Annotated in this window: 47 protein-coding genes, 2 tRNA genes and 1 pseudogene (1 of these 50 cut by a window edge); 15 read left to right on the forward strand and 35 right to left on the reverse strand. The window is 64.4% G+C overall.

Annotation, left to right across the window (positions count from 1 at the left end):
* A protein-coding gene (locus BME24068_RS10895) for a DUF2147 domain-containing protein (RefSeq protein ID WP_174926062.1) crosses the window boundary here: on the forward strand, positions 1–331 show its 3' portion. 131 nt of this gene lie to the left of the window's left edge; the window shows 331 of its 462 coding nt (coding positions 132–462); its start codon lies beyond the left edge, outside the window; it ends in the stop codon at positions 329–331.
* Positions 332–433: 102 nt separating this feature from the next.
* Here BME24068_RS10895 and BME24068_RS10900 read toward each other — a convergent pair whose 3' ends face one another.
* The 6 genes from BME24068_RS10900 to typA form a co-directional block, all read right to left on the reverse strand.
* Positions 434–844: a transposase gene (locus BME24068_RS10900; protein ID WP_174926063.1), complete on the reverse strand. Its 411-nt coding sequence runs from the start codon at positions 842–844 to the stop codon at positions 434–436.
* Between the two features lie 144 nt (positions 845–988).
* Entirely contained in the window at positions 989–2086 is a 1098-nt protein-coding gene (gene zapE / locus BME24068_RS10905) for a cell division protein ZapE (RefSeq protein ID WP_096506813.1), read from the reverse strand.
* A 100-nt stretch (positions 2087–2186) separates the two neighbouring features.
* Positions 2187–3617 (reverse strand): dihydrolipoyl dehydrogenase, encoded by a 1431-nt coding sequence (gene lpdA / locus BME24068_RS10910; protein WP_174926064.1) that lies wholly within the window; start codon positions 3615–3617, stop codon positions 2187–2189.
* Positions 3618–3698: 81 nt separating this feature from the next.
* A complete protein-coding gene (gene odhB / locus BME24068_RS10915; protein WP_096506815.1) occupies positions 3699–4973 on the reverse strand; it encodes a 2-oxoglutarate dehydrogenase complex dihydrolipoyllysine-residue succinyltransferase in 1275 nt (424 codons plus the stop codon).
* 135 nt (positions 4974–5108) lie between these two features.
* Positions 5109–7973: a 2-oxoglutarate dehydrogenase E1 component gene (locus BME24068_RS10920; RefSeq protein ID WP_096506816.1), complete on the reverse strand. Its 2865-nt coding sequence runs from the start codon at positions 7971–7973 to the stop codon at positions 5109–5111.
* A 317-nt stretch (positions 7974–8290) separates the two neighbouring features.
* Positions 8291–10117 carry a translational GTPase TypA gene (typA, locus tag BME24068_RS10925; RefSeq protein WP_096506818.1) on the reverse strand — a complete coding sequence of 609 codons (1827 nt, stop codon included), beginning with the start codon at positions 10115–10117 and terminating at the stop codon, positions 8291–8293.
* 326 nt (positions 10118–10443) lie between these two features.
* On the opposite strand from typA, the gene BME24068_RS10930 reads away from it, so the two are divergent.
* The 4 genes from BME24068_RS10930 to BME24068_RS10945 all read left to right on the forward strand — a co-directional run bounded on the left by BME24068_RS10930 (position 10444) and on the right by BME24068_RS10945 (position 15385).
* A complete protein-coding gene (locus tag BME24068_RS10930) occupies positions 10444–10938 on the forward strand; it encodes a MarR family winged helix-turn-helix transcriptional regulator (RefSeq protein WP_096506819.1) in 495 nt (164 codons plus the stop codon).
* Between the two features lie 84 nt (positions 10939–11022).
* Positions 11023–12528, forward strand: coding sequence for an efflux transporter outer membrane subunit (locus BME24068_RS10935; protein WP_096506820.1), 1506 nt, complete (start codon positions 11023–11025; stop codon positions 12526–12528).
* 52 nt (positions 12529–12580) lie between these two features.
* Entirely contained in the window at positions 12581–13798 is a 1218-nt protein-coding gene (locus BME24068_RS10940; RefSeq protein WP_096506821.1) for an HlyD/EmrA/EmrK family protein, read from the forward strand.
* A 27-nt stretch (positions 13799–13825) separates the two neighbouring features.
* On the forward strand, positions 13826–15385 hold the full coding sequence (locus BME24068_RS10945) for a DHA2 family efflux MFS transporter permease subunit (RefSeq protein WP_174926065.1): 1560 nt from the start codon (positions 13826–13828) through the stop codon (positions 15383–15385).
* 101 nt (positions 15386–15486) lie between these two features.
* Here BME24068_RS10945 and truB read toward each other — a convergent pair whose 3' ends face one another.
* The 9 genes from truB to BME24068_RS10990 form a co-directional block, all read right to left on the reverse strand.
* Positions 15487–16419 carry a tRNA pseudouridine(55) synthase TruB gene (gene truB / locus BME24068_RS10950; RefSeq protein ID WP_174926066.1) on the reverse strand — a complete coding sequence of 311 codons (933 nt, stop codon included), beginning with the start codon at positions 16417–16419 and terminating at the stop codon, positions 15487–15489.
* Positions 16420–16432: 13 nt separating this feature from the next.
* On the reverse strand, positions 16433–16831 hold the full coding sequence (gene rbfA / locus BME24068_RS10955; protein ID WP_096506824.1) for a 30S ribosome-binding factor RbfA: 399 nt from the start codon (positions 16829–16831) through the stop codon (positions 16433–16435).
* 113 nt (positions 16832–16944) lie between these two features.
* The gene (infB, locus tag BME24068_RS10960; protein WP_096506825.1) at positions 16945–19881 is read right to left on the reverse strand and encodes a translation initiation factor IF-2; all 2937 of its coding nucleotides are present in this window, start codon (positions 19879–19881) and stop codon (positions 16945–16947) included.
* Between the two features lie 91 nt (positions 19882–19972).
* Complete coding sequence (nusA, locus tag BME24068_RS10965; RefSeq protein WP_096506826.1) at positions 19973–21448, reverse strand: transcription termination factor NusA; 1476 nt, start codon at positions 21446–21448, stop codon at positions 19973–19975.
* Complete coding sequence (gene rimP, locus BME24068_RS10970; RefSeq protein ID WP_096506827.1) at positions 21448–21906, reverse strand: ribosome maturation factor RimP; 459 nt, start codon at positions 21904–21906, stop codon at positions 21448–21450. The genes nusA and rimP overlap by 1 nt, the downstream gene beginning before the upstream one ends.
* Positions 21907–22306: 400 nt before the next feature.
* On the reverse strand, positions 22307–24028 hold the full coding sequence (rluB, locus tag BME24068_RS10975; protein WP_174926067.1) for a 23S rRNA pseudouridine(2605) synthase RluB: 1722 nt from the start codon (positions 24026–24028) through the stop codon (positions 22307–22309).
* A gap of 60 nt (positions 24029–24088) precedes the next feature.
* Positions 24089–25090, reverse strand: a complete 1002-nt coding sequence (gene scpB / locus BME24068_RS10980; RefSeq protein WP_096506829.1) for an SMC-Scp complex subunit ScpB — start codon at positions 25088–25090, stop codon at positions 24089–24091.
* Between the two features lie 273 nt (positions 25091–25363).
* On the reverse strand, positions 25364–26566 hold the full coding sequence (locus tag BME24068_RS10985) for a pyridoxal phosphate-dependent aminotransferase (protein WP_174926068.1): 1203 nt from the start codon (positions 26564–26566) through the stop codon (positions 25364–25366).
* A 64-nt stretch (positions 26567–26630) separates the two neighbouring features.
* On the reverse strand, positions 26631–27533 hold the full coding sequence (locus BME24068_RS10990) for a LysR family transcriptional regulator (RefSeq protein ID WP_096506831.1): 903 nt from the start codon (positions 27531–27533) through the stop codon (positions 26631–26633).
* A 430-nt stretch (positions 27534–27963) separates the two neighbouring features.
* On the opposite strand from BME24068_RS10990, the pseudogene BME24068_RS10995 reads away from it, so the two are divergent.
* Together BME24068_RS10995 and BME24068_RS34970 are read left to right on the forward strand one after the other, a co-directional pair.
* A pseudogene (locus tag BME24068_RS10995) lies at positions 27964–28359 on the forward strand (transposase); the annotation flags it as partial.
* 200 nt (positions 28360–28559) lie between these two features.
* Positions 28560–28811: a hypothetical protein gene (locus BME24068_RS34970; protein ID WP_096506833.1), complete on the forward strand. Its 252-nt coding sequence runs from the start codon at positions 28560–28562 to the stop codon at positions 28809–28811.
* Positions 28812–29002: 191 nt separating this feature from the next.
* Here the strand turns inward: BME24068_RS34970 and BME24068_RS11005 are convergent, their stop codons facing one another.
* Positions 29003–29320 carry a hypothetical protein gene (locus BME24068_RS11005; protein ID WP_096506834.1) on the reverse strand — a complete coding sequence of 106 codons (318 nt, stop codon included), beginning with the start codon at positions 29318–29320 and terminating at the stop codon, positions 29003–29005.
* Between the two features lie 157 nt (positions 29321–29477).
* On the opposite strand from BME24068_RS11005, the gene BME24068_RS11010 reads away from it, so the two are divergent.
* The 3 genes from BME24068_RS11010 to BME24068_RS11020 all read left to right on the forward strand — a co-directional run bounded on the left by BME24068_RS11010 (position 29478) and on the right by BME24068_RS11020 (position 31084).
* A complete protein-coding gene (locus BME24068_RS11010; protein ID WP_239007920.1) occupies positions 29478–30194 on the forward strand; it encodes a YdcF family protein in 717 nt (238 codons plus the stop codon).
* A 220-nt stretch (positions 30195–30414) separates the two neighbouring features.
* Positions 30415–30690 carry a hypothetical protein gene (locus BME24068_RS11015; protein ID WP_096506836.1) on the forward strand — a complete coding sequence of 92 codons (276 nt, stop codon included), beginning with the start codon at positions 30415–30417 and terminating at the stop codon, positions 30688–30690.
* A gap of 136 nt (positions 30691–30826) precedes the next feature.
* Entirely contained in the window at positions 30827–31084 is a 258-nt protein-coding gene (locus BME24068_RS11020; RefSeq protein WP_096506837.1) for a DNA-binding protein, read from the forward strand.
* 41 nt (positions 31085–31125) lie between these two features.
* Here BME24068_RS11020 and BME24068_RS11025 read toward each other — a convergent pair whose 3' ends face one another.
* The 3 genes from BME24068_RS11025 to BME24068_RS11035 all read right to left on the reverse strand — a co-directional run bounded on the left by BME24068_RS11025 (position 31126) and on the right by BME24068_RS11035 (position 33370).
* Positions 31126–31416 (reverse strand): putative quinol monooxygenase, encoded by a 291-nt coding sequence (locus BME24068_RS11025; protein WP_096506838.1) that lies wholly within the window; start codon positions 31414–31416, stop codon positions 31126–31128.
* 525 nt (positions 31417–31941) lie between these two features.
* Entirely contained in the window at positions 31942–33153 is a 1212-nt protein-coding gene (gene bamC / locus BME24068_RS11030) for an outer membrane protein assembly factor BamC (RefSeq protein ID WP_096506839.1), read from the reverse strand.
* Between the two features lie 140 nt (positions 33154–33293).
* A tRNA-Pro gene (locus BME24068_RS11035) sits at positions 33294–33370 on the reverse strand.
* Between the two features lie 353 nt (positions 33371–33723).
* Between BME24068_RS11035 and BME24068_RS34975 the strand changes: the two genes are divergently transcribed.
* The 3 genes from BME24068_RS34975 (at position 33724) to BME24068_RS11045 (ending at position 37160) form a co-directional block, all read left to right on the forward strand.
* Complete coding sequence (locus tag BME24068_RS34975) at positions 33724–33954, forward strand: hypothetical protein (RefSeq protein WP_239007910.1); 231 nt, start codon at positions 33724–33726, stop codon at positions 33952–33954.
* Positions 33955–33977: 23 nt separating this feature from the next.
* Positions 33978–34622 carry a tyrosine-protein phosphatase gene (locus tag BME24068_RS11040; RefSeq protein ID WP_239007911.1) on the forward strand — a complete coding sequence of 215 codons (645 nt, stop codon included), beginning with the start codon at positions 33978–33980 and terminating at the stop codon, positions 34620–34622.
* Positions 34623–34949: 327 nt separating this feature from the next.
* Positions 34950–37160 carry a hypothetical protein gene (locus tag BME24068_RS11045; RefSeq protein WP_174926070.1) on the forward strand — a complete coding sequence of 737 codons (2211 nt, stop codon included), beginning with the start codon at positions 34950–34952 and terminating at the stop codon, positions 37158–37160.
* 85 nt (positions 37161–37245) lie between these two features.
* Here BME24068_RS11045 and BME24068_RS11050 read toward each other — a convergent pair whose 3' ends face one another.
* From BME24068_RS11050 to BME24068_RS11115, 14 genes are all read right to left on the reverse strand, one after another.
* Positions 37246–37659, reverse strand: a complete 414-nt coding sequence (locus tag BME24068_RS11050) for a MerR family transcriptional regulator (protein WP_096506841.1) — start codon at positions 37657–37659, stop codon at positions 37246–37248.
* 61 nt (positions 37660–37720) lie between these two features.
* A complete protein-coding gene (locus BME24068_RS11055; RefSeq protein WP_006486093.1) occupies positions 37721–38107 on the reverse strand; it encodes an integration host factor subunit alpha in 387 nt (128 codons plus the stop codon).
* Positions 38108–38179: 72 nt separating this feature from the next.
* Entirely contained in the window at positions 38180–40609 is a 2430-nt protein-coding gene (pheT, locus tag BME24068_RS11060; RefSeq protein ID WP_174926071.1) for a phenylalanine--tRNA ligase subunit beta, read from the reverse strand.
* A 95-nt stretch (positions 40610–40704) separates the two neighbouring features.
* Complete coding sequence (gene pheS / locus BME24068_RS11065) at positions 40705–41718, reverse strand: phenylalanine--tRNA ligase subunit alpha (protein WP_006753318.1); 1014 nt, start codon at positions 41716–41718, stop codon at positions 40705–40707.
* Between the two features lie 230 nt (positions 41719–41948).
* Positions 41949–42308: a 50S ribosomal protein L20 gene (rplT, locus tag BME24068_RS11070; protein ID WP_004192938.1), complete on the reverse strand. Its 360-nt coding sequence runs from the start codon at positions 42306–42308 to the stop codon at positions 41949–41951.
* Positions 42309–42338: 30 nt separating this feature from the next.
* Positions 42339–42536 (reverse strand): 50S ribosomal protein L35, encoded by a 198-nt coding sequence (gene rpmI, locus BME24068_RS11075; RefSeq protein WP_004191477.1) that lies wholly within the window; start codon positions 42534–42536, stop codon positions 42339–42341.
* A gap of 188 nt (positions 42537–42724) precedes the next feature.
* Positions 42725–43249: a translation initiation factor IF-3 gene (gene infC / locus BME24068_RS11080; RefSeq protein ID WP_080599380.1), complete on the reverse strand. Its 525-nt coding sequence runs from the start codon at positions 43247–43249 to the stop codon at positions 42725–42727.
* A gap of 49 nt (positions 43250–43298) precedes the next feature.
* The gene (thrS, locus tag BME24068_RS11085; protein ID WP_096506843.1) at positions 43299–45206 is read right to left on the reverse strand and encodes a threonine--tRNA ligase; all 1908 of its coding nucleotides are present in this window, start codon (positions 45204–45206) and stop codon (positions 43299–43301) included.
* A gap of 269 nt (positions 45207–45475) precedes the next feature.
* Positions 45476–45552, reverse strand: a tRNA-Val gene (locus BME24068_RS11090).
* A 96-nt stretch (positions 45553–45648) separates the two neighbouring features.
* Positions 45649–47883 carry a RelA/SpoT family protein gene (locus BME24068_RS11095; RefSeq protein ID WP_174926072.1) on the reverse strand — a complete coding sequence of 745 codons (2235 nt, stop codon included), beginning with the start codon at positions 47881–47883 and terminating at the stop codon, positions 45649–45651.
* Positions 47884–47923: 40 nt separating this feature from the next.
* A complete protein-coding gene (locus BME24068_RS11100; RefSeq protein WP_174926073.1) occupies positions 47924–48277 on the reverse strand; it encodes a RidA family protein in 354 nt (117 codons plus the stop codon).
* A 78-nt stretch (positions 48278–48355) separates the two neighbouring features.
* Positions 48356–49252, reverse strand: coding sequence for an alpha/beta fold hydrolase (locus tag BME24068_RS11105; RefSeq protein WP_174926074.1), 897 nt, complete (start codon positions 49250–49252; stop codon positions 48356–48358).
* Positions 49253–49448: 196 nt separating this feature from the next.
* Positions 49449–50090 carry a CoA transferase subunit B gene (locus BME24068_RS11110; RefSeq protein WP_098549025.1) on the reverse strand — a complete coding sequence of 214 codons (642 nt, stop codon included), beginning with the start codon at positions 50088–50090 and terminating at the stop codon, positions 49449–49451.
* Position 50091: 1 nt separating this feature from the next.
* Entirely contained in the window at positions 50092–50796 is a 705-nt protein-coding gene (locus tag BME24068_RS11115) for a CoA transferase subunit A (protein ID WP_012328363.1), read from the reverse strand.
* 224 nt (positions 50797–51020) lie between these two features.
* Between BME24068_RS11115 and BME24068_RS11120 the strand changes: the two genes are divergently transcribed.
* Positions 51021–51566 (forward strand): LuxR C-terminal-related transcriptional regulator, encoded by a 546-nt coding sequence (locus tag BME24068_RS11120; protein WP_096506848.1) that lies wholly within the window; start codon positions 51021–51023, stop codon positions 51564–51566.
* Between the two features lie 105 nt (positions 51567–51671).
* Here the strand turns inward: BME24068_RS11120 and BME24068_RS11125 are convergent, their stop codons facing one another.
* On the reverse strand, positions 51672–52103 hold the full coding sequence (locus BME24068_RS11125; RefSeq protein ID WP_174926075.1) for an acyl-CoA thioesterase: 432 nt from the start codon (positions 52101–52103) through the stop codon (positions 51672–51674).
* Between the two features lie 32 nt (positions 52104–52135).
* Positions 52136–52912 carry an SDR family oxidoreductase gene (locus tag BME24068_RS11130; RefSeq protein WP_096506850.1) on the reverse strand — a complete coding sequence of 259 codons (777 nt, stop codon included), beginning with the start codon at positions 52910–52912 and terminating at the stop codon, positions 52136–52138.
* A gap of 178 nt (positions 52913–53090) precedes the next feature.
* On the opposite strand from BME24068_RS11130, the gene BME24068_RS11135 reads away from it, so the two are divergent.
* On the forward strand, positions 53091–53323 hold a 233-nt coding region (locus BME24068_RS11135; RefSeq protein ID WP_174926076.1), incomplete at its 3' end, for an NAD(P)/FAD-dependent oxidoreductase.

Here is a 53323-nt window from a genome sequence, read left to right on the forward strand (position 1 = left end):
GCCGAAGGCACTCGTGCAGATCGCCGACGACGGCGACGGTTCGCTGTCGGGCAAGGTCGTCAAAGGTCTCGGCCCGAGCGACAAGCCCGATCGCCGCTGCACCGCATGCACCGACGAGCGCAAGGATCAGCTCATCAAGGGCATGACGATCATCAAGGCGATGAAGAAGGACGGCGACCAGTGGGACGGCGGCAACATCCTCGATCCGGAAAACGGCAAGGTCTACAAGTGCAAGATGACGCTTGAAGACGGTGGCCAGAAGCTCGTCGTACGCGGCTACATCGGCGTATCGCTGCTCGGCCGGTCGCAGACCTGGGTTCGCGCACAATAACGCGGCGCGCGTCGAAGCGCGCGATGCAATGAAAAATCGGCCTGCAACGACGACGTCAGGCCGATTTTGTTTTGGTGTGCGTGACGATGAAGTCCGCCGTGATCACGCCGCGTGCTTCAACGTGTTCGACGCGTAGCTGCCCGGCGCACGATAGGTCGGTGTTGCGGTACTGCGCGCCTGCGCCGCTTTCGACTGCGCGTGCTTGCGCATCCGTGTGGACAGCTCGTTGCAGAGATTCACGCCCGCGTCGCCATACAGCTCACGCATCACGTGCATCAGCGTGCCCGTGTCGTGCCACACCTTGAAGCGGCGATGGCATGTCTGGTACGACGGGTAGCGACGCGGCATGGCGGACCACGTCGCGCCGCTGTATATCACCCAGAGCACGCCATTCAGGACAGCACGCGTGTTGGCCAGCGGCCGGCCGCGCAATTCGGTGCGCGGCTGCATTTCAGGCAAAAGCGGCACGACGCGGCGCCACTCATGATCGGTCAGATCGCGATACGGTGTCATGGACATCTCCAGCCTTAGGAACCATGACACAACGATATCGGCTGACCTCAGCGACGAATATAAGACAAGTCCGAAAATACTCCGGGATCAGCAGAATTTGACCGGATTTGACGGTTGAAGCACGCCACTTGCCGAGAGCTGTGGTCAGGTCAGCGACGTATCGACGATGCGACGCGGCGTTTCGATGTACTCCTTCGACTGCATCTCGACGATCCGCGATACCGTGCGTGCGAACTCGTTCGCCATCGGGCCTTCGACGTACAGCTGTTCCGCCGGCACCGCCGCGGACATCAGCAACTTGACCTTGTGGTCGTACAGCACGTCGATGAGCCACGTGAAGCGGCGCGCCTCGGACGCCATCCGCGGCGACATCTGCGGCACCTCGGACAGGACGATCGCATGGAAGCGGCTGGCGAGTTCGAGATAGTCGTTCTGCGAGCGCGGACCGCCGCACAGCGTCGCGAAATCGAACCACACGACGCCATCGGCCTTGCGCAACGCCTTCAGCTCGCGCTTCTCGATATGCAGGATCGGGCTTTCGTCCGGCACCGCGGCAAGCTTCGCGAATGCATGGCGCAGCTCGCGATCGGCATCCGCACCGAGCGGCGTGTGATACATCTGCACCTGTGCCAGCGTGCGCTGTCGATAGTCGACACCCGCGTCGACGTTCAGTACGTCGAGCTTTTCCTTGATCAGCGCGATGGCCGGCAGCATGCGATCGCGATGCAGGCCGTCGGGATACAGATCGTCCGGATCGTAGTTGGACGTCATCACGAACTGCACGCCGTTGTTGAACAGGCGATCGAGCAGCCGGTACAGGATCATCGCGTCCGCGATGTCCGACACGTGAAACTCGTCGAAGCAGATCAGCCGGTAGCGCTTCGCGATGCGTCGCGCCAGTTCGTCGAGCGGATCGGCCTGCCCTTTCAGCTCCTCGAGCTCGCGGTGCACTTCGCGCATGAATTCGTGGAAATGCAGGCGTGTCTTGCGCTGCACGGGCACCACTGCGTAAAAGCTGTCCATCAGGAAGCTCTTGCCGCGGCCGACACCCCCCCACATGTAGACGCCACGCGGCAGGTCCGGGTGATTGATGAGCTTCTTGAACGCGTTCGAGCGGCGCGCCTTGTAGTCGACCCACTCGTCGAAGCAGCGCTGCAGACGATCGACAGCCGCGCGCTGCGCGGGATCGGACTGATAGCCGCGCGTGGTCAATTCGCGCGTGTAGTATTCGGTGACGTTCATCAGGGCAAACCGGAAAAAACAAAGGCGAGCGGGAAAAACCCGCCCGCCTTCGTCATGAGACGGCTGCGCCAACCGATGGCCGGCCGGCGCTATACCGCGCTCAGCTGTTCAGCGAGCGCTTGTCGACGGCGAGCGCCGCTTCGCGCATCACTTCCGACATCGACGGGTGCGGGTGGCAGATACGGGCGATGTCTTCCGACGCCGCCTTGAACTCCATCGCCACTACGGCTTCCGCGATCAGGTCCGACGCATTCGCCGCGATCACGTGCACGCCGAGCAGTTCGTCGGTCTTCGCGTCGGCGATCATCTTCACGAAACCGTCCGGTGCGTTCATGCCGAGCGCGCGACCGTTGATCGAGAACGGGAACTTGCCCGACTTGATCTCGCGGCCTTCGGCCTTCAGTTGCTGCTCCGTCTTGCCGACCCATGCGATTTCCGGGTACGTGTAGATCACCCACGGAATGCAGTTGTAGTCGATGTGCGGCTTCTGGCCGTCGATCACTTCCGCGACCAGCACGCCTTCGTCTTCCGCCTTGTGCGCGAGCATCGGGCCGCGCACCACGTCGCCGATCGCGTAGACGTTCGGCACTGCGGTACGGCAGTGGTCGTCCACGTCGATGAAGCCACGCTCGTTCGCCTTCAGGCCGATTGCCTCGAGGCCGAGGTTGTCGGTGTTCGGCACGCGGCCGACCGACACGATCAGGCGGTCGGCATCGAGCGTCTGCGCGTTGCCGTCCTTGTCCGTGTAAGCGATCGACACGCCGTCGGCGGTCGTCTTCACGTCGCCGATCTTCACGCCGAGATGGATGTCGAGGCCCTGCTTCTTGAACAGCTTGGCCGCTTCCTTCGCGAGCGCTTCGTCGGCTGCGCCGAGGAATGCCGGCAGCGCTTCGAGCACCGTCACTTCGGCACCCAGACGACGCCACACCGAGCCGAGCTCGAGGCCGATCACGCCCGCGCCGATCACGGCGAGCTTCTTCGGCACCGAGTCGAACGTCAGCGCGCCTTCGTTGTCCGACACGATCTTGTTGTCGACCGGGATGTTCGGCAGGTGGCGGGCCTTCGAGCCGGTTGCGATGATCACGTTCTTCGCGGTGACGACTTCGGCTTCGCCTTCGCCGCTCACTTCGATCTGCACGCCGGCATCGGTCTTGCCGGTGAACTTGCCATGGCCCTTCAGCCAGGTGATCTTGTTCTTCTTGAACAGGAACTCGATCCCGCTCGTCATCTTCTCGACGATCGCATCCTTGCGGCCGAGCATCTTCGCGACGTCGATCTTCACGCCGTCGACGGTGATGCCGTGGTCGGCCAGGTGATGCGACGTGTTCTCGAACTCTTCCGACGACGCGAGCAGCGCCTTCGACGGGATGCAACCGACGTTCAGGCACGTACCGCCGAGCTTCAGCGCGCCGGCCGGATTCTTCCACTTCTCGATACAGGCAACCGTCTTGCCGAGCTGCGCGGCGCGAATCGCGGCGATGTAGCCGCCGGGGCCGGCGCCGATCACGACGACGTCAAATTCCTTGGACATGACAATCCTTTCTACTTGTGCGTCCGCACGGCCGCGCATGTGCGCGAGCGTGCGGAGCGGGTCAATGCGGTGAAACTCGGCTTACAGGTCGAGCAGCAGGCGTGCCGGATCTTCCAGCGCATCCTTCATCGCGACGAGCGACAGCACCGCTTCGCGGCCGTCGATGATCCGGTGGTCGTACGACAGCGCCAGGTAGTTGATCGGACGGATCACGATCTGGCCGTTTTCGACAACCGGACGCTCCTTCGTCGCGTGCACGCCGAGGATCGCCGATTGCGGCGGGTTGATGATCGGGGTCGACAGCATCGAGCCGAACACGCCGCCGTTCGAGATCGAGAACGTACCGCCCGTCATTTCTTCGATCGACAGCTTGCCGTCCTTCGCCTTCTGGCCGAATTCGGCAATCTTCTTCTCGATTTCGGCGAGGCTCAGCTGATCCGCGTTGCGCAGGATCGGCACGACCAGACCGCGCGGCGAACCGACTGCAATACCGATGTCGAAGTAGCCGTGGTAGACGATGTCGTTACCGTCGATCGACGCGTTCACCAGCGGGAACTTCTTCAGCGCGTGCACGGCCGCCTTCACGAAGAACGACATGAAGCCGAGCTTCACGCCATGTTCCTTCTCGAACCGGTCCTTGTACTTCGAGCGCAGGTCCATGACCGGCTGCATGTTGACTTCGTTGAACGTCGTCAGGATCGCGTTGGTCTGCTGCGATTCGAGCAGACGCTCGGCGATACGCGCACGCAGACGCGACATCGGCACGCGCTGTTCCGGACGGTCGTTCAGCCACGTCGTTGCCGACGCCGGCACCTTCACTTCCGGCAGCGACGGCTTCGCAGCGGCGGTCTTCGCCGGTGCGGCGGCCGGCGCAGCCTTCGGTGCGCTGCCTGCGGACAGCGCGTCGCCCTTCGTGACGCGGCCGTCGCGGCCCGAACCCGCGACGTCGCCCGCCGACAGGCCCTTCTCGGCGAGCAGCTTCGCTGCGGCCGGCGATGCGGTTGCCGACGATGCGGTTGCAGCAGCCGGCTGGGCTGCCGGTGCGGCTGCAGCAGGTGCTGCCGCCGGCTTGACTTCGGCGGCGCCGGCCGCTGCTTCGGCCGCGCCGGCCTTCGCTTCGGTGTCGATCGTCGCGATGATCTGGTCGGCAACGACCGTGTCACCGTCGTTCTGCAGCACTTGCGTGAGCACGCCCGCTGCCGGTGCCGGCACTTCGAGCACGACCTTGTCGGTCTCGAGTTCGATCAGGATTTCGTCCTGCGCGACTGCTTCGCCCGGCTTCTTCTTCCACTGCAGCATGGTGGCTTCCGAAACCGACTCCGAAAGCTGGGGGACTTTGACTTCTACGATAGCCATGTGATTTTCCTGGATGCTTAATCTGGGTAATGACGAGGTTCGTGCGATTCCTTCGGCCGGTGCGGCGCGCAACGCGCCCGGCGGGCCAAAAGAGACGGGAAAGCGCGGCGCGCCTTCCCGTTTCGCTTCCGTCGGTTATTTCGCGATCGATGCGCTCTTCAGGCGGCCGAAAGCACCTTCGATGAGGGCCTTCTGCTGCTCGTAGTGCTTCGCGTAGTAGCCAACCGCCGGCGAGGCCGAAGCCGGACGGCCGCTGTATGCCAGCTTCTGCCCGTCCTTCATGCCTTCCTTCAGGTGGTGCTCGACGTAGAACCAGGGGCCCTGGTTCTGCGGCTCGTCCTGCACCCAGACCACTTCAGTCGCGTTCTCGTACTTCTTCATTTCGGCTTCGAACTGCTTGTGCGCGAACGGATAAAGCTGCTCGATACGGATGATCGCGACGTCGTTCGCCTTCGCTTCGCGGCGGTGCGCGACGAGGTCGTAGTACACGCGGCCCGAACAAGCCAGCACGCGCTTGACCTTCTTCGCGTCGATGCCGCCGTCGGTTTCGCCCAGCACCGGCTGGAACGAACCCTTCGCGAGTTCCGACAGGTCCGACACCGCTTCCTTGTGGCGCAGCAGCGACTTCGGCGTTGCGACGATCAGCGGCTTGCGGAACAGACGGATCATCTGGCGACGCAGCAGGTGGAAAATCTGCGCCGGGGTCGTCGGCTGAACGACCTGCATGTTGTGGTCGGCACACAGTTGCAGGAAACGCTCGATACGGGTCGACGAGTGCTCCGGACCCTGGCCTTCGTAGCCGTGCGGCAGCAGCATCGTGAGACCCGACACGCGGCCCCACTTCACTTCGCCCGACGAGATGAACTGGTCGATCACGACCTGCGCGCCGTTCACGAAGTCGCCGAACTGCGCTTCCCACAGCACGAGCGTGTTCGGCTCGGCGGTCGAGTAACCGTATTCGAAGCCCAGCACCGCTTCTTCCGACAGCACCGAGTCGATCACCGTGAACTTCGCCTGGCCTTCAGCGATGTTCTGCAGCGGCACGTACGTGCCGTCGTTCCAGCGCTCGCGGTTCTGGTCGTGCAGCACCGCGTGACGGTGCGTGAACGTGCCGCGGCCCGAGTCCTGGCCCGTCAGGCGCACCGAGTAGCCCGATGCGACGAGCGACGCGAATGCGAGGTGTTCGCCCATGCCCCAGTCGAGCGGCTGGTCGCCACGCGCCATGTTGCGGCGGTCGTTGATCACGCGCTCGACGAGCGGGTGAACCTTGAAGTTTTCCGGGACCGTCGTGATGCGTTCGCCGAGGCGCTTCAGTTCGGCGAGCGGCACGGCCGTATCGGCTGCGTCCGTCCACTTGCGGTTCAGGAACGGAACCCAGTCGACCGCGTACTTGCTCTTGTAGTTCGACAGGACCGGATCGACGGTGTGGTGGCCGTCGTCCATCGCCTTGCGGTACGCCTTCACGTAGCTGTCGGCGTCTTCCGCGGTGATCACGCCTTGCTGCACGAGCTTCTCGGCGTACAGCGCACGGGTGCCCGGGTGCTGCGCGATCTTCTTGTACATCAGCGGCTGCGTGACCGCCGGCGTGTCCTGCTCGTTGTGACCCAGCTTGCGGAAGCAGACGATGTCGATCACGACATCCTTGTGGAACTGCATCCGGTAGTCGATCGCGATCTGGATCGCGAGGACGACAGCTTCCGGGTCATCGCCGTTCACGTGCAGCACCGGCGCTTCGATCATCTTGACCACGTCGGTACAGTACAGCGTCGAACGCGCATCGCGCGGGTCCGACGTCGTGAAGCCGATCTGGTTGTTGATGACGATGTGCAGCGTGCCGTGCGTGCCGTAACCGCGCGTCTGCGCGAGGTTTAGCGTTTCCATCACGACGCCCTGGCCAGCGAAGGCCGCGTCGCCGTGGATCTGCACCGGCAGCACTTGCAGGCCATCTTCGTCGCCGCGGCGGTCCATCCGCGCCTTCGCGGAACCTTCGACCACCGGGTTCACGATTTCGAGGTGCGACGGGTTGAACGCGAGCGACAGGTGGACCGGGCCGCCTTCGGTCGACACGTCCGACGAGAAGCCCTTGTGGTACTTCACGTCACCGGCCGGCAGGTCGTCGACGTGCTTGCCTTCGAATTCGGCGAACAGGTCGGCCGGCATCTTGCCCAGCGTGTTGACCAGCACGTTCAGGCGGCCGCGGTGAGCCATGCCGATGATGATTTCCTGCACGCCGCTCTTGCCCGCGTGCTGGACGACTTCGTCCATCGCCGCGATGAAGCTCTCGCCGCCTTCGAGCGAGAAGCGCTTCTGGCCGACGTACTTGGTGTGCAGGTAACGCTCGAGGCCTTCAGCGGCCGTCAGGCGGTTCAGGATGTGCTTTTTCTCGTCGGCCGAGAAATTCGGTGTCGCGCGGGTCGACTCCAGACGCTCCTGCCACCAGCGCTTCTGCTCCGGGTCGCTGATGTACATGTACTCGGCGCCGATCGTGCCGCAGTACGTGTCACGCAGGCCCTTGACGATATCGCGCAGCGAAGCCTGGTCGAAACCGAAATACAGGTTGCTCGCGCTGTACGTCTGGTCGAGGTCGCCTTCCGAGAAGTCGTAGAAAGCCGGTTCGAGTTCGGGAATGGCGGGACGTTCGCGACGCTTCAGCGGATCCAGATTGGCCCATTGCGAGCCGAGGAAGCGATATGCGCTGATCAGGGACTGGACGTGAACCTGCTTGCGCGCGGTTGCCAGGTTGCTGGTGCTTTCGCGCGGGATGAAGGCATTGGCCTTCGCACGCTCGGCGAACGATTCGACGATCGGAAAATGAGCGACGTCATTGGCGGTCGAGCCGTCGGTTGCAGGGACGTTCTGCAACGCGTCGAAATACTCACGCCAGTTCTCCGGCACCGATGCCGGATTGTTGAGGTATGCATCGTACAGTTCTTCAACGTACGAAGCATTGCCGCCGAACAGATAGGAGTTCAGCTGAAACTGCTTCATTACATCTGACATTTTACGCTCACCTTTCTTCGAGCTTCTCGAGAAATAGCGGGTTACTCAACCTTCCGCGACACGGCCTGACCGTTTAGCGGATTGCGAATCAAGTCTTGCTTGGAAGGACCTAAAACTTGCGTGCGCGCAGCATATCACAGAACCGATACCGAAGTTCACGGCGAAATGTGCCTGAAAGCACCGCGCGACGGGGTTTTGCCCGATTGCAACGACCCACGGGAACAGTGTTTTGCAGGCTGTCCGGTTGCGCATGGCGCAGATGCAAAAAAGGCCACCCGGAGGTGGCCTTTTTCGTCATGCACGGGAACGATCGATGCTTAGTCGACCGCGCCTTCGCGGCTCGCGCGACGACGCTCGTGTTCCTTCAGGAAGCGCTTGCGCAGACGGATCGACTGCGGCGTCACTTCGACGAGTTCGTCGTCGTCGATGAATTCGACCGCGTATTCGAGCGACATCTGGACCGGCGGCACGAGACGCACGGCTTCGTCGGTACCCGACGCGCGCACGTTCGTCAGCTGCTTGCCCTTGATCGGGTTCACGACGAGGTCGTTGTCGCGGCTGTGGATGCCGATGATCATGCCCTCATACAGCGCGTCACCCGGCTTCACGAACATGCGGCCGCGGTCCTGCAGCTTCCACAGTGCGTAGGCCACGGCTGCGCCGTCGTCCTGCGAGATCAGCACGCCGTTGCGGCGCTCGAAGACCGAGCCGTCCTTGACCGGCGCGTACGAGTCGAAGATGTGGCTCATCAGGCCCGTACCGCGCGTGAGCGTCAGGAATTCGCTCTGGAAGCCGATCAGGCCACGCGCCGACATCTTGTACTCCAGACGCGTGCGGCCGCGGCCGTCCGATGCCATGTCGAGCATCTCGCCTTTGCGGCGGCCGAGCTCTTCCATCACGCCACCCTGGTGCTCGTCTTCGACGTCGACGGTCAGCAGTTCGTACGGCTCGTGCCGCACGCCGTCGATTTCCTGCATCACGACGCGCGGACGCGACACGGCCAGCTCGTAGCCTTCACGGCGCATGTTCTCGACGAGAATCGTCAGGTGCAGTTCGCCGCGGCCCGACACTTCGAACACCGTTTCGTCGCCCGTGTCCTTCACGCGCAGCGCAACGTTGTGGTTCAGTTCCTTCATCAGACGATCGCGGATCTGGCGGCTCGTCACGAACTTGCCTTCGCGGCCAGCCAGCGGCGACGAGTTGACCAGGAAGTTCATCGTCAGCGTCGGCTCGTCGACGGTGATCATCGGCAGCGCTTCCGGCGTATCGACCGCGCAGATCGTCGCGCCGATGCCGACGTCTTCAATACCGTTGATCAGCACGATGTCGCCCGCTTCGGCCGATTCGACCTGCACACGCTCGAGGCCCTTGAACGACAGCACCTGGTTGATCTTGCGGTTCAGCACGTCGCCTTCCGGGCCGAAGCGCATCACGACCGGCTGACCCGGCTTGATGCGGCCACGCGTGATGCGGCCGACGCCGATCCGGCCGACGTACGTCGAAAAGTCGAGCGACGTGATCTGAAGCTGCAGCGGCGCTTCCGGATCGGCCGGGCGAACCGGCACGTGCGCGAGGATCGCCTCGAACAGCGGGCGCATGTCGCCTTCGCGGGCGGCCGGGTCGAGCGACGCGTAGCCATTCAGGCCCGACGCATAGACGATCGGGAAGTCGAGCTGCTCCTCGGTCGCGCCGAGCTTGTCGAACAGGTCGAAGGTCTGGTTGATGACCCAGTCGATCCGCGCACCCGGACGGTCGATCTTGTTGACGACGACGATCGGCTTCAGGCCGAGCGCCAGCGCCTTCTTCGTGACGAAGCGCGTTTGCGGCATCGGGCCTTCGACGGCGTCGACGAGCAGCAGCACCGAGTCGACCATCGACAGCACGCGCTCCACTTCGCCACCGAAGTCCGCGTGCCCCGGCGTGTCGACGATGTTGATGTGCGTGCCTTCGTATTCGACCGCGCAGTTCTTCGCGAGAATCGTGATCCCGCGCTCTTTTTCGATGTCGTTCGAGTCCATCACGCGTTCGGCAATCTGCTGGTTCTCGCGGAAGGTGCCGGACTGGCGGAGCAGTTGGTCGACGAGCGTAGTCTTGCCGTGGTCGACGTGAGCGATGATGGCGATATTGCGAAGGGCGCGGGTCATAGAAACCTGGAAATCGTTGAACGCGCAAACGCGCACGCTCGTTCGACACGTGCGCGCGCATTGCAGCTTGGAAACCACAAATTATAGCACGTGCGAATGTCCGGAACCGGACTGCCGCTGCGACGCAACAAACAGCGCGCCTCCGCCCCTTCCCTTGCGCGCTGCATCGACCGCCCGAAGCTGCCGCCAGCCGACCGAAAACCCTTACCCCGACAAGGGAATTTTGGTCCGCGGCGCGCCCTCCCGGTCGGTTCGATTAACATTTGCCGCGGCAAGCAATTGTGCCTATACTGCTGCCTAGTCAACTATTGCAGCTTCAGGGTTTTATGTCGGATTCTCCTTCCCAACCGCCCGTTTCGCCGCTGTCTTCGTATCAGATGAACGACAGCGTCGGTTATTTGATGTCGCGCGTGAAGTCGGTCATGACCAACCTCGTCACGCAACGCACGCAGGAAGAGCTCGGCATCACCGGCACGCAGGCGAGCATGCTGTTCATGATCGCGGTCGGCAAATGCTCGACGGCCGCCGAACTCGCACGGGAATACGGAATCGACGCGAGCGCCGTCACCCGCCTGCTCGACCGCGTCGAGAAGCGCGGCCTGCTGTGCCGCGTGCGCAGCATCGAGGACCGGCGGGTCGTGCGTCTCGAACTGACCGACGAAGGCCGCGCGCTCGCCGAGCGGCTGCCGCCGGTGTTCCGCAGCGTCCTCGACGAACTGCTGGGCGGTTTTACGCCGGAGGAAGTCGGGTTCCTGAAGAGCATGCTGCGCCGCATTCTCAGCAACTATTGCGAGACGGCAGGTAGCAGCGTCACGGAATAGTTGCCATAACAATTACTTTTGACAGATTAATGTAAGGAAATCCTTGCAGTGTCCATCATTCATTCCGAGTCAGGGCTCAGCGCGATGAAATCCACTCCGTTGTCCGTGCGCGCCAGTTCGTGCCGCGCCGCCGTCGCCGCCGCGGTTGCCGCGCTGGCGCTGGCAGGCTGCGCGAACTACATCGGCATCAAGAGCGACAAGCAGATTGCGCCCGCGTCGCAATTCGAAACCACCCAGAGCCTGCCGGCCCAGGGCGGCCATTGGCCGGCGCTCGACTGGGCCAGCCAGTTCGGCGATCCGCAGCTGCCGCAGTTGATCGACGAGGCGCTCCAGGGCAACCCGTCGATCGCGCAGGCGCAGGCGCGCATCGCGAAAGCGTCGTCATACATCGAGACGTCGCGCTCCAACCTGATGCCCAAAGCCGAGGCCAGCTACTCGTGGACCCGCGAGCTGTATTCGTCGAATGCGCTGTTCCCGCCGCCGTACGGCGGTCAGTGGTACAGCGAGAACAATGCGCTCGCGAGCGCATCGTGGGATCTCGACCTGTGGGGCAAGAACCGCGAACGACTGCACACGGCCGTGTCGCAGGAAAAGGCCGCCGAAGCCGACATGCAGCAGGCGCGCATCACGCTCGCGTCGTCGGTCGCCCGCACCTACAACTCGCTCGCGCAACTCTATGCGTTGCGCGACATCGCCCAACGCGAGATCGCCAACCGCCAGACGGTCGGCAAGATCACCGACGGGCGCGTGTCGGCCGGCCTCGACACCAACGTGGAGCGCCAGACCGCACGCGGCAATATCGCGACGACCCAGGCGTCGCTGTCCGACCTCGACGGCCAGATCACGACGGTGCGCTACCAGCTCGCCGCCCTGCTCGGCAAGGGTCCGGACCGCGGGCTGCAAATCGCCGCGCCGGTGATGAACCCGACCGCCGATGTGGCGCTGCCCGGCAACCTGCCGGCCGATCTCGTGTCGCGCCGCCCCGACATCGTCGCCGCACGCTGGCAGGTCGAGGCCGCGATGCACGACGTGAAGGAAGCGAAGGCCGAATTCTTCCCGGACGTGAACCTCGCAGCCGGTTTCGGCTTCGATGCGTTCGGCTGGGGCAAATTCCTGAATTTCACAAGCCGCCAGGCGCAGTTCGGCCCGGCCATCCACCTGCCGATCTTCGATGCCGGCGCGCTGCGCGCGCAGCTCAAGGGCCGCTATGCGGACTTCGACCTGTCGGTCGCGAACTACAACCAGACGCTGATCAGCGCGCTGAACGATGTCGCGACGCAAGTTGCCTCGATCCGCGCGGTCGATCGTCAGATGGGCGACGCACAGCGCGCGCTCGACGCGTCGACGCGTGCGTACGACCTCGCCGTGATCCGCTACAAGGCCGGCCTGTCGCCGCAGCTCCAGGTGCTGACCGCGGACAGCAACCGCCTTGCATCGGAACAGACCGTGACCAACCTGAAGATGCGCCGGCGCGACATGCAGCTCGCGCTGATCAAGGCGCTCGGCGGCGGGTTCGACGCGACCGGCACGCGACTCGCCGCGCCCGACGCGACCGACACCGGCAAGCAGACACAACAGGCCGCCAACTGATCCGGCGCCACCACTACGCAGACACTCGAAATAACGGACGGAGAAAATCGCCATGAGCGACCCTCAACAAAACGCCGCCAGCGCACAGCCGCAGAACAACGGGAAGCGCAAACGGATGATGACGCTGCTGATCGCGGTCATCGTGATCGCGGCCATCGCGTACGGTCTGTACTACTTCCTCGTCGCGCGCTTCCATGAAGAGACCGACGACGCATACGTGAACGGCAACGTCGTGCAGATCACGCCGCAGGTCACGGGTACGGTGATCGCCGTGAAGGCCGACGATACGCAGACGGTCAAGGCCGGCGATCCGCTGGTCGTGCTCGATCCGGCCGATTCGCAAGTCGCGCTGCAGCAGGCCGAAGCAAACCTCGCGCAGACGGTGCGCCAGGTGCGCGGCCTGTTCGTCAACGACGACCAGTACCGTGCGCAAGTCGCGCTGCGCGACTCCGACCTGTCGAAGGCGCAGGACGACCTGCGTCGTCGCCTGGCCGTCGCGCAAACGGGCGCCGTGTCGCAGGAAGAGATCTCCCACGCACGCGACGCCGTGCGCGCCGCACAGGCCTCGGTCGACGCGGCCCAGCAGCAGCTCGCATCGAACCGCGCGCTGACCGCGAACACGACGATCGCATCGCACCCGAACGTGATGGCGGCCGCGGCAAAGGTGCGCGACGCGTACCTCGCGAACGCACGTAACGTGCTGCCCGCGCCGGTCACCGGCTATGTCGCGAAGCGCTCGGTGCAAGTCGGCCAGCGCGTGTCGCCGGGCAACCCGCTGATGTCGGTCGTGCCGCTGAACGCCGTGTGGGTCGATGCGAACTTCAAGGAAGTCCAGCTCAATCACATGCGCATCGGCCAGCCGGTCGAACTGACGGCCGACATCTACGGCTCGTCGATCGTGTACCACGGCAAGGTCGTCGGCTTCTCGGCCGGCACGGGCTCCGCGTTCTCGCTGCTGCCGGCGCAGAACGCGACGGGCAACTGGATCAAGGTCGTGCAGCGCCTGCCGGTGCGTATCGAAATCGATCCGAAGGATCTCGAGAAGCATCCGCTGCGCATCGGCCTGTCGATGCAGGTCGACGTCGACATCAAGGACGAACGCGGCGACCAGCTCGCGAACGCGCAGAACACGGTCTACGAGACCAACGTGTTCGCGAAGTACGGTGACGAAGCCGACGCCGAAATCGCTCGCATCATCGCGGCGAACGCCGGCGGCAACGCGGCGGCACCGGCCGCGGCGAAGTCGAACGGCACCGCCAAGATGATGTAACGGCTCGATTCCGGAAAAACTACCGACATGGCACAGGCTCCTGTCTCCCACCCGCCCTTGCAGGGCGGGCAACTCGTGCTCGGGACGATCGCGGTATCGCTCGCGGTGTTCATGAACGTGCTCGACACGTCCATCGCGAACGTCGCGATCCCGACCATCTCGGGCGACCTCGGCGTGTCTTCCGACCAGGGTACGTGGGTCATCACGTCGTTCGCGGTCGCGAACGCGATCTCGGTGCCGCTGACGGGCTGGCTGACCGATCGCTTCGGACAGGTTCGCCTGTTCCTCGCGTCGATCATCCTGTTCGTCATCTCGTCGTGGATGTGCGGGCTGGCACCGAGCCTGCCGTTCCTGCTCGCGTCGCGCGTGCTCCAGGGCGCGGTCGCCGGGCCGATGATTCCGCTGTCGCAATCGCTGCTGCTGTCGAGCTACCCCCGTGCGAAAGCGCCGATGGCGCTCGCCCTGTGGTCGATGACGACGCTGATCGCGCCGGTCGCGGGGCCGATCCTCGGCGGCTGGATCTCGGACAATTATTCGTGGCCGTGGATCTTCTACGTGAACATCCCCGTCGGCATCGCCGCTGCGCTTGCCACGTGGTCGATCTACCGTACGCGCGAGTCGACGGTGCGCCGCGCGCCGATCGACGGCGTCGGCCTCGCGCTGCTCGTGCTGTGGGTCGGCTCGCTGCAGATCATGCTCGACAAGGGCAAGGATCTCGACTGGTTCGCGTCGACCACGATCGTCGCGCTCGCGCTGATCGCGATCATCTCGTTCGCGTTCTTCGTGATCTGGGAACTGACCGCAGAACATCCGGTCGTCGACCTGTCGCTGTTCCGGATGCGGAACTTCACCGGCGGCACGATCGCGCTGGCGGTCGGCTACGGGCTCTACTTCGGCAACCTCGTGCTGTTGCCGCTGTGGCTGCAGACCCAGATCGGCTATACGGCAACCGACGCGGGTCTGGTGATGGCGCCCGTCGGGCTGTTCGCGATCCTGCTGTCGCCGCTGACCGGCAAGTTCCTGCCGCGCACCGACCCGCGCTACATCGCGACCGCCGCATTCCTGACGTTCGCGCTGTGCTTCTGGATGCGCTCGCTCTACACGACCGGCGTCGACGAGTGGTCACTGATGCTGCCGACGCTCGTGCAGGGCATCGCGATGGCCGGCTTCTTCATTCCGCTCGTGTCGATCACGCTGTCCGGCCTGCCCGGCCACCGCATTCCCGCGGCGTCGGGCCTGTCGAACTTCGTGCGGATCATGTGCGGCGGCATCGGCACGTCGATCTTCCAGACCGCGTGGGATCATCGGAACAACTTCCACCACGCGCAACTGGTCGAGCAGACGAATCTGTACAACCCGACGTTCAACCAGACCGTCACGCAGATGGGCAACCTCGGGCTCACGCCGGAGCAGGCGCATGGCCTGATCAACAACATGGCCACCCAGCAGGCTGCGCAACTCGGCGTGAACGATCTGTTCTACATTTCCGCGGCGATCTTCGTGCTGCTGATCGGACTGATCTGGATCACGAAACCCGAACGCGCGGGCAGCGGCGATGCGGGGGCGGCTGCGTCGGCTGCACACTGAGCCCCAGCTCAAGGCAACGCACCAAACAAAAAGCCCGGTCGATTTCGACCGGGCTTTTTTCGTTTCGACGGGCTTCGACGACGGCGCTTGCGCGCGTCACATCACTCAGCCGTCACGACGAGACGTTCGGGTGCGAGCACGCCGTTGGCCTTGCGCGCCACGCCAAGCAGGCGTCGCGCGTCGTACACGCGCACACGATCGCCTTCTGCCGCATCGATCGAATCGAGCGCCGACAGCGGCAAGCGCTGGCCGTGCAGGAAGCGCTTCGCGCTGGCTTCGTCGAGACGCACCAGCGGAAACGTCGACAGCAGCGCGTCGACCGGCTGAAGCCACGCATCGCGTGCCGCTTCGGCGGCGTCGGACAGCATGTCGAGCGTCACCGCATGCTCGAGCGTCAGCGCGCCGACACCCGTGCGGCGCAGCATCGTCAGATGCGCACCGCAGCCGAGTGCTTCGCCGATATCTTCCGCGAGCGTACGCACGTACGTGCCCTTGCTGCAGGTCACACGAAACGTCACGTCCGGCAGTTCGCAGGCGAGCAGATCGAGCGCATGGATCGTCACGTTGCGGCCTTCCCGCTCGACGGTCTGGCCCGCGCGCGCATATTCATACAGCGGCTTGCCGTCGCGCTTGAGCGCCGAATACATCGGCGGCACCTGCACGATCTCGCCGGTAAAGCGCGCAAGCGCTGCTTCCACCGCCGCGAGGCCGCATTCGACGGCACGCGTGTCGAGCACGTCGCCTTCCGCGTCGCCGGTCGTCGTGCGCACGCCGAGATGCATCGTCGCTTCGTAGGTCTTGTCGGCTTCGAGCAAGTCCTGCGAGAACTTCGTCGCCTCGCCGAAGCACAGCGGCAACAGGCCCGAGGCCAGCGGATCGAGCGTGCCGGTATGACCGGCCTTCTTCGCGAGAAGCAGGCGCTTGGCGCGAATCAATGCGTCGTTGCTCGACAAACCGACCGGCTTGTCGAGCAGAAGGACGCCGTCCAGCGCGCGCCGCGGCACGCGTGGACGCTGGTTTGCTGCAGTCGTCATAGGGCGCGCGAGCTCAGTCGTCCTTCGCGGACGCGTCGGCTTCGTCGTCGTCCTTCGCGCGTGTCGAGTTGGCTTCCTTGATCAGGCGCGACATCTCCACCGCCTTTTCGATCGTCTGATCGTAGTGGAAATGCAGCGTCGGCACGGTATGAATGTGCAGGCGCTTGAACAGCAGGTTGTGCAGGTGACCCGACGCGTGGTTCAGCGCTTCCTGCGTCTTGTCCGGATCGCCGGTGAGCGCCGTGAAATAGACCTTCGCGTGTGCGTAGTCCGGCGTGAGCTCGACGCTCTGGATGGTCACGATACCGATCCGCGGGTCTTTGACCTCGCGCATGATGAGTTCGGACAGATCGCGCTGAATCTGGTCGGCAATCTGAACGTTGCGATTGGGGGAAGTACGTTTCCTGGACATGATCGATCCGTGATCCGTTTATCAGGATAAAGCGGCGCGCCGTTGGCACGCCACCATGAAAATGGGCGGGACAGGCCCAAGCCTGCCCCGCCCCATGAGCCGATACGCGACGATTACAGCGTACGTGCGACTTCGGTCACTTCGAATACTTCGAACTGGTCGCCTTCGGTGACGTCGTTGAAGTTCTTCACCGACATCCCGCACTCGAAGCCTTGCTTGACTTCCTTCACGTCGTCCTTGAAGCGCTTCAGCGATTCGAGTTCGCCCGTGAAGATCACGACGTTGTTGCGCAGCACGCGAACCGACGACGAGCGCTTGACGATACCGTCGGTGACCATACAGCCAGCGACCGTACCGATCTTCGGCACCTTGAACACCTGGCGCACCTCGACCATACCGGTGATGACTTCGCGCTTCTCCGGCGCCAGCATGCCCGACATCGCCGCCTTCACTTCATCCACTGCGTCATAGATGATGTTGTAGTAGCGGATGTCGATACCGTTCGACTCGGCCAGCTTGCGCGCCTGCGCATCCGCACGCGTGTTGAAGCCGATGATGACCGCCTTCGATGCCGTTGCCAGGTTGACGTCGTTTTCGCTGATGCCGCCCACCGCGCTGTGCACGATCTGCACACGCACTTCGTCGGTCGACAGCTTGAGCAGCGACTGCACGAGTGCTTCCTGCGAGCCCTGCACGTCCGCCTTGATGATGAGCGGCAGGTTCTGCACTTCGCCTTCGCCCATCTGCTCGAGCATGCTTTCCAGCTTCGCGGCCTGCTGCTTCGCCAGCTTGACGTCGCGGAACTTGCCTTGACGGAACAGCGCGATTTCGCGCGCCTTGCGCTCGTCCGGCAGCACGATCACTTCCTCGCCTGCACCCGGCACTTCCGACAGACCCTGGATTTCGACCGGGATCGACGGGCCGGCTTCCTTCGTCGGCTTGCCGTTCTCGTCGAGCATCGCACGCACGCGGCCATAAGCCGTGCCTGCCAGCACGATGTCGCCACGGTTCAGCGTACCGGACTGCACCAGGATCGTCGCGACCGGGCCCTTGCCCTTGTCGAGCTTCGCTTCGATCACGATGCCCTTGGCCGGTGCTTCGATCGGTGCCTTCAGTTCCAGCACCTCCGCTTGCAGCAGCACGTTCTCGAGCAGGTCGTCGATACCGGCGCCCGTCTTTGCCGACACCGGCACGAACGGCGAATCGCCACCGTATTCTTCCGGCACGACGCCTTCCGCGACCAGTTCCTGCTTGACACGGTCCGGGTTCGCTTCCGGCTTGTCGATCTTGTTGATCGCCACGACGATCGGCACGCCACCCGCCTTCGCGTGAGCGATAGCTTCCTTCGTCTGCGGCATCACGCCGTCGTCGGCCGCCACCACCAGCACCACGATGTCGGTCGCCTTCGCGCCGCGTGCACGCATTGCCGTGAACGCCTCGTGACCCGGCGTATCGAGGAACGTGATGACGCCACGCGGCGTGTCGACGTGGTAAGCGCCGATGTGCTGCGTAATGCCGCCCGCTTCGCCCGCTGCAACCTTCGCGCGGCGGATGTGGTCGAGCAGCGAGGTCTTGCCGTGGTCGACGTGGCCCATCACCGTGACGACCGGCGGACGCGGCAATTGCTCTGCGTCGGTGCTGGTCTCGCCTTCGACCAGCAGCGCTTCCGGATCGTCCAGCTTCGCGGCAACCGCGCGGTGGCCCAGTTCTTCGACGACGATCATCGCCGTTTCCTGGTCCAGCACTTGGTTGATGGTGACCATCTGGCCCATCTTCATCATCACCTTGATGACTTCCGAGGCCTTGATCGACATCTTGTGCGCAAGATCGGCAACCGAAACGGTTTCCGGCACGTGCACTTCACGCACGATCGGTTCGGTCGGTGCCTGGAACGTCGACGAGCTGTCCTGGTGACGGCCACGACCCTTCGGGCCGCCGCGCCAGCCGCGGTCGACACCGCCGCTCGAATCGCCACGCGTCTTGATGCCGCGGCGCTTCGCTGCGTCGTCCTGCCAGCCGCCCTTGCCGCCGCCCGGCTTCTTGTTGCGATCGCCCGCACCTGCCGGAGCCTGCGTCGTCGCCGGCGCCGCACCTGCCGGCTTCTTCACGGCCGGACGTGCTTGCGCGCCCGCGCCAGCCGGCTTGGCCGGCTTGTGCAGCGTGCCCTTCGCTTCGGCCGGCTTCGGCGGTTCCACCGGCTTCGGCGGTTCGACTGCCTTGACCACTGCCTTGCGCGGCGTGTTCATCATTTCGCGGATCGCGCGCGCTTCGGCTTCTGCCGCCGCGCGACGCTTGCTGATTTCTTCCTGCTCGGCGCGCGCCTTGTCCGCCGCTTCGCGGGCAGCGTCTTCGGCCTTCTTCGCCGCTTCGCGCTGTGCCGCACGTTCTGCGGCCGCGCGTGCTTCGTCCTGTGCGGCCGGCGCCGGCGCGGCCGGTGCAGCGGCTGCTTCCTGCTTGGCCTCGACGGCCTGCTGAGCAGCAGCCTGCTGTGCTGCGGCGGCTTCGGCCGCGGCACGCTTCGCCGCCGCCTCTTCCTCGGCGCGACGACGCTCGGCTTCAGCCGCTTCCTCGCGGGCGCGGCGCTCGGCTTCCTCGCGCTCGAGGCGTTCCTGACGCTCGCGCAGTTCCTGCGCCTGCTTCTCGAGCAGCTCGGCCTCGCGGCGCGCCTCTTCCTCGCGACGCTTCAGTTCCGCGTCGTCGTCCGCTTCGGCGACCTGCGCCTGACCCTGTTCCGCACCCTCGCTCACTTCGTCGCGCTTGACGAACGTGCGCTTCTTGCGGACCTCGACCTGAATGGTGCGAGCCTTGCCCGTCGCGTCAGATTGCTTGATCTCCGACGTATGCTTGCGGGTCAGCGTGATCTTGCGCTTGTCGCCGTCGGTTGCGCCGTGCGACTTGCGCAAATGATCGAGCAGACGCGCCTTGTCCGCTTCGGACAGCGCATCGTCTTCACTCGCTTTCTGGACGCCCGCTGCCTGCAGCTGCTCGAGCAGCACACCAGCAGGCATTTTCAGTTCCGCGGCAAATTGGGCTACGTTGTTACTCGCCATTCATTCCTCTTAGTGCAAGGACCGATTCCTTGCTGTTAGCATCGGGTCAGGCCATACGGCCGCCATCAAATCAGTGCGCCATGGTCATTTCTCACTGGAACCAATGTTCACGTGCTTTCATGATCAACGCCTTAGCGGCATCCTCTTCCATTCCGGTCATGTCGACCAGTTCATCCACAGCCAGCTCGGCGAGATCGTCGCGCGTCTGCATGCCGTGTTCGGCCAGCTTCGCGAGCAACTCCGGCGTGACGCCGTCGAGGCCCTTCAAATCCAGCGCTGCATTCTCGACCTTTTCTTCGTTCGCGATCGCCATCGTCAGCAATGCGTCGCGTGCGCGGTTGCGCAGCTCATGCACGGTGTCCTCATCGAATGCCTCGATTTCGAGCATTTCGTTGAGCGGCACATAAGCGATTTCTTCGAGACTCGTGAAGCCTTCGTCGATCAGGATATCGGCAACTTCTTCGTCGACATCGAGACGCGCCATGAACAGCGCACGCAGGCGGTCGCGTTCCTCACCCTGCTTCAGGGCGGACTCGTCCGGCGTCATGATGTTGATCTGCCAGCCGGTCAGTTCGCCGGCAAGGCGAACGTTCTGACCGCTGCGGCCGATCGCGACAGCCAGCTCGTTCTCGTCGACGACGACGTCCATCGAGTGCTTTTCTTCATCGACGACGATCGACTGGACAGCTGCCGGCGCGAGCGCGCCGATCACGAACTGGGCGGGATCCTCCGACCATAGCACGATGTCGATGTTTTCGCCACCAAGCTCGTTGCGCACGGCCTGCACGCGCGAGCCGCGGATGCCGACACAGGTGCCGATCGGATCGATCCGCTTGTCGTAGGCGATCACGCCGATCTTCGCGCGCACGCCCGGATCGCGAGCAGCTGCCTTGATCTCGAGCAGGCCCTGCTCGATTTCCGGCACTTCCATCTCGAACAGCTTCATCAGGAATTCCGGCGCCGTGCGCGACAGTTCGATCTGCGGGCCGCGCGCGGTGCGGTCGACCTTCGCGATGTACGCGCGCACGCGGTCGCCCACGCGCAGGTTTTCCTTCGGGATCAGCTGGTCGCGGCGCAGCAGCGCTTCGACACGGCCCGATTCGACGATGAAATTGCCCTTGTCGAGGCGCTTCACCGTCCCCGTCATGATCTTTTCGCCGCGCTCGAGGTAGTCGTTCAGGATCTGCTCGCGCTCTGCATCGCGCACCTTCTGCAGGATCACCTGCTTCGCAGCCTGCGCGCCGATACGGCCGAACTCGATCGACGGCACCGGCTCCTCGATGAATTCGCCGACTTCGACGTCGGACTTCTGCTCACGCGCTTCGAACAGCAGGATCTCGCGATCCGGCTCCTGCAAGCCCGCCTCGTCGGGTACGACGAGCCAGCGACGGAAGGTTTCGTGCTCGCCGCTTTCGCGATCGATATGGACGCGGATTTCGGCGCCTTCGTCGAACAGCTTCTTGGACGCGGACGCGAGCGCAGCCTCGAGGGCGCCCAGCACCACATCCTTGTCGACGTTTTTCTCGCGCGCCAGCGCATCCACCAGCATCAACACTTCGCGACTCATTATTTGCGGCTCCTAAAGTCAACTTGCGGAATCAGGCGGGCTTTATCGATATCGGCCAGCGTGAAATCCAGCATGGCTGCCTCGCCCTTCTCCCTCTCAAATTCCAAACCGATCGTTTCGCCATTCGGCGCGTGCAGAATGCCCCGGTACGTCTTGCGCCCGTCCAGCGGCTTTTTCAAGGTCACGGAAGCTTCACTGCCGGCGAAGCGCTCGAAGTCGGCCAGTTTCTTCAACGGGCGGTCGAGCCCCGGGGACGAGACTTCAAGCCGTTCGTAATCGATGTTTTCGACCGTCAAGACGTGCTGGAGCTGACGCGTGACCTTTTCGCAATCTTCGAGCGAGATGCCGGCAAGCTGATCGATATAGATGCAAAGCATGCCGCGCCCGGTGCGCTCAAGATCCACCAGCTCGTAGCCGAGCCCGGTGACCGTGGTTTCTATCAGTTCCGTCAGTTGCACAGTGTCCTCTCAGGTGTTCGCGCCCGCCGCTCGCGATTCACCCGCGGGCGCGCGCCTTAGCCGGCGCAGGAAGCGCTACCCGAGATGCCTAACCGTTTCAGCAAAAAAAAATGGGCGGAACGCCCATCTTCTTACTGGTGGTCGCACCTGAGCCGCACATTGAATCCGTACGCCCAGCGACTCCGCGATTATAGCGATTTTTGGCGCAAACGCCAAGCCAGCCGGTAAAAGCGGCGCCCAGCCCGCCTTTACCGACCAAAAATGCGAAACCGGACCGTCCGACGAAGCGGAACAATCCGGCTGCGCGACATATATACAGTCGGCGACGTGCCGACAAAACCGAAACGACGTCGATTCCGTCGGCACACCGCGGCTTCACACCACGGTACGCCAGAAGCGCTCAGCGGCCGCGCGAGCGATTGCGCTGCGGACGCTGCTGACCGCCGCGCGCGCCGCCACCACCACCGTTACCGGCGCCTTCGGCGCGATTGCCGTTCGGATTGCGGTTGCCACCCTTGCTGCCACCGCGCTTGCCGCCGGCACCTTCACGCTTCGGACCGGCGCCATACGACGCGCGGTTGCCGTCGACATCGCGACCGCCGCCCGAGCGATTGCCGTAACCCGACGGCGAAACCGGCAGGCTGCCGTAACCGCTCAGACCCGGCAGGCCCGGGCCGCCGCGACGGCCACCGCCGCCGCGACGCGGCTGATCGAGCTGGCCATGCGTCGTCAACACCGGCTCACGGCCAATGAAGCCCATCGACGTCTGCATCGGATCCGGCTGGCGGCGCTCGGCCTGACCACCCGCACCGCGCTTGCCCTTTTCCTCGGCCGGCGCCTTCAGGCCGACAGTCGCCATCAGCTTGCGCACCTGCGCCTCGTCGAGCTCTTCCCAGCGACCGCGCTTCAGGCCGCGCGGCAGCGGAATCGGGCCGTGGCGCGTACGGATCAGGCGGCTCACCATCAGGCCGGCCGCCTCGAACATCCGGCGCACTTCGCGGTTGCGGCCTTCGGCCAGCGCGACGTGATACCAGTGGTTCGTGCCCTCGCCGCCGCCATCGCGGATGCGCAGGAAGTTTGCCGGGCCGTCATCGAGTTCGACACCGTGCAGCAGCTTCTGCCGCATGCCTTCGGACAGTTCACCGACGACGCGCACCGCATATTCGCGCTCGACGCTGTAGCGCGGATGCATGAAGCGGTTCGCGAGATCGCCCGAAGTCGTCAGCATCAGCAGACCTTCGGTATTGAAATCGAGACGGCCGACCGCGAGCCATTTCGCCGTCTTCATCGGCGGCAGGCGGTCGAACACCGACGGACGGCCTTCCGGGTCCGCATGGCTGACGATCTCGCCGGTCGGCTTGTGGTACAGCAGCACGCGCGGCGGCTTGTTCGGCAGCTTGCGCTTGACCGGCTTGCCGTTGATCCGGACCTGGTCGGTCGGCATGATGCGCTGGCCAATGTGCGCAGGCTCGCCGTTCACCGACACGCGGCCGGCGACGATCAGTTCTTCCATTTCGCGACGCGAGCCCATGCCCGCTTCCGCGAGCACCTTGTGAAGCTTCGGCGCGTCGTCGTCCGGCGACAGCACGCGCTTGTTCGTCGGCTGACTCCGGCCGCGGCGCAGCATCGGCGCACGCACGCCGCTACCGCCCGCCGCGTTGTCCGCGTCGAATGCCGGCGACGTCACATAGGCGAACAGGTCATCCTGCGACGCCTCGCCGTCGGCCTTCGCTGCGCCGCTTTCGGCTTTCGCCGCACCGCCGCGCCGCCCCTGGCCGCTTTGCGCGCCCTGAGTACCCTTGGCTGCGCCTTCGCGTTTGCCGGCCGGCTTGCGCGCGCCTCGGGCCGCCCCTTCCTTGCGCGGTGCCCGGGCGGGCTGCTGCGCTTCCGCGGTTTCGGCCGGCTGCGCTTCTTCGCCTTCGCCGCCCTGCGGCTCGCCGTCGGCGCCCTTCGACTTGGCCGCCGCGCGGCGACGTGCGATCAGGCTGCGCGGGCCGCGTCGCAGACCGCGGCGGGGACGCTCGTCACCACCCGCGGCCGGAGCGTCCTGCTCCGGCGCATCGTCGGCACGCGCAGCCTGCACGGCAGGCGCGGACGATTCAATATCGTGGATATCTGTCAAAACAACCTCAAAATGTCAGGTCTCGCGCCCGGCGGGGGCGCGGCAAGAAGTCGGCCGCGATCAGGCGCGGCGCTGTTCGGGTTCTGCTTCGTCGTCCGGCAGCACGTCGGCGCCGATGGGCGCGCTGGCACTGCGTACGGCATCGGCAAGACTGTCGGACGTATCGTCCAGCATCTCGCCGTCCGCTGGACGGGAGCGCGAGGCGTCGGCCTGACCGGCCTTGTCCGGCATGTCGCCGGCCGCTTCCGCTCCATCTCCGGCAACCGCGTCGGCGGCCGGCTTGCGATCTTCCTCGTTCCATTCCGCGCGCAGCGGCTCGGGCTGCACGCCGGCCGGCGCTGCTTCGGCGCCGCCCTGTTCCGTTTGCCCGCGATCGACGTCCAGCGTATCGCGGTTCGGCATTTCCTGCGTCGCCGCGACGTCGGTCGCGACAGCGTTCGACTGCTCATCGGCCGCCACTTCGCCCGCTTCCGACAGACCGTCGGCAACCGGCGCATCGCCGTCGAAGTCCATCGCCTGCTGCGCGAGCAGCGCGGCCTCGATGTTCGCGGCTGGCTCCTCGAGCGCAGGCAGGTCGTCGAGCGCCTTCAGGCCGAGATCGTCGAGGAACTGCTTGGTCGTCGCGTACAGCGCCGGGCGCCCCGGCACGTCGCGATGCCCGATCACTTCGATCCAGCCGCGATCCTCGAGCTGCTTGACCACCTGCGTATTGACCGTGACGCCGCGAATCTCCTCGATGTCGCCGCGCGTGACGGGCTGCCGATACGCGATGATCGCGAGCGTTTCGAGCACCGCGCGCGAATATTTCGGCGGTTTCTCGGGATGCAGGCGATCCAGAAAATGGCGCATCGCCGGTTTGCTCTGAAAACGCCACCCGGTTGCCAGCGCCACCAGTTCGACGCCGCGACCGGACCAATCCTGTTTCAGATCTTCGAGCAACGTGCGGACCGTGTCAGCCGACACGCCGTCGGCAAAGAGCTTGCGCAAATCACCGAGCTTCAGCGGTTCCTGCGCGCAGATCAAAGCAGTCTCGAGGACGATCTTCGCCTCTTGGGTATTCATGCAGCTAGGCCAGACCCTGTGGTCAAACGAACCGGATCAACAAACAGACGAAAGGAACGGAAGACGCGCTCGCCCGATTCTGATCGGTCATATTGATGGGAGCACGAACCGGGGGCGGCGAATCAACTTCAGGCCAGGCCCAAACCGGACGGAAACAGCACGGCTCAACGGCGGAACCGCGTGACTGAGCGCCATATTACGCAAAATTGTCCGGTGCGTAAAGACAAGCCGAACGCCCCGCCGCCCGCACGCCGCGCCCGCTCCGTCCCCGCTTCAGCGCGGAGCCGAGCCGCGCGCAAGGAAGTTGCGCAGGCGCTCGACGCCCGCATCGAGCCGCGCGGGGGCGCACGCATAGCACCAGCGCACGAAGCCTTCTCCCTCGGGACCGAATGCGCGCCCGGGTGCCAGTCCGAGTCCGGCCTCACGCACCAGCGCCTTGCAGAACGCGAGGCTGTCGTCGGCGCCCGGCAAGCGCAGGAACAGATACATCGCGCCCGGCGGAGGCGGCACGTCGACGCCCGGCAACGTCCGCAGCGCGGCGACCAGATGATCGCGCGCGTCGCGCAGCGACGTGACGAACGACTGCACGAACGGCTCGCCGTCACGCAGCGCGACCTCGCCCGCGGCCTGCACGAAACCCGGCGCACACGACGTGTTGTACTCGACCAGCTTCGACAGATCGCTCATGACCGACGCCGGTGCGACGAGCCATCCGAGCCGCCAGCCCGTCATCGCCCACGCCTTCGAAAACGAATTCACGACAACCACCCGGTCGTCACGCGATGCGACATCGAGGAACGACGGCGCACCGCCCGGCCCGAACGCAAGCCGTTCGTACACTTCATCGGCGACCAGCCAGATTCCATGCCGCCGGCAGTGCGCGAGCACCGCTTGCTGGTCGTCGCGCGACATGGTCCAGCCGGTCGGATTGTTCGGCGAATTGACGAGCAGCATCCGCGTGTCGGGGGTCAGCGTCGCAAGCAGGCGATCGACGTCGAGCTGCCAGCCCGCATCGCCATGGCCGAGCGGCACGCATTCGACATGCGCACCGACGATCTTCGGGATTTCGACGAGATTCGGCCAGAGCGGCGTGACGGCGACGACGCGATCGCCAGGACCGGCCAGCATTTGCGCGGCCAGCATCAGCGCGCTGACGCCCGAACTCGTCACGGCGATCGTATCGGCCGACGTCGCGCCGTGACGTGCGCTCACGTAGGCTGCGATCGCGTCGCGCAGCGGCGCAGTGCCGAGATTGTGCGTGTAGAAGGTCGCACCGTCGCGCAGCGCCGCGGAGGCCGCGTCACGAATGAACGCCGGCGTCACGCGATCCGATTCACCGAACCAGAACGGCAGCACGTCGGGCACGCCGGAGCCTGCGTTCGCCACGTCCCTGATCAGCGACGCACGCAGCCCCTGCACTGCGCTGCGTGCGGCCGGCTCGCCCGTCGCCGGACCGAAATCTGCGGAATGCGCCATCGAGAACCACCGCCGAGGAACACGATCCGCGTAGTGTACCGGCCCGCGCACCGGACCGGTGCCGTCAGTCGAGGTCCTCCGCCCGCGCCGGCATCTGGCGCGCGAGTTCCCAGATCGCCTGCGCAGCCGGCGACAACGACCGATCGCGGCGGCGCACCAGCTCGACGGTACGCTCGGTACGTGGCGTCAACGGCCGCGCGACCAGCGTCGATCCGGCCGGCAGCGGCAGCGACAGCCACGGCTGCACGCTCACGCCGACACCGGCCTCGACCAGGCCGAACACCGTCGCCGAATGCCCGAGCTCCTGCATGACCGTCGCGTTCACGCGATGGGCGGCCAGTGCCGCGTCGATCAACGGCCGGCTTCCGGACGCATGGTCGAGGAGCACGAGGCGCTCGCCGTCGAGCGCGGTCCACGGCACCTCGGCGCGCGCCGCGAGCGGATGATCGGCACGTGCGACGAGACAGAACGAGTCGGTCATCAACGGTTCGCACACCAGATCGGCGACGGCGAGCGGCCCGATGACGACACCGAAGTCGACCTCGCTCGACTTCACCTTGCGCAGCACATCGCTCTGCACGTCGTCGCGCAGGCCGAGCGTGACGAACGGGAACTGGCGCTCGCACGACGCGACGACGCGCGGCATCAACCGGCACGCGATCGTCGGGCTCGCCGCGACGATCACGCGCCCGCGCCGTTGCTCGCCAATCTCACGAATCTCGCGCAGCGTGTCGTCGAGATCGTCGATCAGACGCGACACGCTGGCGATCAGGTTCGCGCCGACATCGGTCAGTTGCACGTCGCGAGTCGTCCGGTCGATCAGCTTCAGTCCGAGCTCGGCCTCCAGTTCGCGCACGCAGCGGCTGACCGCGGACTGCGTCAGGCCGATCTCGTCGCCCGCGCGACTGAAGCTCTTCAACCGCGCAACCTCGATGAATACGCGAAGCTGGCGCAGCGTAACGTTCATCACCTCACCTCATCAATCGTGGATACCGATGCGCGATTTTAATGCGCGAAACCGGCCTCGATGCGCAATTCCGGCACCGCCCGCACATGTTTCGCTGCGGTGCAATATTCGCGCAAACGCACGTGGTACGGGCGAATTGCACAAGATTGGTGATTGTCCCGATTTGCTGCGCGGTTATTTTGGCGTCTTATACGCCCCTAGCTGACTTAGCCGTTAGCTCGCTGCCAAGCGGCTCTCGAGGGAATCGCCCCCGACGTGGCACGCTTCGTGCATTACCTGGCGCACAGGGCGCAGGTTTCGTCGGACTGAAGGCAGTAACGCCGCTGCCGGCCAACCGGACGCCCCCACCCGGCACTCGACGCTCGAGTGCTTGAAGAGTGCGCGGCGCAGGGCAGCGCACCGGAGTTAGCTTCGCTGAGGTGAGGACATGATGCTGTTCGACGATTTGAGAGATAACGAGTGGGCGCTGGTCGAGGGTCTGTTTTGCTCGGAACCCGAACGGAGCGAACGGCGCGGCCGTCCCCGCGTGGAGGCCCGTTCGGTGGTCAATGCAGTGCTGTGGGTACTGTCGACGGGTGAAGGCTGGTCAAAGCTGCCGGGCCGCTATCCGTCCCCGCCGACCTGCCGCCGCCGCTTCGATGAATGGCAGGCAGACGGCACGCTCGCCGAAATCGTCAAGCGACTCGGCACGAGCGGCCGCCAGATTTCGCTGCGCGGGCGCATCGGCGCGAGCGCGGCAAAGCCGCCCGCGCCGCCGAGCCGCGACCGGCTGCGCGGCGCCTTCTGGACCAACCCGGAATCCTGGCGCGCCCCGGTGAAGATGGCGTAACACATGCTCGATCGGGCGGCCTCGGCCGCCCGGTTTCTTTTCGGCGCCACTCGTTTGCATGGCGCCGCGTTGCCGTCGATTACCGTTGTCGCGCAGCGATACATCTATTTACCAATATTTACAGCAACCCTGCACTCCCACGCTTACCTTAGCGACATATCAACAGGCCGCACCGACGGCTTGAAGGGAGCCCCGCCATGAAATCAATGTCACTGCTCGTCGCATGCGGCATTGTCATTTCGCTGGCGCTGACCGCCCCCGCTCACGCAGACGATCGCGCGAAGCCGCCTCACCGCCAGCAGGATCACCGAAACACCCTCCGCCAGCAGCAGCCCGTTGCGCCGCCGAACCGACAGACCGTGCCGCGCGGCGACCTGCGCGGCGATATCGCGAGCAATGCGCGTGCGCGTATCGGCTCGCAGCCGTCCGACATGCCGCGTCATCCGTAACGCCGGTATTTCTGCAGGATTTCGTCAAAGAAAATTCCCGGATCCGGGAACTGCCCGGCATACGATGAGTCACATCGTTGCCATGAGCACAGCGTGGCAACAGCAAAAGTATCCGGTACGCCCGTATCCTCGTGATACGGGCTTTTTTTGTGCGCCGGCGACGGCGCACACGAGGACAGGAAGATTCGCCGCTACAGGCGGCTTTCGAGAATCGCCACGGCGCTTGCGTCGCTCAGCACGTAGTCGTCCGTGCGGCGATCGGTCCAGGACAACAATTTCTCGTCGCGCTCGAGGCGCGCACATTCTGCTCGACCATTGTCGGTGAGCACCGCGATGTCGACCGGTGCATGAAAACCCGGCGCGGGCGCAACGGTCTTTTGCCTGACCGTGTCCATCAGCCCAAGCGACCGAAGATACTCGAACACGCCCGGGCGGCGCGCCCACGGTACCTGGCGGTACTGCACTCGTCTCAATGCGTCGAGCACCGCTTCGTTGGAATACGTGGCCATCTCGATTCTTTCTTAAAGTGCAGCGACAATGCGAAGCGGTGCGCCGGGCAGGGTCTCCGCCCGCCGATACCGCCACCGATTCTGGAAGCCGACGTTCGGCGTCGCGTCAGGGCCGGATCGTCAGCCGTCCATAAAAAGACACCATACCCCAATCAAATTGATTCTGTTCGATTCATTTGTACTTCTCTTCATCTGTTTCATGCTCTGCCGCAAGCGGCGTCGACTCATTGCAATCGTCGCCGCCGCCCTGTTCTGGCTGCTCGCGACAGGCTGGCTCGCCGCACCGCTCATCGCATGGAGCGAAGCAGGCGTCACACCCGTCGAGCACCCCGACATGCGCGGCAATACGACGCTGATCCTGATCGGCGCCGGCACGCGACGCGCCGATTCCGGACTGCGGCCGCCGCCCGACGGCGATGCACGCATCCGCAAGACCGCGGCGCTCTACCGCACGTGCCGACAACACGCCACCCGCTGCACCGTCGTGATGTCGGGCGGCGATCCGCAACATCACGGCGACACCGAAGCGGCCGTCTACGGGCGCCAGCTCATCGCGCAGGGTGTGGATTCTCACGACCTCGTTCTGGAGCCGAAGAGCCGCACGACCTATGAAAATGCGAAATTCACTGCGTCTATACTACGCTCACAACATGACGACTCGCTCATTCTCGTTACGTCGTCATACCAGATGCGTCGCGCGCTGCTCGATTTCCGCCGTTTCGGCCTCGATCCGCAACCCGTGTATTCGAATCGCCGACGTGCACAGACGGGCTGGCTGCCCCGCCGGCACAACCTGGTCGACGCCGAACAGGCACTGCACGAGCTGGTCGGCATCGCGCAATTTCACGTGTACCGGATGCTCGGATGGTTTTGACAGGCGACACGCACCGGACGTGCAACGGTAGCCCTGCTCGCGATGGCATCCGCGTGACGGAATGCCCGAAGTGTTGCGCGACTTCAACGGGGCCTTGCGTGACGCGGCGATCCGGTGCACATTGATCCGTCACTTTTGTTACACTCGACACGCACTCGATTGCAGTCGCCAGACAAAACGGCAACACTCGGGTTCATCACCACTTAGCGGAGGTAAAGCAATGAAGAAGACGTCCCTGGCTATCCTGGTTGCGATGTCGGCGCTGACTGGCGCAGCGTATGCGCAAGAGAGCACGCAAATCCAGACCATCACCGACCCGGCCAAGATCGCCGAGATCGAGCAGCGCGCGCAAGCCCTGCAACAGCAGCAAGCAGCCGAGGCTGCACAGCCTGCGGTGCGTGAAGAAGAGCACCACCGTCATCACGGCAAGAAAGCTCACCACAAGGCAGCAAAGAAGGCCGGCAAGGCCGCGCCGGCAGACGCCGCAAGCCAGTAAGTTCGGCGGCACCGCACAAGCGAAAAGCCGAATCCGGGCAACCGGATTCGGCTTTTTTGGTTGCGGCGCCTGCGCGCTGTGCTAAAGTCGCGCACCGAAATTTTCCACCCGTGCGCACCCCGGTGCGGAGGACAGCATGAGCAACATTCAACTCGACATCGAGTGGACCGAAGCAGCCACTCGCAAGATCAAGCAACTGATGCCGCGCGGCTCGGAGGACGCATTCCTCGCGCTGCCGCCGATCGAGTGCCTGCCGATGGAAGGCGACGTGCTTTTCCTCGGCCCGCAAGGCAAGCAGCAGCCGTTCATCGTGGCCGAACGCCAGTATCACCATGACGGCGACGCCGACTGGACGATCATCCTGATCCTGGACGTACCCAGCGCGTCGCACTGACACGGCGGCGGCCGGCAATGCGTCCGGCCGCATCGCCCTGCTCACATGAGCTTCGACAGCACGCGGATCTCGGAACGATCGATCCAGTCCGCGGCCGCTTCCCGATAGGCCAGAATATGTGCGGAACGCGCGTGCGCGGCCAACGCCTCCTCGCTTTCCCAGCGCTCGACGAATACGAACCGTGCCGGCTCCTTCAGATCCCGGTGCAAGTCGTACTGCAGCGCGCCCGCTTCCTTGCGGGTCGGCTCGACGATTCCCTCGAGCACCGCGCGCAACTTCTCTTCCACGCCAGGCTTTGCCACGATCAGCGCGACGACTGCGATTTCCGCCATTCCCGACTCCTTCATTCAGAAAAGTCCGAGAATACGTGAATCCCGCATCGGCCGGATCGACACGTCTTCGATGACGGCCCACCAAAAAAATTGCCCGCGCTTCAGACGAAGCGCGGGCGAAACCGTCGCCCTACGAGGATAGGCGACGGGGCCATCGGGACCCGCGCACGGCACGGATCGTCATCGGTTGTACCGGCGCTCGCCGCGCCGGCGTTTGAAAACGCCGGTACCGTTGTTCGCGCGTTCGCGACGCACGCCCGGCATCTGACGCCATCCTCCCTGTTTCACAATTCCAACATATAAAGCAGGTTGCGTGCCAACCGAGAATGCGTAGTCATACCATTGATCCATAAGGGTATTTTCCGGAGTCATGACGATGTAACACCCGTTCTGCCGCCGTAACGCGCGGATGTTACGTAACGTCACACGGAGGGACCGAACCTCTCGCACACACCAATACCAATGCGTGCGGGCATAAAAAAACCCGCCGGATGGCGGGCTTTTCAGGATCGGGAACGACCGCGATCAGCGCAGCTGATTCACGAGCAGTGCCATGATCTGCCGGGCCGGCGACGACGTATCGATCGCGCCCGAATCGTCGATGACCGCGATACGCGTCTGATCCGGCGTCAGCGCCTTCACGTTCACGCGATATTGCTTCGCCTGCTTTTCCTTCTTGCCGTGGAACAGCTGGCTCCAGAAACCCTGCTCGGCCGCACTCAGATCCTTCGGATCGACGTAGCGCACGAAATACAGGCCCTTCGTGCGATCGCGATCGTCGACCGTGAAGTTCGCGCGGTCGAGTGCGAGGCCGACGTGCAGCCACGACCGGTCGTACGGCTCGCCGAGCGTGACTTCGGACGGAACCGAGCCGGACGAGTCGACATCGTTTCCTTGCGACGACGCACGCGCAACGTTCTGCGCGGCAATCGCCGCGGCGGCAGCCTTCGATGCGTCCGTGTCGGCCTTCTTGTCCTTCGACACCGCGTTGTCGTTGATGTTGGCGATCGGCGGTTCGCCGTTCTTCGCACGCTGCTCGTTCTGCGCGAGCACCGCCATCAACCGCTTCAGGTATTCCGTCTCGAGCGCAGGATCGTTCGGCTTCGCTTCCCACTTGCTCGAATCGTTGTTCGCGCCGGTGAGCGCCTCGCGCATACCCTTCTGGCTGATGAACACGTAGGTGCCGCCGTCGGGCGCCGAATCGAGACGCGTGCGGTACTTGTTGCGCTCGGCCGTCACGTACGAGTTGCCCATCGCTTTCGAAATCACGCCGCGAATCAGGCCGTCGTTGATCTGCGGATGGGTTTCGTTCCAGTCGGTTTCCATCACGCCCTTGTCGCGCTGGTCGACGACCAGCAGGAAACCTTGCTCCTGCCAGAAACGGCGAACCTGCGGCCAGATGTCGGCAGGCTTCCTGCCGTCGATCACGAGCCAGCTCTCGGTACCGTCACGCTGGATATGCATGCCCGAAACGGCGGGAGCGACGGTGTCCGTCGCGGGGGCCGCTTGTTGAACCTGCTGGAGCGCGGACAGGGAAGTCGCACCGCCCTGCGGCGGCAGCGAGCGCTGATCGGCCGTCTCGTCGAGCATGTTGGGCGGCACTGCGAGCGACGCTTCCTTCGATTTCGAATCGCTCTTGTAGTCCACTTTCGTGGGCGACGACGTACCGCAACCGGCAACGAGCGCGCCGGTGGCGAGCACTGCAGCGAACCGCATGGTAAGACGAAGATCAGTCATGTTCGGGGAATCCTCTTCCGCTAAATCACGGCGCTTTCCGTGGATCAACCTTGCATTTTACCGGGGCCGCGCCGGGATGTGCAAAAAAGCGACGGGCAAGAAAAAACCCGCGTCAGCCTGAACTGACGCGGGTTCTTGTCTGGTCGGGGCGAGAGGATTTGAACCTCCGACCACCTGCACCCCATGCAGGTACGCTACCAGGCTGCGCTACGCCCCGAAAGAAAAAAATTATAACAGACAGTTGTCCGGTTTAGAACGGGTCATATGCATTTTGTGGCCGTTCTTGTGAAATTTTTCGACGAATGCGCCGATGACCGACGCTCAAACCGCATCGCAGCGAAGCCCTTCTCCCATTCCCGCCTCATCAAAAAGGACGATGGCCGTTTCGCCACGGATCGCTACCGTGCGCTTACCCGGCGCGAGCGCGGTGCGCACGGCGGATCGTCCGGCCGCACGTCGATCGACGCGACCCATCCGCGCTTCGCCGCATCGTGCGGAAAGCGCCGGCAGCGGTCCCGATCGCCACCGCGATCGCGACTTCCCGTAACAGTCTCCGACAAAGGCCAGTGAATGAACCAGAAAAACAAAATTTCCCGTAGACATTTTCTTCGGCTGGGTGCCGGCACGTTGGGCCTCGCGCTCGGAAGCACGTCGCTGCTGTCCGCGTGCGGCGGCGACTCGATCTCGGTCGCCCCGGTCACGACGCCCAGACTCGGTTCGGCGGCGAACTTTCGTGACGCCGCGGGCCCCGATGGAACGGGCTACGCGACGGCAAGCGGCGCAGCGATGAAAAAGGCGTGATCTACCGGTCGTCGGCGCTCGCGTTGTCCGCTGCCGACGTTGCGACGGTCGGCACGCTCGGCATCACGCGGGTCTGCGACCTGCGCACGACAGCCGAAATCCACGCGCAGCCGGATGTGCCGCTGGCCGGCGCCACATGGCAGAACCTCAACGTGCTCGGCGTCACCGATATCGGTCCGCTTCCGACCAACGGCGCGACCGCAACAGCCTTCATGCAGGACATGTACCGGGCGTTCGTGACGACGGAAACGGCGCGGACGAGTTACCACGCGCTATTCGCCGGTTTTGCCGCGTCCGGCGGCAATCTCGTCTTTCACTGCACGGCCGGCAAGGATCGCACCGGCTGGGCAGCGGCCATTCTGCAAACGATCGTCGGCGTCCAGCAGCAGACGATTTTCGCGGATTACCTGCTGACCAACATGTACAGCGCGTCCGAAATCGCCGCCTATGTCGCGCAGGCGCGGAAAAGTGGCGGAGAGGATGCGGCCGACATGATGGCCGCGCTGCAGGGCGCGCAAACGGCCTACCTGCAAGCGGCATACGATCAGGCCGCCACGTCGTACGGGTCGATGGCATCGTCATCGACAGCGGCCTGCAACTCGACCAGGCAACGCAGAATGCGATCCGGCAGCGCCTGCTGGTCTGATCGCCCCCCGCCGGCGAAATAGCAAAATCGCCCCATTGCCGCCCCCGAATCGGTCGCGAGGTTCGGCCGATGCGTAACCCGGCACCGGCCAACAGCGTGTTGACGCCAGGTTCGCCGATCCGGCGCCGGGCGGGTTGCCATCTCGAAAACAAAAACCAAACGACCGTTTGATCCCGTCGCCCCGCAGCCGCGAAGCCTTTGTCCTGCCGCGCGCGGGCCGGTCCCGCTCCGGCTCCCGCTGTTTGGTAACGCCGCTCTAGCGCGCTATGACACACTGCACGGCATCGACGTCCGCGCCGTGCATCGGCCCCGCGCGTTCGTCGATCACGACAAGACATGGAGACAGACGATGCGGAATGCGGTCCGGCGCGGCCATCGCTCGCCTTTGGCAATTTTCGACTGGATGTTCGGCCCGCGGCGCGCGGCCATTTCGATTTCACATGGCGCGCCCCGTGCGCTCGGCTGCAGCGCGCTTGCGCTCGCGCTGCTCTGCGCCGGCTGTGCGGAACCTGCCGCGCAGCGCGACGGCAACGCATCGAGCGCGTCGACGAAGATCGAACGCGCAAAAGCCGAACGTCTCGCGCAAGAACAGCAGATCGCTCGCGCCGTACCGTCGCTCGCATCGATCAGCCTCACGCAGCCGCGCCCCCTTACGCTGCGCGACTCGGGTCAGAGCGGTGCGATGACGTTTCTGCGCGACGTCGATTTTCGCATCGTCAATAACCTCGGCTTCTTCATCCATCAGTTATCCGCAACACTCGTGCCGACGCAGGCCGGCGCGCCGATCGTGTTCGACGATCCGACGAGCTTCGAGATCGACGTGCACGAGGGCGCCGTCACGCTCGACAACGCGAAACTGACGGCGCTGTTCAATACGTACATCTTCGGTTATCGCTACGCGCCGCTGCGCAAGCTCGTCGTATCGGCCGGCGACGGCGTGATCCATCTGCAAGGCGAGATGCAGCGCGACGGCTGGGTACCGTTCTCGCTGACCGGCACGCTCGCGATCCGCGACGGCAGCCAGCTCGTGTTCCACCCGACCGGCGTGCGCGTATCGGGCATCAACGCACAGCCGGTGATGCGCGCAGCCAACGTGAAGATGGCCGATCTGCTGAAGGTGGAAACGCCGATCGCGCGACTCGCCGGCGACGACCTCGTGATGTCGGTCGACAAGCTGATGCCGCCGCCGCGGCTGAAGATCAGGATCACCGCGCTGCGCGTGACGCCGGCCGGCCTCGACCTGACGCTCGACGACGGCACGCACGCCGGCTTCGCGCTGCCCGCGAACGCACCGCAACAGGCAATGTACATTCGCGGCGGCGACGTGAAGTTCATGCGCTCGATGCCGATGAACGCCGATATCCTGATCGGCCCCGTCGATCCGACCCAGCGTAACCAGAACTTCGTGTTCGACCTGTACCACTACCGCGATCAGGTGTCGGCCGGCTATTTCAATTTCAACGAAAACGGCGCGATGACGATCCGGATGCCGTCGTACGCGGGCCCGGCAAGCGGCGCGCCGCTCGGCAATGCAGCCGCTCGCCTGAACGACAGTTTTCTCACCGCACAACAGAACGCGCTACACGATTCGCGCCAGCACTGGGAAGCGTTTGCGCTCGCGGCCAGCGCCACGCAGCCGGGCATGCAGAAAGTCGCGATGCGGCGTTCGTCGACGACCCCGTTCAACGAACGGCACGTGTCGAACCGCAACCCGACGATCCATCTGCACAACGTCGACTTCAACCTGTCCGGCGACATCGGCTTCCATGTCGAGGATCTCGACGCGCTACTCGTTGCGAAACGCCCCGGCGAACCGGTCGACCTCGACGATCCGAACCAGTACGACATCCACATTCTCGGCGGTACGGTCGTCGAGTCGTGGAAGGCGATGTCGGCGCTCTTCAACAATTATCTGCTCGACTACTCGCCGCGCTCGCTGAACGACCTGCAATTGAGCGCGGACGGCCAGGATCTGCGCGTCCAGGGCGGCATCAAGCTGTGGAATCACGTACCGGGCGTATGGCTGCCGACCGACATGCAGGGCTCCCTGTCGGTGCTGGACGACCGGCACCTCGCATTCAAGCCGTCACAGGTGTCGGTGCTCGGCGTCCCGCAGGCAAAGCTGTTGCGCTCGCTCGGCATCGAGCTCGCGTCGCTGACGCCGCTGCAGCGCCGCGGCGCCGAATTGCGCGGCGACACGCTCGTGCTCGACCAGTACACCGTGTTTCCGCCGCCGATGCTCAACGGCAAGCTCGGTCAGGCGACGGTCGAACGCGACGGGCTGCGCCTCACGTTCCGGCGCGCCGCCGACGCGCCGGCGCCGAAGCGGCCGCAGATCGACGCGCCGAGCTACATGTGGATGGAAGGCGGCGACATGAAGATGTTCAACGTGCTCGAACTCAACGTGCGCGCGTTGATCCGGAACTCGGCCGCGACCGGCCCGATGCGCTTCGATCTCTACGGCTATCGCAGCCAGGTCGCGCAGGGGTCGGTGCGGATGCTGCCGGACGGCACGCTGGTCGTCGACATGGGGCAGCCGAATCCGCTCGCGTCGCGCTGACGAGCGCGGCCCGCATGCGTGAAAAAGCCCGGTGGCGCTTCGTTCGCCAACTGGGCTTTTCCGGGTTCCGATTCGAGCATCTCGCTCAGTCGTGCTTCAGTCCGTCGATCACGTCGAGCAGCGCCTGCCGCAATGCGACTACGTCGACCGTCGTCCCCGGCTTGCCCGGCGCGCGCACATCGGCGGCCGATGCTTCGGGGTCGGCCAGTGCCGCAGCAGCGCGTTCGCCGCCGGGCGAATCGAGCCGGTTGCGCGCCCCGTTGATCGTGAACCCCTGTTCGTACAGCAACTCGCGAATCCGCCGGATCAGCAGCACTTCGTGGTGCTGATAGTACCGGCGGTTGCCGCGGCGCTTCACCGGCCGCAACTGCGTGAATTCCTGTTCCCAATAACGCAGCACGTGCGGCTTGACCCCGCATAGTTCGCTGACTTCACCGATCGTGAAGTAGCGCTTCGCGGGAATCGGAGGCAAGACGACTTTCTCAACCGTAGTGGTCATCGTCGGTTAACCGTCGGTAAAGGGTGCGCGGCGGCCGCGCGGAGACGTCGGCGCGCGGGCTTTACTCCGCGCCGTTTTCGACCAGCGCCTTCAGCTTCTGGCTTGCGTGGAAGGTTACCACCCGGCGGGCCGCGATCGGAATCGCCTCGCCCGTTTTCGGATTGCGGCCCGGACGCTGCGGCTTGTCGCGCAGCTGGAAGTTGCCGAACCCCGACAGCTTGACGCTTTCACCGTTTTCAAGCGCGTCGCGGATCACTTCGAAGAACGCCTCGACCATGTCCTTCGCTTCACGCTTGTTCAGCCCGACGCTGTCGAACAGCAGCTCCGCCAGTTCCGCTTTCGTCAGCGTCGGCGTCTCGGTGGACGCCGGCGCCGAAGCGTCGCGGTTCATGGCGCTGCGTTGCGCCGTCAGGAGGGCTTCGAATTCACTCGAGGTCATGTCGTTCATATCTGCCATACAGCGCGTTAAACCAAAACTCACGATGGGGAAAAGCCACCCGCGAACGGGCGGCTCCTCTCCTTAGCCGCGCAGACGCGCACCAGCACGAGCCATCCGCTCAACCAGCGTCTGGATCGCCTGATCGACGACCTCGTCCTGTAGCGTGCCAGCCGCGTCCTGCAGCGTCACGCGGAAGGCAAGGCTCTTCTCGTGCGCGGCAAGACCACCGGAAGTATTTGATTTTGCACGAAATTCGTCGAAGAGTACAACCTTCTGAACGAATCGGCAGGCGTCTTCGGCCAGCGCCTTCTTCATTTCGTCGAAAAGTGCCTGAACCTCGACTGCCTGATCGACCACAACGGCGATATCGCGGCGAACCGGCGGGAATTTCGACACGTCGGTCGGCGCCGGCAGCGCACGCGCGATCAGCGCGTCCGCGTCGATTTCGAACATCATCGGCGCGTGCGGCAGCTCGTACTTCTGCATCAGGCGCGGGTGCAGCTCGCCGATCCAGCCGACCACGCGACCATCGATTTCGATACGCGCACTGCGGCCCGGATGGAGGGCCGGATGTTCGGCCTTCACGAAGCGCGCAGCAGCCGGCGCGAGCAGCGCCTCGAGATCGCCCTTCACGTCGAAGAAATCGACCGCGCGGGTAGCCACGCCCCATTGCTCGTCGACCGCCGGCCCGTAAGCCAGTGCGCCGACACGCTTCGGTTGCGTGTAGCCTTCGACCGTCAGCTCGCCCGCCTTCATCGACGGATCGGCGAGGAACACGCGGCCGGCCTCGAACACGCGCACGCGATCCGCGCGACGGTTCAGGTTGTGGCGCAGCACCGAGATCAGGCTGCCGAACAGCGTCGTGCGCATCACCGAAAGCTGGCTCGCGATCGGGTTCAGCAGGCGGATCGGGTTGTCGTTGCCGGCGAAATCGTGCTCCCACTCTGCATCGACAAAGCTGAAGTTGACCGTTTCCGCATAGTCGCGCGCCGCGAGCGCATGACGGATGTCGTGAATCGAACGTCGCGTCTCGTTGGTCGCACGCATCTCGCTCGTCGCGACCGGCGGACGTGCCGGGATCTTCTCGAAACCGTAGATGCGCGCCACTTCCTCGATCAGGTCTTCCTCGATCTCGATGTCGAAGCGGTGCGACGGCGGCGTGACCAGGAACGCGTCGTCGTCACGCTCGAACGGCAGGCCGAGGCGCGTGAAGATGTTCGCGATCTCGTCGGCATCGATCTTCACGCCGATGATGCGGTTCGCGCGCGACACGCGCATCTTCACCGGCGCGCGCTGCGGCAGGTTCACCGCCTGATCGTCGACCGGGCCGGCCTTGCCGCCGCAGATGTCGAGAATCAGCTGCGTGATGCGCTCGACGTGCTCGACAGTCGTCGCGTAGTCGACGCCGCGCTCGAAGCGATGGGCCGCATCGGTCGAGAAGTTGTACTTGCGCGCACGGCCGCGAATGCTGTCCGGCCACCAGAACGCCGCTTCCAGGTAGATGTTGGCCGTATCGAGCGTGACGGCCGTGCTGTCGCCGCCCATGATGCCCGCGAGGCTCTCGACCTGATGATCGTCAGCGATCACGCCGACCGTTTCGTCGAGTTCGACGGTGTTGCCGTTCAGCAGCTTCAGCGACTCGCCACGCTTGCCCCAGCGCACCTCGATGCCGCCGTGGATCTTGTCCAGATCGAACACGTGCGACGGACGGCCAAGCTCGAACATCACATAGTTCGAAATGTCGACGAGCGCCGACACGCTGCGCTGACCCGAACGCTCGAGGCGCTCGACCATCCACTGCGGCGTCTTCGCGCGCGCATTCACGCCACGGATCACGCGCCCGGAGAAACGGCCGCACAGATCGGGCGCGGCAATGCGCACCGGCAGCGTCTCGTCGAGTTCGGCGCGCACCGGGCGGATGTCGACCGGCGTCAGCGGCGCGCCGGTGATCGCGGCCGTCTCACGTGCGATGCCGAACACCGACAGGCAGTCGGCCTTGTTCGGCGTCAGCTTGATTTCGAAGACCGTGTCGTCGAGATTGAGCGTATCGCGGATGTCCTGGCCGACCGGCGTGTCTTCCGGCAGGATCAGCAGGCCGCTGTGGTCTTCGGACAGTTTCAGCTCGCGTGCCGAGCACAGCATCCCCTGGCTCTCCACGCCGCGCAGCTTCGACAGCTTGATCGCGAACGGCTTGCCGCCCTCTTCTGCCGGCGGCAGTTCCGCGCCGACCAGCGCGACCGGCACCTTGATGCCGGGCGCCACGTTCGGCGCGCCGCACACGATGTTCAGCGTCGCGCCGGTGCCGGCGTCGACCTGGCAGACATTGAGCTTGTCCGCATCCGGATGCTTGACGACTTCGAGCACGCGGCCGACGACGATCTTCGACGTCGGCGGCGCGGCCTTGCTCAGCGATTCGACTTCGAGCCCCGCCATCGTCAGCGCGTGCGACAGTGCGTCGGTCGTCAGCTGCGGGTCGACAAAGGTTCTCAACCAGGATTCAGGGAATTGCATGGATGTCTACGTTCGAAACAGGTTAGATCGACGCCCGGGCCCCGCGGAAACGTCCGGCGGGGCATGCGCGGGCACATGTCGGCACGGCGCGTGCGTTATGCGAACTGGCGCAGGAAACGCAGGTCGTTCTCGAAGAACAGCCGGAGATCCTGGACGCCGTAGCGCAGCATCGTCAGGCGCTCGAGGCCGCTGCCGAACGCGAAGCCGATGTAGCGCTCGGGATCGAGGCCCATGTTGCGGATCACGGTCGGATGCACCTGCCCCGAGCCGGAGATCTCGAGCCACTTGCCGGCATTCTTGCCGTGCTCGAACATCATGTCGATCTCGGCCGACGGTTCCGTGAACGGGAAATACGACGGACGGAAGCGCACGAGGATGTCGTCGCGCTCGAAGAATTTCTTCAGGAAATCGGTATAGACGCCCTTGAGGTCGGCGAAGCTGATGTTCTCGTCGATCCACAGCCCCTCGACCTGATTGAACATCGGCGAGTGGGTCGCATCGCTGTCGACGCGATACGTGCGGCCCGGCGCGATGACCTTGATCGGCGGACGGTTCATGCGCGCGTAACGCACCTGCATCGGGCTCGTGTGCGTGCGCAGCAGCAACTGGCGGCCGTCGGCATCCTTGCCTTCGACGTAGAAGGTGTCCTGCATCGAACGCGCCGGATGATTCTCCGGGCTGTTCAGCGACGTGAAGTTGTACCAGTCGGTCTCGATTTCGGGACCGTCGGCCACGTCGAAACCGATCGAGCGGAAAATCTGTTCGACGCGTTCCCACGTGCGCATCACGGGGTGCAGGCTGCCTGCACCGGCACCGCGACCCGGCAGCGTGACGTCGATCGCCTCGGCGGCGAGGCGCTGGTTCAGGAGTGCGTCGGCGAGCGCCTGGCGACGTGCGGTCAGCGCGGCTTCAACCTGCTGCTTCGCGACGTTGATGCGTGCGCCTTCGGTCTTGCGTGCTTCGGGATCGAGCTTGCCGAGGCCCTTGAGCAACTCGGTCAGCGCACCCGACTTGCCGAGGAATCGTGCTTTCTCGTTTTCGAGCGTGGTGATGTCGGCAGCCTGTTCGAAGGACTGCTGCGCGTCGGCGACAATCTGGTCCAGATCCATAGATCCCATCATTTCCAACGTCATTCGATCTTGGCGTGCGAAATCGCCCCGCCAAATAAAAAGCCCCCACGCTCGCTTCGTTCGCTGCCCCCCCGAGGGGGCGATCGACCCTCTTGGGGCGGCCCGGCGAGGGCCGATAAAAAAGGGGCTCGGAAGAGCCCCGTTTTCGCTGCAGCGGCCGAGACTACCGGAACATCGCTGCAACTAACCACGCAGTGCTAATTTCTCAATTAGGCTGCAACGGCGGCTTTCACCTGCTTGACGATCGCAGCAAAAGCAGCCTTGTCGAACACCGCCATGTCGGCCAGGACCTTACGGTCGAGTTCGATCGACGCCTTCTTCAGGCCGTTGATGAACACGCTGTAGGTCATGTCGTGCTGGCGAACTGCCGCGTTGATACGCGTGATCCACAGTGCGCGGAACACACGCTTCTTGTTGCGGCGATCGCGGTACGCGTACTGACCAGCGCGCATCACCGCTTGCTTGGCGATGCGATAGACGTTATTGCGACGGCCGCGATAACCCTTGGCCAGGTTGATGATCTTCTTGTGGCGGGCCCGTGCGGTTACCCCACGTTTGACTCGAGGCATGTTTCTCTCCTTAGAGTATCAGTTGAGGGGTTACGCGAACGGCAGCATCGCGCGGACGGAGTTCAGATCGGAATCATGAACTGCCGTTGCGCCGCGCAGGTGACGCTTGTTCTTCGTGGTTTTCTTGGTCAGGATGTGACGCTTGAAGGCTTGACCGCGCTTGACGGTACCGCCCGGACGCACCACGAAGCGCTTTGCAGCACTCTTCTTGGTCTTCATCTTAGGCATGACGAACAACTCCAGTTTATTAGATGGCGATGGGTGTGCGGTTGGCTTGCGCCCTTGACCCGCCCTTCGAAACCCAGTCCACTTGTGTACGGCGACCCGCTTGCGCAGCCGCCGTCATTGCTGGTGCGCCGCCCTGACCGGGCCACGCACCGAACCACTTACGAACCTGCGCGCATCGCGCAGGCCCGTTACTTCTTTTTCTTCGGCGAGAGCACCATGATCATCTGGCGCCCTTCCATCTTCGGCATCTGCTCAACCTGGCCGACTTCCTCGAGATCCGTGCGCAGACGCTCAAGCATCCGCATACCGATCTCCTGGTGAGCCATTTCACGGCCGCGGAAACGCAACGTGATCTTCGTCTTGTCGCCCTCTTCGAGGAAGCGCACGAGGTTGCGAAGCTTGACGTTGTAATCCCCGTCATCGGTACCCGGGCGGAATTTGACTTCCTTCACCTGGATGACCTTCTGCTTCAGCTTCGCTTCGTGCTGCTTCTTGGACTCCTGATACTTGAACTTGCCGTAGTCCATCAGACGGCAGACCGGCGGAACCGCTTGCGGCGCGATTTCCACCAGATCGACATCCAGTTCTTCCGATTTACGGAAAGCATCAGCGAGTTTTACGATACCGAGCGGTTCGTTCTCGAGCCCGACCAGACGCACTTCCGGCGCAGTGATTTCACCGTTGATGCGATGCGACGACTTATCAGTAGCGATGTTACGTTTCCTCTAAAAATTAAAAAAACGAGCCGCGCTGCCAGGGCGGTTACTTGAACGAGCGCAGGTCTTCCTGCAGACGCTCAACGAAGGCTTCGATCGGCATAACGCCAAGATCGACGCCGCCACGGGCACGCACGGCTACCGTTTGCGCATCACGCTCCTTATCGCCCACGACGAGGAGATAAGGCACCTTTTCCAGCGTGTGCTCGCGTATTTTATAGCTAATCTTCTCGTTGCGCAAATCGGCCGCCACTCTAACCCCTTGTTTTTGCAACGTTTGGGCCAGAGATTGTGCATATTCCGCCTGACTTTCGGCGATATTGAGCACAACTGCCTGGAACGGCGCGAGCCAGACCGGCATCGCACCGGCATGGTGCTCGATCAGAATGCCGAGGAATCGCTCCATCGAACCGACGATCGCACGGTGCAGCATCACGGGCCGGCGGCGGCTGTTGTCTTCCGCGACGTACTCGGCGCCAAGGCGCTCCGGCAGCACCATGTCGAGCTGCAGCGTGCCGCACTGCCACGAGCGGCCGAGCGCATCCTTGATGTGGTATTCGATCTTCGGGCCGTAGAACGCACCCTCGCCCGACAGCTCTTCCCACGACAGGCCGCACGCCGTCAACGCGTCGCGCAGGCCCTGCTCGGCGCGATCCCACGTTTCATCGGTGCCCGCACGCTGTTCAGGGCGCAGCGACAGCTTGATGTCGATGTGCTCGAACCCGAAATCCTTGTACACGCTCATCGCCAGCGTATTGAACGCGATCGACTCGGCAATGAACTGCTCTTCCGTACAGAAGATGTGCGCATCGTCCTGCACGAAGCCGCGCACGCGCATCAGGCCGTGCAGCGCGCCCGATGCCTCGTTGCGATGGCACGAACCGAATTCCGCGTAGCGCAGCGGCAGGTCGCGGTACGAACGCAGGCCGTGCTTGAACACCTGGACGTGACCCGGGCAGTTCATCGGCTTGATCGCGTAGTCGCGCTTCTCCGACTCCGTCGTGAACATGTTCTCGCGGTAGTTCTGCCAGTGGCCCGACGCTTCCCACAGCGAGCGGTCCATGATCATCGGCGTCTTGATCTCGAGATAGCCGGCATCGTTCACGCGGCGGCGCATGTACTGCTCGACCTGCTGCCACAGCGCCCAGCCCTTCGGATGCCAGAACACCATGCCCGGCGACTCTTCCTGCATGTGGAACAGGTCGAGCTGCTTGCCGAGCTTGCGGTGGTCGCGCTTCTCCGCTTCCTCGAGCATGTGCAGGTATTGATCCTGGTCTTCCTTCCTGGTCCAGGCCGTCCCGTAGATGCGCTGCAACTGCTCGTTCTTCGAGTCGCCGCGCCAGTACGCGCCCGCGACCTTCATCAGCTTGAAGACCTTCAGCTTGCCGGTCGACGGCACGTGCGGGCCGCGGCACAGGTCGGTGAAGCCACCGTGCGAGTACAGCTTGATTTCGTCGCTTTGCGGAATCGACTCGATGATCTCGGCCTTGTACTTCTCGCCGATGCTGCGGAAATAGCCGGCCGCCTCGTCACGCGACACGACACGGCGCGTGACCGGCTCGTCCTTCTTCACGAGCTCCTGCATGCGCTTTTCGATCTTTTCCAGATCTTCGGGCGTAAACGGGCGATTGTACGAGAAGTCGTAGTAGAAGCCGTTGTCGATCACCGGGCCGATCGTCACCTGCGCGTCCGGATACAGCTCCTTCACGGCATACGCGAGCAAGTGCGCGGTCGAGTGACGGATGATGTCGAGACCGTCGGCATCCTTGTCCGTGACGATCGCGAGCGATGCGTCGCGATCGATGACCGTGGACGTGTCGACGAGCTCGCCGTCGAGCTTGCCGCCAAGCGCAGCTTTCGCAAGGCCGGGACCGATCGAGGCAGCAACCTCGGCAACTGTCACCGGATGCTCGTATTGTCGAACTGAGCCGTCAGGCAAGCGTATCGAAACCATAGCAATCTCCGTGATACCAACAGTGGGCGGCAAACCAGGCACGCGATATAAAAGTCACGCGCGAAATTTCGCGACAAAAAAAATGCGGCCCCGCTTTCGAGGGGCCGCATTCGATACTTCACTCAGGCTGAAAGGGCGAAAACGTTCCTCGACTAGCGTCGTTCCGAAAAGGTTTCGGTCAACGTTCGCGGTGTCATAACCGTATTCGCCTTGTTCGCGTTGAGTTATTACTGCATCGAACACCCGGAAGCCGGGCATTCTCAATTCGTTGGTAGGCTCGATTGGACTCGAACCAACGACCCCCACCATGTCAAGGTGGTGCTCTAACCAGCTGAGCTACGAGCCTAGTGAAGCTAAGATTATATGGAGCGCTCGCTAACTTGGCAAGTATTTTTATGCGGTCGCAGCAAAATAACGGGGCTCCAACCCCATCAAACGGCCGTCACGCCTTCCGCCCCGCCCGCACGACGCCCGGCACTTCGCCGAGCAGCGTACAGGCGCGCTGCACCTGCGCCGAGTTCGACACCTCGACCGTGAACTGCATGAATGCCGCATTGCGGCGGCTCTGCGTCTTCACGCCGACCACGTTTATCTTCTCCCGCGCGAACACTTCGGAAATATCGCGCAGCAATCCCTGGCGATCGCTCGCCTCGATCATCAGGTCGACCGGATAGACGGACGCGCCGCGCCCGCCGAGCACGTCGGCCGACCAGGTCGTCTGCAGCACGCGCTCCGGCGCGCGCTCGGCCATTCGCTGGAAAGTCGGGCAGTCGCTGCGGTGGATCGACATCCCCTTGCCGCGCGTCACGAAACCGCTGATCGGATCGGGCGGCGCCGGACGGCAGCAGCGCGCGAGCTGCGTCAGCAGCGCATCGACGCCGACCACCAGCACGCCGGTCGACGCGCCGTGCGCAACACTCGCCCCGCTGCTGCGCTTCTCGAAATCGGCGGGCGCCTCGGGCGCATGCTCCGGCGGCGGCGCATCGGACAGCGCCTGCTCGACGTTGCGCAGGCTGAACTCTTCCTTGCCGACCACCGAGAACAACTCGTCGGGCGACTTGAAGCCGAGCTTCGCGGCGAGATTGTCGAGGTTGACCGACGTCTTGCCCTCGCGCTGCAGCGTCTTTTCGACGAGCGCGCGGCCGTGCGCGATGTTCTCTTCCTGCTCGATCGAATTGAACCATGCACGCACCTTCTGGCGCGCGCGCGGGCTCTTCAGGTAGCCGAGCTGCAGGTTCAGCCAGTCGCGCGACGGGCCGCCCTCCTTCACCGCGACGATCTCGACCGTCTGGCCGTTCGCGAGCGACGTGTTCAGCGGCACCATCACGCCGTCGACGCGCGCGCCGCGGCAGCGATGACCCAGCTCGCTGTGCAGGTGATACGCGAAATCGACCGGCGTCGCGCCCTGCGGCAGCGCGATCACGCGCGCCTGCGGCGTAAGCACGTAGATGTGGTCGTCGTCGAGGGACGTCTCGCGCAGCTGTGCCCACGCCTGGTCGCCCGACACCTCGGTGCCGTCCTCGACGTCGTCCTTCCATGCGAGCAACTGACGCAGCCACGCGATCTTCTCGTCGTACTTGTCGCTCGCGGAGAACTGGCCGCCGTAGCCGCGCGTGCCGGCTTCCTTGTAGCGCCAGTGCGCGGCGACGCCGTACTCGGCGAAGCGATGCATGTCCTGCGTGCGGATCTGCACCTCGAACGCGCGGCCGTCGTCGCCGATCACGACCGTATGCAGCGACTTGTAGCCGTTCGGCTTCGGCCGCGAGATATAGTCGTCGAATTCCTTCGGCACCGGCTGCCACAGGTGATGCACGATGCCGAGCACCGCGTAGCAATCCTTGATGTCCGGCACGATCACGCGGAATGCACGCACGTCGTACAGCTCGGAGAAATCGAGCTCCTTGCCGCGCATCTTGCGCCAGATGCTGTAGATATGCTTCGGCCGCCCGCTCACGTCGGCGGGAATATGCGCTTCCGCCAGTTCGTGCTGCAGCCGCTCGATCGCCTGCGCGACGTACGCTTCGCGCTCGATGCGCTTCTCGTCCAGCAGCTTCGCGATGCGCTTGTAGGTGACCGGATCCTCGAAGCGGAACGCGAGATCCTCGAGTTCCCATTTCAATTGCCAGATGCCGAGCCGATTCGCGAGCGGCGCATAGATCTCGAGCGTCTCGCGCGCGACGTCGGGCGGCGGATCGATCTTCGCCGCCGCGTAGTAGCGCAGCGACTGCAAGCGCGACGCGAGCCGGATCAGCACCACGCGGATGTCCTGCGCGAACGCGAGTAGCATCTTGCGCAGCGCTTCGATCTGCGTGCGCCGCTCTTCCGCCGCGTCGCGCCCGGTGTCGGGCATCGCGTTCTGCGCGGCGCGCAGGCTGACGGTGCCGAGCCGCAGCAGCTTGCGCACATCGGCCACGAGCCGCGCGACCTCTTCGCCGAAGCGCTCGGTCAGTTCTCGCTCGGGGTCGCTCAGATGCGGCGTCAGCACGAACAACGCCGCCGCCTGCATCGCGTGCGGATCGACGTTCAGCGTGCGCATGATCGACGCCGTGCCGGCCGAGTGATCGGCGAGCAGTTCACCCGACGACAGGCGCGCGTCGCCGGCCCGCTCGCGCACGAACGCGAGCACGTCGTCGAACGGTGGCGTCGCGACGGAAGCAGCGGAAGCGGGCTCGGTCATCGTACGGCCTGGTGCAATGCGGTCATCGTCGGTGCTTCGCTCAGCTCCGTTGCGCGGCGACGACGACGATCTCGACGAGCAGCGCGGGATCCGCGAGCTTCGCCTCGACGGTGGCGCGCGGCGGCGTGTTGCCCTGCGCGACCCACGCGTCCCACTCCGCGTTCATGCCTTCGAAGTTCGCGAGATCGGAAATGTAGATCTGTACCGACAGCAGATGTGCCTTGTCACTGTTCGCTTCCGCGAGCAGGCGATCGATGTGGCCGAGCACTTCGCGCGTCTGGCCGCGGATGTCCTGGATGGTGTCTTCGGCGATCTGGCCGGCCAGATACACGGTACCGTTGTGGATCGCGGTTTCGGAGAGACGGGCCCCGACGTGGTGACGAATGACTGCCATGGAATGTTCCGGTCTGAATGAGTGAAGAGTCGGCGACAACGCAGCCCGCGTGCCGCCGAACCGCATATTATGACGCGATTATGCGTCGCCTTCGACGAAAAACCGGCGGGCAAGCGCAATCTGGTCGGCGCCGATGAACGCCGGCGCATGGCCGGCACCCGCAATCTCGACCTGCTTCACATGCCGGCCGCGACGCACCATCTCGGCCGCCGTCTCGCGCGACAGCAGGTCGGAGCTTTCGCCGCGCACGACCAGCAGCGATGCGCCCGTCGTCTCGATCGCACGCCACAGCGCGGCTTCGCCGAGCGCGGCCAGCTCCGGTGTCGTCGCCTTGAACGGTTCGGCGATGCGCGGATCGTAGCGCATCGTCCAGCGGCCGTCGGGCAGCTCGCGCAGCAACGGCCCGTTGATCTCGCGCCACTCGTCGCCGCTCAGCGCGCCGAACGGCAGCGACAGCGACGTCAGGTAGTCGACGCCTTCCTGCTCGGTCGCAAAGCTCGGCTGCACGCCGAGATATTCGCCGATGCGCGTGAGCGAATCGGGCTCGATGCGCGGACCGACGTCGTTGACGATCATCCGGCGCAGCGGCGAGCCGGGCAACCCCGCGAGCGCCATGCCGATCAGCCCGCCCATCGACGTGCCGAACCAGTCGACCGATTCGACATCGAGCCGCGCGATCAGCGTCACCATGTCGGCCGCATATTGCGGAATCGCGTAATGCCGTGGATCGGCAAGCCAGTCGGACCGGCCGCGCCCGACGACGTCGGGACAGACGACGCGATACGTGTCGGACAATGCCGCGGCAAGCCGGTCGAAATCGCGCCCCGAGCGGGTCAGGCCGTGCACGCACAGCAGCACGCGGGGATTGGCGGGGTCGCCCCATTCCGTATAGGCGACATGATGAAGGCCGGCGGCGCTTGCACATTGCACGCGTCGCAGACGGGGAACCGGAGGATTCGCTGAGGTTGTTGGCATCGTTGGCATCCTGTCGAACGTGGGCGGCGCGGCGGGCAACGCACGCGTTGCCCGATGCAAACGATTGTAAACCGCTTCGCCCGCGCGGGTCGGCACGCGCTGGAAGCATCGGCATGCGCGCGCCTCCAATGACAAACGCCCCGCATGCCGTTGTCCGGCATGCGGGGCGTCGCGACCGCGCTCGCGCGCGGCGAACTTATGCGACCGCGCTCACGTCGAGCGGCGCGCCCGTCTTCGTCTGGATCTCTTCGGCGCTCACGCCGTCGGCGAGCTCCAGCACCTTCAGGCCGGCCGGCGTCACTTCGATCACGCCGAGATCGGTGATGATCAAGTCGACCACACCGACGCCCGTCAGCGGCAGGTTGCAGGCTTCGAGGATCTTGTGCTGGTCGCCCTTCGCGACGTGCTCCATCAGCACGACCACGCGCCCCACGCCCGCGACGAGGTCCATCGCGCCGCCCATCCCCTTGATCATCTTGCCGGGGATCATCCAGTTCGCGAGGTCACCGCTCTTGCTGACCTGCATCGCGCCGAGGATCGCGAGGTTGATGTGGCCGCCGCGGATCATCGCGAACGAATCGGCCGACGAGAAGATCGACGAACCCGGCAGCGTCGTGACGGTCTGCTTGCCGGCGTTGATCAGGTCGGCGTCGACTTCGTCGTCGGTCGGCGACGGGCCGATGCCGAGCAGGCCGTTTTCCGACTGCAGCCACACCTCGACGCCTTCCGGCACGTGGTTCGCGACGAGCGTCGGCAGGCCGATGCCGAGGTTCACGTAGAAGCCGTCCTGCAGTTCCTTCGCCGCGCGCGCGGCCATCTGGTCACGATTCCAGGCCATGTCAGTCTCCTTTCGCGCGTACGACGCGTTGTTCGATGCGTTTTTCAGGCGTCGCGTTCAGCACGATGCGCTGCACGAAGATCCCGGGCGTATGAACCTGGTCCGGATCGAGTGCGCCGTTCTCGACGATCTCCTCGACTTCGACCACGGTGATCTTGCCCGCCATCGCGCACATCGGGTTGAAGTTGCGCGCGGTGCGGCGATAGATCAGGTTGCCGGACTTGTCGGCCTTCCACGCCTTCACGAGCGCGACGTCGGCCGTCAGCGACGGCTCGAGCACGTAGTGGCGATCGCCGAACTGGCGCGTTTCCTTGCCTTCCGCGATCACGGTGCCGTAGCCCGTGTTCGTGAAGAACGCCGGGATGCCCGCGCCGCCGGCGCGCAGCTTCTCGGCGAGCGTGCCCTGCGGCGTGAATTCGAGCTCGAGTTCGCCGGCCAGGTACTGGCGCTCGAACTCCTTGTTCTCGCCGACGTACGACGAGATCATCTTCTTGATCTGGCGCGTTTCCAGCAGCAGGCCGAGACCGAAGCCGTCGACGCCCGCATTGTTGCTGATGCAGGTGATGCCCTTGACCGCGGAATCGCGCAGCGCGGCGATCAGCGCCTCGGGAATCCCGCACAGGCCGAAGCCGCCCACCGCGAAGGTCTGTCCGTCGCGGACGATCCCTTCCAGCGCGGCAGCCGCGCTGGGATAGACTTTGTTCATCTGTATGTCCCTTCCTCTATGGAAACCAGTCAAACCGGTTCACGCGCCTACACGGCCCGCAAGCCTGCCGCATCATTCTATGCATGCGCGGCAATGCGTGCGTCGAAACGCGCTGTTTTTATATCGCAGCAAACCGCCGCGAGATGCCTGAAAGGGTACGATGCGGCGCGGATGCGGCACAATACGCAAAAATACATAAGCGTTTGCCTCCGCTTGCCTGCGCCATGCCCGCTCTCGATTACCAGACTGCCTTCCACCTCGCGCCGCTCGGCCTCGTGCTGTCGCGCGACCGCGTGATCGAGGACTGCAACGACGCGCTGGCGTCGATCTTCCGCTGCGCGCGGGCCGATCTGATCGGAAAATCCTATGAAGTGCTCTATCCGTCGCCGGACGAATTCCAGCGGATCGGCGAGCGCATCTCTCGCGTGATGGTCGCGAACGGCGTCTACTCCGATGACAGAATCATGAAACGGGCGGACGGCGAGCTGTTCTGGTGCCACGTGACGGGCCGCGCGCTCGACCGCACCGCGCCGCTCGCGGCCGGCGTGTGGACCTTCGAGGATCTGAGCGCGACGCGCCGGGTCGCCGTCGAACTGACGCCGCGCGAACGCGAGATCGCCGCGCAACTCGCCACCGGCAAGACCAGCAAGCAGATCGGCCGCGTGCTCGACATCAGTTCGCGCACCGTCGACATCTACCGCGCGCGGCTGATGCGCAAATACGGAACGAACAATACGCCGGAACTGCTGCAGCGCCTGCTCGGCCAATGAAAGCGGGGCCGCAATGACAATCGGCCGCTAGACGCGGCCGATTCGGGGAACATCCTGACATGGCGACACACCGGCGCGCCCGCGCCGGATTCATCGCTGCCGCGTTCAGTCGACCTTCGCCGCCAGCGCGCGCTCGATCGTGTCGCGCAGCAGTTGCGGCAGCGGCACCGACTTGCCGAGCGCGTAGTCGACCCACACGCAGCGTGCGTTGCCGCGCGCATAAACGTGGTGCGGATCGTCCGCGCGCGTGAGCTCGAAACCCGTGTCGAAGCTGCTGCGGCCGGGCTTCGCGGCCGACATCGTCGCGATCACGTCGCCCGGATAATGCAGTTGCTTCAGGAATTCCATCGACGCGGTGACGATGACAGGCCCCTGCCCCTCGCCGTTGCCGCCCGCGATGCCGAGCGCCTCGAACCACGAGATCCGGGCCTGCTCCATGTAGCGGAAATAGACCGTGTTGTTCACGTGGCCGAACGCATCCATGTCGCCCCAGCGGATCGGCATCGACATTTCAAAAACGGGGGAGTAATCGCTCATTGCTGCCTTCTTTGTTGCTGAATGTCATCCGCTCACGCGACGCCGAAGCCGTCGTCGGCGGAGATAATCGAGCCATTGATGAACTGCGACTCGTCGGCCGCGAGCAGCAACAACAGCCCGTCGAGATCCTGCGGCTTGCCGACGCGCCGGCGCGGCAGCATCGACTGCAGCTTCTGGCCCTGCTCGGTTTCCCACAGGTAGTGATTGATTTCGGTATCGATATAGCCCGGGCAGATCGCGTTGACGTTGATCCCGTGGCGCCCCCATTCGAGTGCCATCGCACGCGTCATCTGCACCACCGCGGCCTTGCTCATCGCATACAGCCCGATCTGCGGAAACGCGCGCAGGCCGGCCACCGACGCGATGTTGATGATCCGGTACGGCGGCTTGCCGGTGCCGTTCGAGCGCATGATCATCCGCTTCGCGACTTCCTGCGCGACGAAAAATGCGCCGCGCGTGTTCGTATCGAACACGAACTCGAAATCGGCCGGCGTCACGTCGACGAGCTTTTGCATCGTCGACACGCCCGAATTGTTCACGAGGATGTCGATCGTGCCGGCTTCCGTCTCCGCATGCGCGACGGCCGCCTTGATGCTCTGCACGTCGGTGACGTCGAGCGACACGACATGCGCGGCGCCGCCCGCCGCTTCGATCTCCGCACGCAGTTCCTTCAGGCGCTCGACACGGCGGCTCGCGAGCACGACCTTTGCGCCGGCCTGCGACAGCACCTGCGCGAAGCGTTGCCCGAGGCCGCTCGACGCGCCCGTGACCAGCGCAACCTTGCCTTCCAGATTGATCGATCGACCCATTGCACATCCCCTTTCGATGTCGTTTCGCCACGGCGGGCGCCCTGTCCCGTGCAGCATAACCCTAGCACAAAAAATAGAACGATCGTGCTAATCTATTCGCATGCTGTTGCGGCAAGCGTTTCGTTTCGCAGACAATACGGTCCCGAATAAAAGCATTCTAACGGTTAGAGGAACGCCAATGACCCCCGCAAGCCTCATCGAGCAGTACGGCCCGCGCGAATCGATGGAATACGACGTCGTGATCGTCGGCGGCGGCCCCGCCGGGCTGTCTGCGGCGATCCGGCTCAAGCAGCTGGCCGCCGAGAAAGGCGCCGAGATCGGCGTGTGCGTGCTGGAGAAGGGTTCCGAGATCGGCGCGCACATCCTGTCGGGCGCGGTGATGGACCCGCGCGCGATCACCGAGCTGTTCCC

Source organism: Burkholderia anthina (genome assembly GCF_902498995.1).
Lineage (GTDB): Bacteria > Pseudomonadota > Gammaproteobacteria > Burkholderiales > Burkholderiaceae > Burkholderia > Burkholderia anthina.

Coding starts and splice junctions, on each gene's coding strand:
- BME24068_RS10900 (WP_174926063.1), bottom strand. CDS start 844: ATGACACCGTATCGCGATCTGACCGATCATGAGTGGCGCCGCGTCGTG.
- zapE (WP_096506813.1), bottom strand. CDS start 2,086: ATGAACGTCACCGAATACTACACGCGCGAATTGACCACGCGCGGCTAT.
- lpdA (WP_174926064.1), bottom strand. CDS start 3,617: ATGTCCAAGGAATTTGACGTCGTCGTGATCGGCGCCGGCCCCGGCGGC.
- odhB (WP_096506815.1), bottom strand. CDS start 4,973: ATGGCTATCGTAGAAGTCAAAGTCCCCCAGCTTTCGGAGTCGGTTTCG.
- BME24068_RS10920 (WP_096506816.1), bottom strand. CDS start 7,973: ATGTCAGATGTAATGAAGCAGTTTCAGCTGAACTCCTATCTGTTCGGC.
- typA (WP_096506818.1), bottom strand. CDS start 10,117: ATGACCCGCGCCCTTCGCAATATCGCCATCATCGCTCACGTCGACCAC.
- BME24068_RS10930 (WP_096506819.1), top strand. CDS start 10,444: ATGTCGGATTCTCCTTCCCAACCGCCCGTTTCGCCGCTGTCTTCGTAT.
- BME24068_RS10935 (WP_096506820.1), top strand. CDS start 11,023: ATGAAATCCACTCCGTTGTCCGTGCGCGCCAGTTCGTGCCGCGCCGCC.
- BME24068_RS10940 (WP_096506821.1), top strand. CDS start 12,581: ATGAGCGACCCTCAACAAAACGCCGCCAGCGCACAGCCGCAGAACAAC.
- BME24068_RS10945 (WP_174926065.1), top strand. CDS start 13,826: ATGGCACAGGCTCCTGTCTCCCACCCGCCCTTGCAGGGCGGGCAACTC.
- truB (WP_174926066.1), bottom strand. CDS start 16,419: ATGACGACTGCAGCAAACCAGCGTCCACGCGTGCCGCGGCGCGCGCTG.
- rbfA (WP_096506824.1), bottom strand. CDS start 16,831: ATGTCCAGGAAACGTACTTCCCCCAATCGCAACGTTCAGATTGCCGAC.
- infB (WP_096506825.1), bottom strand. CDS start 19,881: ATGGCGAGTAACAACGTAGCCCAATTTGCCGCGGAACTGAAAATGCCT.
- nusA (WP_096506826.1), bottom strand. CDS start 21,448: ATGAGTCGCGAAGTGTTGATGCTGGTGGATGCGCTGGCGCGCGAGAAA.
- scpB (WP_096506829.1), bottom strand. CDS start 25,090: ATGAATACCCAAGAGGCGAAGATCGTCCTCGAGACTGCTTTGATCTGC.
- BME24068_RS10985 (WP_174926068.1), bottom strand. CDS start 26,566: ATGGCGCATTCCGCAGATTTCGGTCCGGCGACGGGCGAGCCGGCCGCA.
- BME24068_RS10990 (WP_096506831.1), bottom strand. CDS start 27,533: ATGAACGTTACGCTGCGCCAGCTTCGCGTATTCATCGAGGTTGCGCGG.
- BME24068_RS34970 (WP_096506833.1), top strand. CDS start 28,560: ATGAAATCAATGTCACTGCTCGTCGCATGCGGCATTGTCATTTCGCTG.
- BME24068_RS11005 (WP_096506834.1), bottom strand. CDS start 29,320: ATGGCCACGTATTCCAACGAAGCGGTGCTCGACGCATTGAGACGAGTG.
- BME24068_RS11015 (WP_096506836.1), top strand. CDS start 30,415: ATGAAGAAGACGTCCCTGGCTATCCTGGTTGCGATGTCGGCGCTGACT.
- BME24068_RS11020 (WP_096506837.1), top strand. CDS start 30,827: ATGAGCAACATTCAACTCGACATCGAGTGGACCGAAGCAGCCACTCGC.
- BME24068_RS11025 (WP_096506838.1), bottom strand. CDS start 31,416: ATGGCGGAAATCGCAGTCGTCGCGCTGATCGTGGCAAAGCCTGGCGTG.
- bamC (WP_096506839.1), bottom strand. CDS start 33,153: ATGACTGATCTTCGTCTTACCATGCGGTTCGCTGCAGTGCTCGCCACC.
- BME24068_RS34975 (WP_239007910.1), top strand. CDS start 33,724: ATGAACCAGAAAAACAAAATTTCCCGTAGACATTTTCTTCGGCTGGGT.
- BME24068_RS11045 (WP_174926070.1), top strand. CDS start 34,950: ATGCGGAATGCGGTCCGGCGCGGCCATCGCTCGCCTTTGGCAATTTTC.
- BME24068_RS11050 (WP_096506841.1), bottom strand. CDS start 37,659: ATGACCACTACGGTTGAGAAAGTCGTCTTGCCTCCGATTCCCGCGAAG.
- BME24068_RS11055 (WP_006486093.1), bottom strand. CDS start 38,107: ATGAACGACATGACCTCGAGTGAATTCGAAGCCCTCCTGACGGCGCAA.
- pheT (WP_174926071.1), bottom strand. CDS start 40,609: ATGCAATTCCCTGAATCCTGGTTGAGAACCTTTGTCGACCCGCAGCTG.
- pheS (WP_006753318.1), bottom strand. CDS start 41,718: ATGGATCTGGACCAGATTGTCGCCGACGCGCAGCAGTCCTTCGAACAG.
- rplT (WP_004192938.1), bottom strand. CDS start 42,308: ATGCCTCGAGTCAAACGTGGGGTAACCGCACGGGCCCGCCACAAGAAG.
- rpmI (WP_004191477.1), bottom strand. CDS start 42,536: ATGCCTAAGATGAAGACCAAGAAGAGTGCTGCAAAGCGCTTCGTGGTG.
- thrS (WP_096506843.1), bottom strand. CDS start 45,206: ATGGTTTCGATACGCTTGCCTGACGGCTCAGTTCGACAATACGAGCAT.
- BME24068_RS11095 (WP_174926072.1), bottom strand. CDS start 47,883: ATGACCGAGCCCGCTTCCGCTGCTTCCGTCGCGACGCCACCGTTCGAC.
- BME24068_RS11100 (WP_174926073.1), bottom strand. CDS start 48,277: ATGGCAGTCATTCGTCACCACGTCGGGGCCCGTCTCTCCGAAACCGCG.
- BME24068_RS11105 (WP_174926074.1), bottom strand. CDS start 49,252: ATGCCAACAACCTCAGCGAATCCTCCGGTTCCCCGTCTGCGACGCGTG.
- BME24068_RS11110 (WP_098549025.1), bottom strand. CDS start 50,090: ATGGCCTGGAATCGTGACCAGATGGCCGCGCGCGCGGCGAAGGAACTG.
- BME24068_RS11115 (WP_012328363.1), bottom strand. CDS start 50,796: ATGAACAAAGTCTATCCCAGCGCGGCTGCCGCGCTGGAAGGGATCGTC.
- BME24068_RS11120 (WP_096506848.1), top strand. CDS start 51,021: ATGCCCGCTCTCGATTACCAGACTGCCTTCCACCTCGCGCCGCTCGGC.
- BME24068_RS11125 (WP_174926075.1), bottom strand. CDS start 52,103: ATGAGCGATTACTCCCCCGTTTTTGAAATGTCGATGCCGATCCGCTGG.
- BME24068_RS11130 (WP_096506850.1), bottom strand. CDS start 52,912: ATGGGTCGATCGATCAATCTGGAAGGCAAGGTTGCGCTGGTCACGGGC.